At 47.5% G+C, this 57,671-nt stretch carries 39 protein-coding genes and 2 pseudogenes (2 of these 41 cut by a window edge); 32 read left to right on the top strand and 9 right to left on the bottom strand.

Annotated features, from left to right (window positions below):
- Both HMPREF9708_RS07750 and recU read right to left on the bottom strand, forming a co-directional pair.
- Positions 1–1,121, bottom strand: partial view of a transglycosylase domain-containing protein gene (locus tag HMPREF9708_RS07750; protein ID WP_006309749.1) — the 5' end (the start) only. Its footprint begins 1,357 nt before the window's first position; the window shows 1,121 of its 2,478 coding nt (coding positions 1–1,121); its start codon is at positions 1,119–1,121; its stop codon lies off the left edge, out of view.
- 224 nt (positions 1,122–1,345) lie between these two features.
- The gene (gene recU, locus HMPREF9708_RS07745) at positions 1,346–1,942 is read right to left on the bottom strand and encodes a Holliday junction resolvase RecU (RefSeq protein WP_006309748.1); all 597 of its coding nucleotides are present in this window, start codon (positions 1,940–1,942) and stop codon (positions 1,346–1,348) included.
- Positions 1,943–4,050: 2,108 nt separating this feature from the next.
- On the opposite strand from recU, the gene tig reads away from it, so the two are divergent.
- The 8 genes from tig (at position 4,051) to HMPREF9708_RS07700 (ending at position 14,779) form a co-directional block, all read left to right on the top strand.
- Positions 4,051–5,328, top strand: a complete 1,278-nt coding sequence (tig, locus tag HMPREF9708_RS07740) for a trigger factor (protein WP_006309747.1) — start codon at positions 4,051–4,053, stop codon at positions 5,326–5,328.
- 123 nt (positions 5,329–5,451) lie between these two features.
- On the top strand, positions 5,452–6,699 hold the full coding sequence (clpX, locus tag HMPREF9708_RS07735; protein ID WP_006309746.1) for an ATP-dependent Clp protease ATP-binding subunit ClpX: 1,248 nt from the start codon (positions 5,452–5,454) through the stop codon (positions 6,697–6,699).
- A gap of 17 nt (positions 6,700–6,716) precedes the next feature.
- Complete coding sequence (gene yihA, locus HMPREF9708_RS07730; RefSeq protein WP_006309745.1) at positions 6,717–7,304, top strand: ribosome biogenesis GTP-binding protein YihA/YsxC; 588 nt, start codon at positions 6,717–6,719, stop codon at positions 7,302–7,304.
- A gap of 131 nt (positions 7,305–7,435) precedes the next feature.
- A complete protein-coding gene (dnaG, locus tag HMPREF9708_RS07725) occupies positions 7,436–9,262 on the top strand; it encodes a DNA primase (RefSeq protein WP_006309744.1) in 1,827 nt (608 codons plus the stop codon).
- Between the two features lie 12 nt (positions 9,263–9,274).
- The gene (rpoD, locus tag HMPREF9708_RS07720) at positions 9,275–10,414 is read left to right on the top strand and encodes an RNA polymerase sigma factor RpoD (RefSeq protein WP_006309743.1); all 1,140 of its coding nucleotides are present in this window, start codon (positions 9,275–9,277) and stop codon (positions 10,412–10,414) included.
- 1,443 nt (positions 10,415–11,857) lie between these two features.
- A complete protein-coding gene (locus HMPREF9708_RS07710; protein ID WP_006309742.1) occupies positions 11,858–13,072 on the top strand; it encodes a TM2 domain-containing protein in 1,215 nt (404 codons plus the stop codon).
- A gap of 142 nt (positions 13,073–13,214) precedes the next feature.
- Positions 13,215–13,859 carry a DUF937 domain-containing protein gene (locus HMPREF9708_RS07705; protein WP_006309741.1) on the top strand — a complete coding sequence of 215 codons (645 nt, stop codon included), beginning with the start codon at positions 13,215–13,217 and terminating at the stop codon, positions 13,857–13,859.
- Positions 13,860–14,044: 185 nt separating this feature from the next.
- A complete protein-coding gene (locus HMPREF9708_RS07700; RefSeq protein WP_006309740.1) occupies positions 14,045–14,779 on the top strand; it encodes a TraX family protein in 735 nt (244 codons plus the stop codon).
- Between the two features lie 261 nt (positions 14,780–15,040).
- On the opposite strand, the gene HMPREF9708_RS07695 is transcribed toward HMPREF9708_RS07700, so the two are convergent.
- The gene (locus HMPREF9708_RS07695) at positions 15,041–15,823 is read right to left on the bottom strand and encodes a threonine/serine exporter family protein (RefSeq protein WP_006309739.1); all 783 of its coding nucleotides are present in this window, start codon (positions 15,821–15,823) and stop codon (positions 15,041–15,043) included.
- A 375-nt stretch (positions 15,824–16,198) separates the two neighbouring features.
- Between HMPREF9708_RS07695 and HMPREF9708_RS07690 the strand changes: the two genes are divergently transcribed.
- Positions 16,199–16,492, top strand: a complete 294-nt coding sequence (locus HMPREF9708_RS07690; RefSeq protein ID WP_006309738.1) for a GNAT family N-acetyltransferase — start codon at positions 16,199–16,201, stop codon at positions 16,490–16,492.
- 93 nt (positions 16,493–16,585) lie between these two features.
- On the opposite strand, the gene HMPREF9708_RS07685 is transcribed toward HMPREF9708_RS07690, so the two are convergent.
- Entirely contained in the window at positions 16,586–17,548 is a 963-nt protein-coding gene (locus HMPREF9708_RS07685) for an asparaginase (RefSeq protein WP_006309737.1), read from the bottom strand.
- Between the two features lie 1,106 nt (positions 17,549–18,654).
- On the opposite strand from HMPREF9708_RS07685, the gene HMPREF9708_RS07680 reads away from it, so the two are divergent.
- From HMPREF9708_RS07680 to HMPREF9708_RS07645, 8 genes are all read left to right on the top strand, one after another.
- Positions 18,655–19,410 (top strand): SDR family NAD(P)-dependent oxidoreductase, encoded by a 756-nt coding sequence (locus HMPREF9708_RS07680; protein ID WP_006309736.1) that lies wholly within the window; start codon positions 18,655–18,657, stop codon positions 19,408–19,410.
- A 191-nt stretch (positions 19,411–19,601) separates the two neighbouring features.
- Positions 19,602–20,522 (top strand): metal ABC transporter solute-binding protein, Zn/Mn family, encoded by a 921-nt coding sequence (locus tag HMPREF9708_RS07675; RefSeq protein ID WP_006309735.1) that lies wholly within the window; start codon positions 19,602–19,604, stop codon positions 20,520–20,522.
- Between the two features lie 65 nt (positions 20,523–20,587).
- Positions 20,588–21,328 carry a metal ABC transporter ATP-binding protein gene (locus HMPREF9708_RS07670; protein WP_006309734.1) on the top strand — a complete coding sequence of 247 codons (741 nt, stop codon included), beginning with the start codon at positions 20,588–20,590 and terminating at the stop codon, positions 21,326–21,328.
- Positions 21,292–22,206, top strand: a complete 915-nt coding sequence (locus HMPREF9708_RS07665; RefSeq protein ID WP_156798795.1) for a metal ABC transporter permease — start codon at positions 21,292–21,294, stop codon at positions 22,204–22,206. Before HMPREF9708_RS07670 ends, HMPREF9708_RS07665 begins: the two co-directional genes overlap by 37 nt.
- Positions 22,194–23,063, top strand: coding sequence for a metal ABC transporter permease (locus tag HMPREF9708_RS07660; protein WP_006309732.1), 870 nt, complete (start codon positions 22,194–22,196; stop codon positions 23,061–23,063). The genes HMPREF9708_RS07665 and HMPREF9708_RS07660 overlap by 13 nt, the downstream gene beginning before the upstream one ends.
- Before the next feature lie 118 nt (positions 23,064–23,181).
- A complete protein-coding gene (locus HMPREF9708_RS07955; RefSeq protein ID WP_006309731.1) occupies positions 23,182–24,063 on the top strand; it encodes a C39 family peptidase in 882 nt (293 codons plus the stop codon).
- Between the two features lie 883 nt (positions 24,064–24,946).
- The gene (locus HMPREF9708_RS07650) at positions 24,947–26,848 is read left to right on the top strand and encodes a purple acid phosphatase family protein (RefSeq protein ID WP_006309730.1); all 1,902 of its coding nucleotides are present in this window, start codon (positions 24,947–24,949) and stop codon (positions 26,846–26,848) included.
- Between the two features lie 342 nt (positions 26,849–27,190).
- Positions 27,191–28,078: a DUF6544 family protein gene (locus HMPREF9708_RS07645; protein WP_006309729.1), complete on the top strand. Its 888-nt coding sequence runs from the start codon at positions 27,191–27,193 to the stop codon at positions 28,076–28,078.
- 141 nt (positions 28,079–28,219) lie between these two features.
- Here HMPREF9708_RS07645 and HMPREF9708_RS07640 read toward each other — a convergent pair whose 3' ends face one another.
- Positions 28,220–29,650 carry a rhodanese-like domain-containing protein gene (locus tag HMPREF9708_RS07640; protein WP_006309728.1) on the bottom strand — a complete coding sequence of 477 codons (1,431 nt, stop codon included), beginning with the start codon at positions 29,648–29,650 and terminating at the stop codon, positions 28,220–28,222.
- 283 nt (positions 29,651–29,933) lie between these two features.
- Here HMPREF9708_RS07640 and HMPREF9708_RS07635 point away from each other — a divergent pair, with 283 nt between their 5' ends.
- From HMPREF9708_RS07635 to addA, 5 genes are all read left to right on the top strand, one after another.
- Positions 29,934–30,662, top strand: coding sequence for a tRNA (adenine(22)-N(1))-methyltransferase (locus tag HMPREF9708_RS07635; protein ID WP_006309727.1), 729 nt, complete (start codon positions 29,934–29,936; stop codon positions 30,660–30,662).
- Positions 30,655–31,464, top strand: a complete 810-nt coding sequence (locus tag HMPREF9708_RS07630) for a Nif3-like dinuclear metal center hexameric protein (RefSeq protein ID WP_006309726.1) — start codon at positions 30,655–30,657, stop codon at positions 31,462–31,464. The genes HMPREF9708_RS07635 and HMPREF9708_RS07630 overlap by 8 nt, the downstream gene beginning before the upstream one ends.
- A gap of 15 nt (positions 31,465–31,479) precedes the next feature.
- Entirely contained in the window at positions 31,480–32,712 is a 1,233-nt protein-coding gene (gene pepT / locus HMPREF9708_RS07625; protein WP_006309725.1) for a peptidase T, read from the top strand.
- 83 nt (positions 32,713–32,795) lie between these two features.
- A complete protein-coding gene (locus tag HMPREF9708_RS07950) occupies positions 32,796–36,506 on the top strand; it encodes a PD-(D/E)XK nuclease family protein (protein WP_006309724.1) in 3,711 nt (1,236 codons plus the stop codon).
- Positions 36,503–40,396, top strand: a complete 3,894-nt coding sequence (gene addA / locus HMPREF9708_RS07610; protein WP_006309723.1) for a helicase-exonuclease AddAB subunit AddA — start codon at positions 36,503–36,505, stop codon at positions 40,394–40,396. The genes HMPREF9708_RS07950 and addA overlap by 4 nt, the downstream gene beginning before the upstream one ends.
- 179 nt (positions 40,397–40,575) lie before the next feature.
- On the opposite strand, the gene HMPREF9708_RS07605 is transcribed toward addA, so the two are convergent.
- Complete coding sequence (locus tag HMPREF9708_RS07605; RefSeq protein WP_006309722.1) at positions 40,576–41,928, bottom strand: putative glycoside hydrolase; 1,353 nt, start codon at positions 41,926–41,928, stop codon at positions 40,576–40,578.
- Between the two features lie 72 nt (positions 41,929–42,000).
- Positions 42,001–42,630 carry a YkyA family protein gene (locus tag HMPREF9708_RS07600; protein WP_006309721.1) on the bottom strand — a complete coding sequence of 210 codons (630 nt, stop codon included), beginning with the start codon at positions 42,628–42,630 and terminating at the stop codon, positions 42,001–42,003.
- A gap of 71 nt (positions 42,631–42,701) precedes the next feature.
- Here HMPREF9708_RS07600 and lspA point away from each other — a divergent pair, with 71 nt between their 5' ends.
- From lspA to HMPREF9708_RS07565, 7 genes and pseudogenes are all read left to right on the top strand, one after another.
- Complete coding sequence (gene lspA / locus HMPREF9708_RS07595; protein WP_232215556.1) at positions 42,702–43,214, top strand: signal peptidase II; 513 nt, start codon at positions 42,702–42,704, stop codon at positions 43,212–43,214.
- A 1-nt stretch (position 43,215) separates the two neighbouring features.
- The gene (locus HMPREF9708_RS07590; protein ID WP_006309719.1) at positions 43,216–44,157 is read left to right on the top strand and encodes an RluA family pseudouridine synthase; all 942 of its coding nucleotides are present in this window, start codon (positions 43,216–43,218) and stop codon (positions 44,155–44,157) included.
- Positions 44,158–44,252: 95 nt separating this feature from the next.
- Complete coding sequence (locus HMPREF9708_RS07585; RefSeq protein WP_006309718.1) at positions 44,253–44,954, top strand: DUF2786 domain-containing protein; 702 nt, start codon at positions 44,253–44,255, stop codon at positions 44,952–44,954.
- A 125-nt stretch (positions 44,955–45,079) separates the two neighbouring features.
- A complete protein-coding gene (locus HMPREF9708_RS07580) occupies positions 45,080–46,594 on the top strand; it encodes a pyruvate kinase (RefSeq protein ID WP_006309717.1) in 1,515 nt (504 codons plus the stop codon).
- A gap of 330 nt (positions 46,595–46,924) precedes the next feature.
- Positions 46,925–47,317: an Hg(II)-responsive transcriptional regulator gene (gene merR, locus HMPREF9708_RS07575; RefSeq protein ID WP_006309716.1), complete on the top strand. Its 393-nt coding sequence runs from the start codon at positions 46,925–46,927 to the stop codon at positions 47,315–47,317.
- 24 nt (positions 47,318–47,341) lie between these two features.
- Positions 47,342–48,982, top strand: a pseudogene (gene merA, locus HMPREF9708_RS07570) (mercury(II) reductase).
- A gap of 241 nt (positions 48,983–49,223) precedes the next feature.
- Positions 49,224–50,544 (top strand): annotated as a pseudogene (locus tag HMPREF9708_RS07565) (ISL3 family transposase).
- Positions 50,545–51,080: 536 nt separating this feature from the next.
- On the opposite strand, the gene nth reads toward HMPREF9708_RS07565, so the two are convergent.
- A complete protein-coding gene (gene nth / locus HMPREF9708_RS07560; RefSeq protein ID WP_006309711.1) occupies positions 51,081–51,710 on the bottom strand; it encodes an endonuclease III in 630 nt (209 codons plus the stop codon).
- 187 nt (positions 51,711–51,897) lie between these two features.
- Between nth and HMPREF9708_RS07555 the strand changes: the two genes are divergently transcribed.
- Positions 51,898–55,347 (top strand): pyruvate carboxylase, encoded by a 3,450-nt coding sequence (locus tag HMPREF9708_RS07555; RefSeq protein ID WP_006309710.1) that lies wholly within the window; start codon positions 51,898–51,900, stop codon positions 55,345–55,347.
- 56 nt (positions 55,348–55,403) lie between these two features.
- Here the strand turns inward: HMPREF9708_RS07555 and HMPREF9708_RS07550 are convergent, their stop codons facing one another.
- Positions 55,404–55,685 (bottom strand): DUF1294 domain-containing protein, encoded by a 282-nt coding sequence (locus HMPREF9708_RS07550; protein WP_006309709.1) that lies wholly within the window; start codon positions 55,683–55,685, stop codon positions 55,404–55,406.
- A 971-nt stretch (positions 55,686–56,656) separates the two neighbouring features.
- Between HMPREF9708_RS07550 and HMPREF9708_RS07545 the strand changes: the two genes are divergently transcribed.
- A complete protein-coding gene (locus tag HMPREF9708_RS07545; RefSeq protein WP_006309708.1) occupies positions 56,657–57,145 on the top strand; it encodes an ECF transporter S component in 489 nt (162 codons plus the stop codon).
- A 95-nt stretch (positions 57,146–57,240) separates the two neighbouring features.
- Positions 57,241–57,671, top strand: the 5' portion of a protein-coding gene (locus HMPREF9708_RS07540; protein WP_006309707.1) for a hypothetical protein. 331 nt of this gene lie beyond the right edge of the window; only the first 431 of its 762 coding nucleotides appear in the window; it begins with the start codon at positions 57,241–57,243; its stop codon lies beyond the right edge, outside the window.

Below are 57,671 nucleotides of genomic sequence, written 5' to 3'. Positions count from 1 at the left end.
GCCACCTTCTGGTTGCGACCGCCAATGACGGCGTAGAGTTGACCCGTATCCACATCGACGATGGAGACGGCTGTCTGCATGTCATCATTTGGGAAAATATCGGAGAATTGATTATGAACCGTCTTGTAAAGATGGTCTTGCATGTCCAGGTCGAGATTGGTATAGACCTCCAATCCATCTGTATAGATATTGAGGTTCATCTTGTCTTGCACCTCTTGGGCCACCACATCCAGATAAGCGTCGATCATCACATCCTGGTCGGTCAAGGTCTGATCATCCAAAGGTTGAAGTGAGGATTCAAGCGGGGTGTTGATCGCTTCTTGGTAGGCTGACTGGGAGATCACTTGCCGGTCCAGCATGACCTGGAGCACCAAGTCCCGCCGCTTTTTGGCTTGGTCGGGAAAGGCATAGGGATCATACTGGGTGGGTGCTTGTGGAATGCCGGCTAAGAGGGCAGCCTCTGCCAGGGTGATGTCCGCCAGATCCTTACCAAAGAAGACCTTGGCTGCGGTCTTGGCCCCATAGACATTATTGGAATAGAAGAGCTTGTTGAGGTAGTAGGTTAAGATCTGGTCTTTGGATAGCTTCTTCTCCATCTGGATGGCCAACCAGGCTTCCTGAGCCTTCCGCTCCAGGGTCTGGTCTTCGAACTTGGTGGAGAAGACGGACAGCTTGACTAACTGTTGGGTAATGGTGGACCCCCCTTGTTGAATGCTGCCGGCCTTCAGGTTGGCCACCAGGGCCCCCATAATCCGGATAAAGTCGACCCCATGGTGGTGGTAGAAACGGTTGTCTTCAATTGCCAGGACAGCATCCTTGAGGACAGGTGGGATCTCCTCTTCCTTCATCCGGTCACGGTTTTGCCCGCCTAGGGACTTGATGAGCTGGCCATCCCGGTCATAGATCTTAGAGGCGACCTGACCTTGTAGGTCTTCTTGGCTAATCTTAGGCGCGGATAGGGCGTAATAGGTGAAGAGTCCGCCCCCAGTAATCAGGCCGATCACAACCAGGGCGACTATGACCATCAGGGTTTTCTTGACCCAGCTGGACTTCTTGCGCGGTTGACGTTGACGGTGTTTCTTTTGATATTTCTTGCGTTCGACACGGCTTCCTGTTGCCATTGCATTCCCTCGCTTCTTGAATCAGGCGTCTTGTTCAGGACGCACTTGGTGGTGGGCAAGCCAGAAGACGACTCGCCGAATAATTTGTTATTAAAAAATAGGTGGGGTTCTCCTTCCACTTGCCTCAGCTAGTTACCTGACTAGAAATCAAACAGCTTAGCAAAAGAGGCTCCGACTAAAAGGATCCACACCGGTCAAAAGACTTGAACGGTCTGGACCTTTCCTTAGTCCAACTCGGCCAAGAACTGGTCGACCGCCTGCAGGTAATCGATCATGGGAAGGGCCCCAGTTGGGCAGCGGTAGGCCGCTTGGTCAAAGTAAGAGACCGGGATGGACTGCTTGGCATTGGCCTTGAGATAGGCTGCCAAGGCAGGGTAGGAGAGGAGGTAGACCTGGTCCAACTTCTTGAAGGAGACCAACAAGAAGACTAGGCCCCCTTGGTCATGACAGGCTTTCATATGCTGGACCTGGTGGTCCTTCAGGTTGGACAAGGGAAAAGACTGCTTGTTCTGTGTCTCCTTGGCCTCAAAATCGAGATAGTGGCCCTGGTAGACCCCATTATAATCGGTGGTCGAGGCTTGCCGGTAGTAGGCTTCTGTAATGCGGGCCGCTGATCGCTTTGGATAGTCCACCTTGACGACTTGAATGGGGGTCGGTTTCTTATGGATGACGGCCAGTTGGTTGGCCAGGTAATATTGGTTACTCTGGTTAATTCGTTCTTCTAAGGACATGCCCCGGCTGCCATATTGAGTCTGGCTGGTTCTTAAGGCCTTGATGCCGGGCTGGCGGTGGGGGTTTTGCCCCATGGGATAGCGGATCATGTCAAGACCTCCTTTCGCATTGTGATCAGCCAGAATGACTTGGGCGTGATTGTCATCTTCAGTCTTCACTCCATTTAGTTCTACCTATTATTATGCGTGAAAGGCTTGATTAAATCAATCGTGAGTAAAGGGCTGATTAGATATAAGTTACCAAATGAAGTTGAAGATTGTGAGAATATATTGGTAAGAATGCAATTATGTGAGTGAAAAAGAGGAGTGAGGAAAATTAAAGCAAGCTGCAGTGAATGGATCAAATCACTGGGGACCGCCCTTCAAAGCTTTCGCTTTTCCGGGCTAGTCCCACTAGGCAATGCCTTACGGTTTACCGTCTAGGCATTGCAAGCTGCGTGGGCCTTCCTTTTTCCTGTGATTTTCCATTCACTCCGCCTGCTTTTTTATTTCCATCTTCTGAATATAAAAAGGAGAGGGGTAGCATTAACTTATATTCTTGCTTATTAATTAAAGGCTGAGAGTAATAATCGGGTTGTAATCCTGATAGTTTGTGCGTTAAGACTATTATGATATAAATTTATAAAATCAGGCTTTAGTGAATGGATAAGATCACAGGGGACCGCCCTTCAAAGCTTTCGCTTTTCCGGGCTAGTCCCACTAGGCAATGCCTAGACGGTAAACCGCAAGGCATTGCACGCTACGTGGCCCTTCCTTTTTCCTGTGATTTTCCATTCACTCCGCCTGCTTTTTTTATTTCCATCTTCTGAATATAAAAGGGGGAGGGGGGTGGAAGATTAAACCAGCCTGTAGCGAATGGTTAAAATCATAAGGGATACAAAAAAGTTAAAAAGAAAAGATAACGTCAATAAGTCAGGTTCCACTGCTTAATCATAGGGGACCGCCTTCCAAAGCTTTGCTTTTCCAGGCTCGATCCACTAGGCATTGCCTAGACGGTAAACCGTAAGGCATTGCAAGCTGCGTGGATCGTCCTCTTTCCTATGATTAAGCACTGAACCCTGCCTTTTATTGACGGATTCATGTTTTTATTTATTTAAGGCTTTCTAAATTAATCCAGTTAGTAAAATAGGGACTGATATAATAAAGAATTGCTAATTAAATTATAGGATCTTTATTTGATAGTAAAAAACAATTTTGCCAATCAATTTAAACCTAAAAAAATAGTGGGATAGGTAGAGATCAAAGGTCTTTCTTAAAATTAAACTAAGCTATTAAACAAGAAAACTAGTTTTGATCGATTTACATCAAGCTCTGAAGTTTTATAAAATATAAAAGTAAAAGAACACTTGACTAAGTTTGGCATACCAATTGATTCTAAGATTTATTTTTTGAGGTGAGAAAAAAATATCGGAATCTCTTATCTTTTATAGTCTTGTCATAATCTCCAGACTTGAACCAAATGTAAGATTTTTACATAGAGGCTATTGATATTTTACAGTAATAGGATTATGATACTTACACGAATTGAAAACGAAAGTTTTGCGGGTGATGCATTTATGCGTCACCCGATTTTTTAGGGTTGATGAAAGAATAATGCTTCCATCAACCCTATATATAGACATAAAGACTCTGAAGTCAGATTAATTCAGTGTGCTAATCAAATAATAGAAAGAAACTTATTCCTATTGTTTCACTGTATATTGGGTCTATATTATAACAATCTTATGATAGTCTGAAAGAACACTTGCTGAACTTTCCTTAAAATAGATGTTTAATGATTGTGAAATTATCCTTTTATTTAATCACAAATTTTATAAGGAGTTCGGTTTAAGATAGAGGAATGAAAGCCTTAACTTAAATAGATAAAACATGAATCAGTCAATAAAAGGCAGGCTCCAAGACTTAATCTTAGGAAGAAGGACGATCCACGCAGCGTGCAATGCCTTACGGTCTTACCGTCTAGGCATTGCCTAGTGGATCGAGCCTGGAAAAGCAAGGATTTGGAAGGCGGTCCCCTATGATTAAGTAGAGGGGCCAGCCTTATTGACGGTATCTTGCCTTTCTTTATTTTTTTCACCACTTGATCCCATACCATTGAAAGAATTTAGGGCTAAAAATGAAATCTGGTTTACAAATAGTGATACTTTCGCTAAAATGTAAAGGTATGTAATAATTCTAGTCTTGGAGGAAAGATAGTTATGACTAAATTTGAAAAAACTTCAGTAAATGAAGGCACACTTACTTTTGAAATTCCTGTAGAGGAAGTTAATACAGCTTTAGACATCGCCTATAAGAAAGTCCGTAAGAACATCAGTGTTCCTGGCTTCCGTAAGGGGAAAGTTCCGCGTCAAATCTTCAACAATGTCTATGGAGAAGCATCACTTTATGAAGAGGCCTTGAACATAACCTTACCAAGTGCTTACCAAAAGGCAGTTGATGAAGAAGGGCTAGAAGTCGTCGCTCAACCTCAAATTGATATTGAATCCATGGAAAAGGGTCAACCTTGGGTCTTAACCGCTAAAGTGACCTTGAAGCCAGAAGTCAAATTAGGTAACTACAAGGGCTTAACGGTTGAGAAGCAAGACCGGACTGTAACCGATGAAGCGGTTGAAGCTAAGATTGAAGCTAAACGCCAAGAATTAGCTGAACTAGTGGTCAAAGAAGCTGCAGCTGCTAAGGGCGATACAGTCGTGATCGACTTTGAAGGCTTCAAAGATGGCCAAGCCTTTGACGGTGGTAAGGGCGAGAACCATTCATTAGAACTCGGTTCAAATAGCTTCATTCCAGGCTTTGAAGACCAATTAATTGGGGCAGAACCTGGTCAATCTCTCGATGTCAATGTGACCTTCCCAGAGAATTACCAAGCGGAAGAATTGGCTGGTCAAGATGCGACTTTCAAGGTAACCGTTCATGAAGTGAAGGCTAAGGAATTACCTGAATTAGACGATGAGTTCGCCAAGGATGCGGATGACGAAGTCGAGTCTCTTGAAGAATACAAGAATAAAGTCCGCGTTCAATTGGAAGAGACCATGGAAGCAGCCGCTAAAGAAGCGGTTGAAGACCTGGCTCTTCGTCAAGCGGTTGAGAATGCGGAAGTGGTTGAATTACCACAAGCCATGGTGGATGATGAAGTTCAACGTCAAATGGACCACTTCTTAAACAATATGAAGCGTCAAGGAATCAACGAAGACATGTACTACCAATTATCCGGAACTAGCCGGGAGGACCTCCACAAACAATTTGCGGAAGAGAGCGAATTGAGAACTAAGACTAACCTTGTCCTTGAAGCGATTGTCAAAGAAGAAGTCATTGAAGTCAGCGAAGATGAAATCCAAGCAGAAGTAGAAGCCTTAGCTGGTCAATATGGTATGGATGCTAACCAAGTCCGTCAATACGTCACTGAAGACATGTTAGTCTCTGACATCAAGTTGAAGAAGGCCATGAGCTTAATTGTTGACTCAGCAGAAGAAAAATAAGATAATTATTAACAAGTAAATTTAGAAAAGGGATTGCAACGTTTAGACACAGAAGGGGTCACTTGCATCCCTTTTTAGCATGAATGACCTTGAGTCAATTTGTTGGAATCTTAAGGAGGCAGTATGGCAAAGACAAGTAATAAAAATGAATTTTTCTGCTCTTTTTGTGGCAAGTCTCAAGATGAAGTCAATAAGATTATTGCCGGACCGGACGTCTATATCTGTGATGAGTGCGTCGACTTGTGTATGTCGATCATTGATGAAGAGATGCGGTTTGAGGCCCAAGATGCCGCGATCAATATGTTGAAGCCACAAGAAATTATGGACCGGTTGAATGAATACGTCATCGGTCAAGAAGAGGCTAAGAAGGCCCTATCGGTAGCAGTCTATAACCATTATAAGCGGATCAATTACCTACCGGATGAGATGGATGAGGAAGAAGTCGACCTGCAGAAATCCAACATCTGTATTATTGGGCCGACGGGGTCGGGTAAGACCTATTTGGCTCAGAGTTTGGCCAAGATTATCAATGTGCCCTTTGCGATTGCGGATGCGACGACTTTGACCGAGGCCGGCTATGTGGGGGAAGATGTTGAGAATATCCTCTTGAAGCTGGTTCAAGCGGCTGATTATGATATCGAACGGGCTGAGAAGGGGATCATCTATGTTGATGAGATTGACAAGATTGCCCGCAAGGCAGAGAATGTTTCCATTACCCGTGACGTCTCAGGTGAAGGGGTCCAACAGGCCCTCTTGAAGATCTTGGAAGGAACAGAAGCCAATATTCCACCCAAGGGTGGCCGCAAGCACCCCAGCCAAGACTATATTAAGATGGATACCAGTCAGATTCTCTTTATCGTCGGGGGAGCCTTTGCGGGCCTTGAGACCATGATCAAGGAGCGGTTAGGCGCCAAGGTGATTGGATTTGGAAGTAATTCCAAGCAGGCTCCTGACCAGTTGAATATTATGCAAGAAGCGGAACCAGAGGACTTACTCAAATTCGGCTTAATTCCAGAATTTATTGGCCGCCTGCCCATCTTGACGGTCCTCAATTCTTTAACCGAAGAGGACTTGATCAAGATCCTGACCCAGCCTAAGAATGCGCTTGTTAAGCAGTATAAGCGGCTCTTGGCCATGGAAGAGGTGGACTTAGAATTTGACCAAGAGGCCTTGGCTGCGATTGCCCAAAAGGCCATTGCCCGTGAAACGGGGGCCCGGGGTCTACGCTCGATTATCGAACAAGTCATGTTGGATATTATGTTTGAAGTTCCCCAGCGTGAGGATGTTAAGCGGATTGTGATTACCAAGGACTTAGTTGAAGGCCGATCCAAACCAGAATATTATAATGCTAAGAATCGCAAGATTTCTTAAGAAAGAGGGGCGAGCCGATGATCATTAAAGAAGCTGAATTAGTGCGAACAGCGGTTAACGACCGCCAATATCCCCAGGATGACTTGCCAGAGATCGCCCTGGCCGGTCGATCCAATGTCGGCAAGTCCAGCTTTATTAACCGCTTGGTCAACCGGAAGGGCTTAGCTCGGACTTCCAGTCAGCCGGGTAAGACCCGGACCTTAAATTTCTATGAGATTAACCAGGCTTTTCGGATTGTGGATGTGCCGGGTTATGGTTATGCCCGGGTCTCCAAGTCCGACCGGCAGAAGTGGCAGGCCATGAATGAACGCTTCTTAAGTCAGCGGGACCAGTTGGTGCTCTTGATTCTCTTGATGGATATGCGGCATGCACCGACGGAATTGGACCAAGCCATGTACCACTTTGCGGAAGGTCTTGACCTGCCCTTTGCGATCTGCTTGACCAAGTTGGACAAGGTTAAGAAGAGCCAGCGGGCCAAGCAATTGAAACTCTACAAGCAGGTCTTGGACCTACCCACGACTGATGCCCTCTTTCCCTTCTCGGCTGAGACCGGTGAAGGGCAAGCTGACATCTGGGACATGATCCAAAGCCTGGTAGAGGCCTAAGCAAGCTGAACAAGGCCTCGCTTGATAGGGCGGCGAGGCCGGTGTGGGCTTGGTCGGAATTCGAATAGATTCTTAATGGCAGCCCCTAACCAAGCGGGTCAGATGAGATGGTGAGAATAGGAGAGATGGGTATGAAGATTCCCAATGAAGTCATTGATGACTTGCGCCAACAGGTAAGGATTGAAGAGGTCGTTGGCCAATATGTGCAATTGACCAAGCGGGGCCAGAATTATGTGGCTTCTTGTCCTTTTCACGAAGACCGCAATCCTTCCTTCTCAATTCACAGCCAAAAACAGATCTATAAGTGCTTCTCCTGCGGTCGGGGCGGCAATGTCTTCGGCTTTATCCAAGAGATTGACCAGGTGTCCTTTCCAGAAGCCGTGATGAAGGTGGCAGAATTTGCGGATTATGCCTTGCCCAACCTTCCTAGCTCTGGGGCCGACCAGGAATTAGCCCACCAGGACCGTGTCCTCTACCAAATCCACCAAAAGGTGGCGGAATTTTACCATTATTATTTAACGGGGACAACGAATGGTCAGGAAGCCTTGGATTACCTGCTGGACCGGCAGGTTCAAGCCGAGACCACTGATACCTTCGGCTTGGGCTATGCGCCCGACCAGTCAAACTTGGTCTTGGCTTATCTGGAAGGCGAAGACTTCTCCCAGGAAGACTTGATTCGGTCGGGGATCTTTTACCAGAGTGAAGGCTCTTCCCAGCTGGTCGACCGCTTTCGGGGGCGGATTATCTTCCCCCTCAAGTCGCAGTCAGGCAAGGTGATCGCCTTCTCGGGTCGGATCTTCAAGTCCAATGACCAGCGGTCTGGTAAGTATGTCAATTCGCCCGAAACAGCCATCTTTCATAAGGGAGGCTTGCTTTATAATTTAGACCTGGCCCGGTCTGCCATCCGCAAGACCAACCAGGCATTGGTCTGTGAAGGTTATATGGATGTGATCGCTCTTTACCAAGCTGGCTTTGAGAATGTTGTGGCCACTATGGGGACCAGTCTCACCCAAGCCCACTTGGCCTATTTGACCAAGTTGGCAGGGGAGGTTGTCTGGGTCTTTGATGGGGATGAACCAGGGCGTGAAGCTAGTAACCGGGCCTTTGATTTAGCCCGCCAGTTTCCAAGAACCCAGTTTAAGTCGATTGCAGTCCCTCAGCAGAAGGACCCAGATGAATGGTTACGGACCAAGGGGGCAGCGAGTTTTCGCCAGTTACTGGACCAGGCCCAGACACTTTTTAACTTTAAGAAGGACTATCTCAAGTCCCAATACCGGTTGGAAGATCCCAAGCAGAAGTCTGAATATATTGACCAACTCCTGCTTTTACTGAATCAGAAGGGGTCTCCCATTGAAAACCAGCTCTATTTAGCTGAATTAGCCAAGGAATTTGACCTGGAGGAAGCTCTTTTAAAGGAACGGCTGGTCCGCTTGAGTGATCAAGCCCCCAGCCGGATGCCTGCCCGGTCAGACCAACCAGTGGTCGCTCCTTCTCCTGCCCAGGTAACGGGCTTACCGATCCGGTCACACAAGGCCTATCAGAGCGAGAAATTATGGTTGGGGCAGTTGATGTTTCAAGCCGATGCCTGGCAGTATATTCAGTCCTTACAGGAACTACCCGTGCTCTATCATGAGTTTAGCCAGGCAGCTTTTAGCCAGTTAGCTGATTATTATTATCAAGGGCATGCCTTGCCTTTGACAGGAATTGTCGGTAATATAGCCGATACACAAGTCAATCAAGTCTTAACAACTGTCATGTGGGATTATCAACCCATGGCCTATGATGTGCAGATAATGCAAGATTGTCAGCAGATGATCCGCCAGGCCTTTAGTGAACAGGAAATTAAGGAACTCAAGGAACGATTAAAGAAGGAGATGGCCCAGCAGAACCAGGATCAGGTCCAAGACTTGATCCAGCGGATAATGAACTTGGAACGCCAGCTCAAGGTCAAAAAATAGGAGGTCGATCGAATGGCAGAAGAGAAGAAGCAACAAGAAGAAAAAAATGAAATCAAACTGTCCTTGGAAGAGGCGGTGGACCAGTTATTAATCGAGAAGAAGGCGGCTGGCAGTATTCATTATGATGAATTAACCAAACAGATTGCAGCCCCCTATAGTCTGGATGCGGACGGTATCGATCAGTTGATCCAAACCATTGAAGACAAGGGAATTGCGGTTGTCGGCGACGATGGGGGACCGACCAAGCAACAGATGGTCCGGGCGGAAGCAGCACAGGCTGAAGAGACCATGACTGCCTCCCAGCGGGCAGCGGCTTCTAAGATTAAGGTAGCCGATCCAGTCCGCATGTACCTCAAGGAAATCGGTCGGGTCGACCTCCTGACAGCCGATGAAGAGATTGAACTGGCCAAACGCATCCTGGAAGGGGATGAATTGGCTAAGCAAGAGTTGGCTGAAGCCAACTTACGCTTGGTGGTCTCGATTGCCAAACGGTATGTCGGCCGCGGTATGTCCTTCTTAGACCTTATCCAAGAAGGGAACATGGGCTTGATGAAGGCCGTTGAGAAGTTTGACCACACCAAGGGCTTCAAGTTCTCGACCTATGCCACTTGGTGGATTCGCCAAGCCATCACCCGGGCGATTGCTGACCAAGCTCGTACCATCCGGATTCCGGTCCACATGGTTGAGACCATTAACAAGTTAGTCCGTGTTCAACGTCAACTCCTGCAAGACCTAGGGCGCGAACCCACTCCTGAAGAGATTGGTGCGGAAATGGACCTGCCAACCGAGAAGGTCCGCGACATTTTGAAGATTGCCCAAGAGCCGGTCTCTCTTGAGACACCGATTGGTGAAGAGGATGATTCCCACCTGGGTGACTTTATTGAGGATGATGGGGCTTTGAGTCCCGAAGACTTTACCGCTTCAGCCCTCTTGCGCGAGCAGTTAGAAGATGTTTTAGACACCTTAACGGACCGGGAAGAGAATGTTCTGCGCTTGCGCTTTGGCCTAGATGATGGCAATATTCGGACCCTGGAACAAGTCGGCAAGGTCTTCGGTGTGACTCGTGAGCGGATCCGGCAGATTGAAGCCAAGGCCCTCCGCAAGCTCCGCCATCCTAGCCGGTCTAAGCAGTTGAAGGATTTCTTGGACTAGGCTATCCTGCTCGAATTAAATGATTAAAAACTAATATAAAAGATAAGATAACCGTCAATAAGACAGGTTTTAATGCTTATCATAGGGGACCGCCCTTCAAAGCTCTCGGTCTTCTGGCTGGTTTACTAGAATTAAGAGAAGATAAAGAATAAAAGTATTAAATAGAAAGATACCGTCAATAAGACAGGTTTCAATGCTTATCATAGGGGACCACCCTTCAAAGCTTGCGCTTTTACGGGCTCGATCCACTAGGCAATGCCTAAACGGTAAACCGTAAGGCATTGCAAGCTGCGTGGATCGTCCTCCTTCCTATGATTAAGCATGGAACCTGTCTTTTATTGACGGAGGTTTTGCCTTGATTTATTTAGGATTTTTAAATATAATTCAGTAAGCAAAATAAGAACTGATTTGATAGGATATTGCCAATAAAGTAGTAAGATCTTTATTAACAATTTCCCTAGCAAACCTGTCCTTTGATTTAAAAAAGAAGGAGTAAAATCAACTTTAAAAGAAGCCAAGCAAATATTAAAGAAAACTTCGTTTATAGAGGTTAATAGGATAGCTGAATTGTCAAACACGGGAAGGATAGCCTACCTATTTATTCATAATAAACGCAGAAGATTTATTGAATACTAGAATCACTAGTGTATTTTTTTTATTGTCAGTCATAGTTGATAATCGTGAATACATCTTAAGACTAACTACGATTGATAAGCAGGGTCCTATTGCTTCTTTTTAGGGAAAAATCCGTTATTGATGTACCCCTTTATTTTTAATTTCATTCTTGATGTGAACATCTATTAGTCACCATTAAAAATTACACTTTACCCATTATCTTTGAATGGAAGGATTATATTAGTAACCTAAAATGGTTAAATTTGACCAAATAAAGATCTAGCAATTATATTGGCAGTCTTTATTTTTATTATTTCGGCAACTGGATGAATTTACAAGTCATGAATATAAAAAAGATAATCAGTCAATAAAAGGCAGGTCTTACTGCTTAATCATAGAAAGAAGGACGATCCACGTAGCGTGAAATGCCTTACGGTTTACCGTTTAGGCATTGCCTAGTGGATCGAGCCCGGAAAAGCGAAAGCTTTGAAGGGCGGTCCCCTATGATTAAGCAGTGGACCTGCCTTATTGACGGTAATCATGCCTTTTAATTATTTATTTTTTGTCTCCCTTAATCCTAGTAGGCTAACTTGAAAAATCAAAGCCTTGAAGACCGGTCCCCTATGATTAAGTAGATGGACCTGCCTTATTGACGATTCTCTCTCTTTTTATTTTTTCATGCTTATTAACCTTAGATAAATATTTTATCCTTTTATCGATCACTGACATTTGACAGAATTATTAAGCGAGATGGGTTCTGGTCATAGATTTAACAAGCCTTTATTGGTATAATAGCTTAGACTAACGATTGATAAAGGAGCAATGATCATGCGTAAGCTACTGAACTTCTTCTACATTCCAGCCGAGGAATTCTGGGAACAGGATAAGAGCCCATTCTTTGCTGGAATCTTGTGCCTGCTGACGGGCGTACTGGGCTACCACCGTTTGTACATGCGACACGACCGCAAATTCTTCCTGATCCTACTGGTAACGGGAGGCTTTGTCTATTTAGCCTTTAACAAGGATTGGTATTATCTCTTCTTCTGGTTCTTATTCTTTGTTCTACAATCCTTAATTTATTTTGTCATGTCTATGACCAATGCCAAAGACCGGGCAGGGGAAGCCTTAGCCAGTGAAGAAACTGGTTGGCAATCTGCAGCTATCGAAGAGGATGAAGAGGACTGGGACTATGGCTTTGAGGACTACATTGATGTGGTGGAAAGTCCTTATTACCCTGACCAAGGCGACCAAGACGCAGACTATGACCGCCCTCATAATCCTTCCCAGGCTTCTGATCGGACTTATGTAAGGAATGATAGGAGAACGCAAGAGCCATTGACTTCACAAGGGACTGATAGGGACCAAAGGGAGGCTATGAGTCGACCAGAGTCCGACCAGCCAGCTGACCGACAAAGTCTTTACCAAGCAACAACCCCGATCGATGAAGCGGGGGTTCTATCAGGTGAGACCGAACCCGCATTTGATCCCGTAGTAGCGAGTCAACCAGCAGGACCAGCCCATGAGGCCGGTCCAAGCCAGCATGAGTCGAGTCAACCAACAGGTCCAGTCCATGAGGCCGATGCAAGCCAGCATGAGTCGAGTCAAGCGACTGGTGAATACCGGGACCCCTTATTGCGCCACAGGGTCGATAAAGAATTGAAATTATACCCAACCCATGAGGCAGCTCTCAAGGCTATTGATGAACCAGTGACTCCGCTTTGGAATAAAGAGACGACCCGGATCGAGATCCTAACCCATTTCAAGGAAATGATCAACATCATCGGCCGTCAGTTAGCCAAACAACCTGATTTACAGCAGGATTCCGCTTATGCCTACTTAATGGATTTCTACCTGGACAATAAGGTGACAGGCCCTATGAAGCTGATTCTCCAGACCTTGGCGGGAATGAGCGAGAATATGTTGTTAAAACAATACATGAACCTCAAGGAATTATCCGGTCTCCAAGATGAAGCCATCATCCAGTCCTTGTTACCAAGTGACCTGTCTGAGGAAGTGTTGACCTATTACCGGACTCACGAGTAATTATCGGGTCTATCAAGACAAAAGAAAGGGGCCCAAGCCAAGTGCAAGCTGGTTGAACCTGGGCCCTAAGGCAAGATAATTGACCTCTATAAAGATCTTAATTAAACTATACTTATCATATTAAACAAAAGGAGATGACATCATGGGATTATTTGACCAATTCAACCCACTTGATTTATTACTGAATGATAACCAAGAAGCGACCGGTAACTTAGCAGACAAGGCCGGCCTTGATCGCGCTGACTTTGGCAAGATTGCTACTATGGGCTTGCCTTTGATCCTTTCACAGATTAACCGCAACAACCAATCGCAAGAAGGCCTAGAATCCTTCAACAATGCCTTGAAGCAACACGAGGATGTAAACAACTACCAGTCCTTTGATGAATTGACCCGACAAGTCGATACTGAAGACGGCGACAAGATCTTAGGCCATGTCTTCCAGGACAAGGATACCCTGATTGAACGAATAGCCAATACCTTGGGCTTAACGCCAGCAGCAGTTAAGCGGGCCTTAGTGGTGATTGCCCCCTTGATCTTAAAGTATCTTGCTGAACGCAAATCTAATCAAAACCTAGACCGCGAGGGCGTCCAAAGAGAAACCCAGTCTACAATTGATCGGATGAATGATTCTCTGCGTCAACATGGTCAAGAATCTCTAGGTCATGGTGGTCCGTTGGATTCCCTCTTGGAGGGCTTGAATCAAGGGTCTAACCCTCAAAATCAAGCTAATCATAAGAACTCCCAAGGCGGCCTATTGGGAAATATCTTAAAGAATATTTTCAAATAATCCTAGCGGATCAGGCCAGCCCCCGAATCCATTTGGAGGAATCTAGGAGGGCTGACGATCTGATCAAGGGCAGGATTTTACCGGCTATTCGGTAAGCTTGCCCAATTTGACCTAAATGTCTGATGACATTTAGGCTTTTTTAAACCCGATAGTCCCATTTGTTTGTCAGACCAAGGAGTAAATGGATGAATCAACCCTTAAGTCCAACCCTCACCCCTTTTAGAAGTTTTTGGACGGCTGCCAATTTGAAGCGGATTGCTTTGACAACCATGATTATTGACCATGTGGCAGCCTCGCTCCTCTTGACCATGATCTACAACCAGGATCCGCGGCTGCCACCTGGTATTGATTGGATTATGGTCTACACCATCATGCGGTCGATTGGTCGGCTAGCCTTTCCCATTTACTTGTTCTTATTAGTGGAAGGCTATCATCATACCCACAATCTCAAGCGGTATCTGATGCGGTTGGGGGCCCTGGCTCTCGTTTCGGAAATTCCTTTTGACCTGGCCTTCAACCACACTTGGTGGGACCTCAGCCACCAGAATATCTTCTTTGAACTCTTCTTGGCCTTAGTCCTCTTTATCCTCTTGGACCGGTGGCAAGACTATTTTATCCTGCAAGTCTCGGCCATTGCCTTACTAGCTATCCTGGCTGAATGGGCCTACTTGGATTATGGTTGGTATGGGATCCTGGCAGCGGGGATTATCTATCTCTGCCATCCTAACCGGCTCTATTCGGCCTTGGGGGTCGTGGTTGGCTTCTTATTTGAACTTTCCATGCCGACCGTCTTCCTGGCTGCTCCCATGGTCTATTGGTACAATGGCCAGCGGGGTCGACTCAATCAAGCCTTTCATTATTGGATCTATCCCATCCACTTGGCCTTGTTGGCGATCGCTTACTACTTACTCTATCCTTAGCCTAGGCGAGGCCGAGCTGGTCCGATGGGGTCTTGTTAAAGCTGGGATCCAGCCTGAAGAACTGACAGCAACAAGTCCCTTTCATTTGACCCAAAATTAACCTCATAAAAACAGAAAAAAAACACCCAATGTCTTACCTAGAGGGCCTAGCTCTGTAACCAAGAATTGGGTGTTTTTACTTTGATGACTGGATGGGTTGTTTTTACTTAAAGTCTTCGGCAAGACGATTGAAAGGTCCTGGTTTTTTAATGTCAGGAGGGGTTAGGCGAAGAGGTTAAAGCCCGTCCGGGTAATCAGAATGCCGATGCTGATTCCGATCGCAATGGCTAAGACCACCATTAAGGCATCCAAGGCCTTGGTAATGCCGGCCAGGTTGTCACCGCGCAAGAAGTCCCGCATGGCATTGGTGATAGAAGTCCCGGGATAGAAGGGGATCAGGATGGCAGCCAAGACTAAGTTATGGTGGAAGTAATAGGGGAAGAGACCATCCAGGGTCAAAACCAGGCTGGTGGCCAGGGTCATGACTAAGAGGGGATAGGAGAAGGGGGTGAAGTAGACCCGCTGCTTGACCTGGTCCAGGTAGGCAATGGCCAAGCCGATCACCAACAAGAGGCCCAGGTCCATGAAGTTGGCCCCAAATAGGAGGGCCACCGCCACCGTCAGGAGGATATTGGTGAAGGAGACAGTCCCTTGGTAGCGGTCCTTGGGGATGGCCTTCAGTTGGTCATAGGCCTGATCAAGGGTCAATTGGCCAGCTAGATAGAGGCGGGAGACTTCATTAACCGAGGCAATGGCTTGGATATTGGAAGCCCGGTGGGTGATGCGAACCATATTGGAGAAGTGCCAGTCGGTCTGGCTGGTATCCGTCAAGGAGAGGAAGAGGCCTGTCGTATTGGAATAGGAGGCCGGGCTATCTAGGCCACTAGAGGCGAGCAGGCGGTAGGTGGTGTCTTCCACCCGGTATTCTTCCGCATTGGATTCTAAGAGAATCTTGCCAGCCAGGGAGGCTAGCTTCATGAGTTTCTTATAGTCGGCCTTCTGCATGGTTTCCCTCCTTTATCCTTTTGCTGGTAGGTTGTGACTTATTCTTTTAGTATAAAGACCGACCAAGCAAAATACAAGTTCGACCCTGATCATGAAGGTAAAAGACTCGGCCAGACCTAATGCTTTATATTAAAGACCGCTCTTCAAAGCTTAGCTTGGAGGGCGGTTCAATGTGATTAGGTCCGTACGGCGGTCGACTATGAGACTATCCTCTCTCTAGGCTAGTCTTCAGTCTTGGGGAAATCGTTTTTTTTACCTGAATGACATTTAGATTAAAAAAACATTAAAACCATAGGCCAATGGCTCGCTTTTTATGTAGGGAAGGGCTATAATATAAAAAATGAAACCGCTTTATACACCGCAAAGGAGCAAGCTATGAAAATTATCGACGATACGCGCCGTTTGGCCCTGGTGAACGACCAGGGGGAGACCCTGGCCCAAATGGTCTATGAAGTCTCCAAGGAAGACCAGGTCTGGGTGACCCATACCTTTACCAATCCTGACTACCGTGGCCACGGCTATGCCCAGGACCTGTTTGATGCCATGGTGGCTAAGGCCCGAGAGGAAGGCCGCAAGATTGTATCAACCTGTGAATATGTCAGCCACAAACTGCAAGAGGACCGTGATCGTTACCAAGATATTTATGCAGAACAAGCGCCATCCGACTAACCACTAGGTCTCTTTAACTTGGTTGGATGCCGATCCAATACCCTTGGACCCGCTGTGCGGGTTTTTTTGATTGGGTAATTTTTCTAAGATTCCTTATAAGCGGAAGGCTTGGTCAATCGCAACTGGTTCAGTCGTATTTAAGACCACCATGAGCTTGATGCGGGCCTTGACCCCGGAGAGACCTTGGGCAAAGATAACCCCCATCTGACGGAGTTGCTTGCCCCCACCGGTATAGTCATAAATGTCTTCAATGACGCCGTTAAAGGCCCTGGAAACCATGACCACAGGCAGCCCTTGGACGATTAATTGGTCTAAAGCAGGTAGGGTGGCAGGGGGTAAGTTGCCTGCCCCAAGTCCTTCAATCACCAGTCCTTGGTAGCCATTCTGGCCGACGGCTTCAATTAGGTCGCCTTCCATGCCGGCATAAGTCTTCAAGAGGGCCACCCGCTGGGTCATCTCGGTAACAGGGTAATAGTCCCGGCGCATTAATTGGTGGAAGTAGATAACTTGGCTCTTAGCCACTAGACCAACTGGTCCAAAGGTCGGTGTCTGGAAGGTGGCAACATTGGTCGTATGGGTTTTGGTGACATAAGTCGCGGTATGGATCTCTTCATTCATGACGACTAGGACCCCCCGTTGGGCTGAAGCCTCAGCTCTTGCGACCAGGATGGCAGAACGCAGGTTAGCTAGTCCATCCGAGCCGATTTCATTGGAGGACCGCATGGCACCCGTGAGGACCACGGGTTGATCAATCTTCAAGGTCAAGTCTAGGAAGTAGGCCGTCTCCTCCAGGGTATCGGTCCCATGGGTAATCACAATCCCATCGAAGCCGGCCGCATGGTCTTGAATATACTGGCTGAGCTTCAACATTTCCTGGCTGGTCATATGGGGGGAGGGCAGGTTGAAGAGGTCCACCACTTCCAAATCCGCTAGGGTATTGAAGAAGCTGCTTTGGGTTAAGAGGGGGTTGTGTTGGCTGGGAGAGACCTTGCCGGTCTCTTGGTCTTCGGACATGGCAATCGTTCCACCTGTATTAATTAAGAGTACTTTCTTCATGGTAATCCTCCTTATATTGGCTTGTCTTCCCTAGTATAACGCTTACATTCAGAGGTAACAAGCGGTAAATAAGGCCATTCTTATTTTGACCGAATGGGTTGAACCTATTAAATTTGAATGAAATCCAGTTCGTAATTTATCGATGAAAGATTTATGTTCTTTAGAATGATTCTATTAGGATAAATAAAAATGGAGACAGAATTAAGCCTTAATCAAAGGGGACCGTCCTCCAAAGCATCGCTTTTCCAGACTCGGACCACTAGGCAATGCCTAGACGGTAAACCGTAAGGCATTGCACGCTACGTGGTTCCGTCCAGCTTCCTTTGATTAAGGCTTAGTTCTGTCTGCTTTATTTTTATTTTAAGGTCATCAAAAGGTCAAATGATCAAGGTAAATAAATGATCTGGCTAGCTAATTCAAACTGATCTTGTTCAATCATCAACAAAAATAAGGAACATTTTTATTCTTTTGCTTGCTGTCTCCATGCTAGTAAAGAGTTTAAGGTAAAATAAAATCTTTGAAGAATATCAAAATGGATAAATAAAACTAGCAGGCAGGTTCCTCTACTTAATCATAGGGGACCGTCCTTCAAATCTTTCGCATTTCCGGGCCCGATCCACTAGGCAATGCCTAGACGGTAAACCGTAAGGCATTGCAAGCTGCGTGGATCGTCCTCATTCTTATAATTAAGCAGTGAAACCTGCCTTTTATTGACTGATTATCTGTCTTCTTATTTAAGACTTGTAAATTCTTCCAGTTACCAAAAAAGAAAAGATGAATAAACCACTGCCAATATAATTGTTAGATCCTTATTCGATCATTTTTAACCATTTTAGGTTCCTAACTTCATCCTTACCTGCAAAGATAATGGGTAAAGTTCAATTTTAATGGTGGCTAAACAAAAAGAGACTTATCTTTATTCGTTCATATTAAGAATTAAGTTTAAAAAAGCACCGCTTTTCCAATAATTCTAGGGTTGTCTTTGCCCCTTTCAAGAATCGTATGACAGAACCATCCAATAAACCCATTATTTCTCATCAAGGTCATAGAATGATATAATGGAATTCAAATAAAAGATCGATAATTCATCACAAAGGAGTTAACTTATGAAAACCAACTATGTTCTAATCACGGGTGCTAGTGCCGGAATCGGTCTTGCCCTGGCTCACCAATTCGCCAAACAGAAGTATTCGCTAATCCTGGTTGCCCGTCGCCAAGACCGGCTTCAAGCCCTCAAAGAAGAGTTAGAAGCCCATTACCAGATCGATGTGGTCATCCAAGTCTTTGATCTGGGCCAGACCGACCAACTTGATGCCTTCTATGATCGTTTAAGGGACTATTCCATCCAATACTGGATTAATAATGCTGGCTTCTCGGTCTCAAAGGATCTTTTAGACCTTTCCTCGCAAGAATTACAAGCCATGATCGCAGTCAATGATACCGCTCTAGCTTTACTGTCCAACCGGTATGCCAGTGACTACAAGGATGTGGCAGGGGCCCAATTGGTCAACGTCTCTTCGGTAGTAGGCTATGCCTTAAGCGAGGGGTCGCCTTTCTATTCGGCTACTAAATTCTTTGTATCGGCCTTTACAGAAGGCTTGGACCACTACCTACAAAGCAAGGGCCATGCCCTAAGAGCCAAGGTCATTGCACCAGCGGCGACTGCGACTGAATTTACCCAAGTGGCGCGTGGCTTAAAGGAAAGTGTCAATCATGATGAAATCTATGACCGCTACCACACAGCTGAGGAGATGGCAGGCTTTATCATCGAATTGATCCATTCGGACAAGACAGTGGGGCGGGTCAATATGCAGACCTTCGAATTCCAGCTCCTCAACCCCCAATTACCAGACCTCTATTAAGAAAGACGGCCTTTCGGTTTAAAATGAGGATTAGCTGCCATCCGACTCCCAGTAGGAACTGGGAGTTTTTTTGTGGGACATTTATTAGCTTAACCTAAATTTTTTTGAATAAATACTTTACAAAGAAAAATAAGGGTGTATAATACACTTAGAAATTAAATTTTAGGACAACCTAAAAAGGAGGAAACAAGATGAAAAACATCCTAAAAAAATTCGTTGTATTTGTTGTCGCATTAGGGCTCTTTGGTGGAAGCAATTGGGTTCATGCCGCTGAAGCCAAGCCGAAAGTTACCGTCACGACTACCTTCTTACAAGACATGGTTAAAGTATTAGCCGGTGATTTGGTAGAGGTCGATCTCATTATCCCAGCGGGCGAAGATCCTCACCGTTATACGACTAAACCCAAGGACCTAGAAAAATTAACCCAAGCCGACTTGGTACTCTACCACGGCCTTCACTTTGAAGGGAGGATGATTGACCTTTTAGAACCAATTGGACATGCGGTTAGTCAATCCTTTACTGACCAAGAAATTGGACAGATGGATGAAGACGGAGCATCCGTAGTGGATCCCCATTTCTGGTTCGACATTCCTCTCTATAAAAAAGCCTGCGAGGAAGCGAGTCAAGCCTTAAAAGAAGTCTTACCGGATTCCGCAGATACCATTGATGCCAACCTACAAGCCTACCTCAAGGAATTGGACCAATTAGACCACGAAGTCAAAGAAAAAATCCAAGCGATTCCGGAAGAGGGCCGGTATTTAATTACCCCACATGATGCCTTTAATTATTTCTCTAGACGGTATGATATTCCTGTGAAGGCGCCTCAGGGTGTCTCTACCGATTCTGAAGTGTCAAATAAAGACATTCAAGACACCGTTCAATTTATTGTAGATCATAAGATCAAGGCGATCTTTGCGGAATCAACGACGGACCCTGAACGGATGGCTAAATTACAAGAAGCATGTAAGACTCAAGGCTTCGATGTTCAAGTGGTGTCTGGTGAAGACCAAGAACTCTTCTCAGACTCTCTAGCCAGCCCAGGCAAGAAGGGCGACACCTTCTTAGACATGTTCCGCCACAATGCCGACCTGATCTATGACAATCTTAAATAAGTATCGTAAGACTCGACGATTTGTCGAGTCTTAACGATTTTCGAACAATGAAGGAAGTGACCGATATGAACAAGTCAATTAAGACAGCTCTCGAAATCAGTGATTTAAGTGTCCGTTACCATGAGGATTGGGTATTGAAGGACCTTTATTTAACCCTTCCCCAAGGCAGCCGGGTGGCAATTGTTGGACCGAATGGTGCAGGAAAGTCGACATTATTCAAGGCCAGTCTAGGTTTAATTCCGCGTCAATCAGGCCAAATTCGTTTCTTGAACCAACCGCTCGAACATGTCCAGCGGCAAATTGCCTATCTTCCCCAACAGGCCATGATCGATTGGGACTTCCCCATCACAGTCAAAGAAGTGGTCATGATGGGACGGTATCCTTATTTAGGCTGGATTAAACGCCCTAATTCCCAGGACGAAGCCATCTGCCAACAAGCCCTTGAAACGATTGGACTCAGTGACTATCAAGACCGACAAATTAGTCAGTTGTCGGGGGGCCAGCGGCAGCGGGTCTTTATTGCCAGAGCCATTGCCCAGGAGAGTCAACTCTATCTGATGGACGAACCCTTAGCGGGAGTCGATAAGAAGACTGAAGGGTTGATCATCGACTTTCTCTCTGATTTACAAGCTAAGGGGATTACCAGTGTGGTCATTCATCATGACCTGAATACCTTGAAAGCCTACTTTGATTATTTGGTGCTGATTAATCAAAGGGTTATCGCTGCTGGACCGATTGACCAGGTATTAACCTTAGACAATTTGACCAAATGTCAGTTAGTGCCAGACGGGGGGTGGCAAGAGTGATGTCTTTGAACTTCTATTCCTTCTTAATTGTAGCTTCTGCTACCTTTCTTTTAGCCAGTGCTGGAGGGGTGGTCGGAACTTTCAATGTTTTGAAGGGTCAGGCTTTGATTGGGGATGCGGTAGGTCACGCAACCTTTCCTGGTGTCATTCTTTTTTTCATGATTTTTAAGACCCGCGACCCATTGATCCTCAGTCTTGGAGCCTTTGTTGCCGGCTATTTGGCAGATCGGTGGATTGATTACTTCAACCGTCAAACCAAGCTGGCCCTGGACCCGCTCTTAGCGGTTGCTTTATCGACTTTTTTTGGTTTGGGACTGGTTTTAAAGAGCTATATTGCCGGTAATCTAAAGTATCAAGAGGTCTCACAAGCTGGTCTTTCAACCTATATCTTTGGTCAGGCGGCTTATTTGATGGAAAAAGATGTGAAGTTGCTTTTATTCGTGGCCATCTTCAGTTTGATCGTGGTGTGTCTGACTTTTCGATTGGTCAAGGCTCATTTATTTGATCCAACCTTCAGTCGTTTAATTGGCTTTCCCAACCGGCTGGTTTCCTTGATCATTCGGTTTTTATCCCTCTTATTAATTGCGGTCGGTTTAAAGCTAGTTGGAGCCATCTTGATGGCAGCCTTCTTAGTGGTGCCGCCTATTGCGGCCTTACAGTGGTGTCGTAAGTTACACCACACTTTGGCCTTAAGTGGCGCGATCGGTGGGGTGTCCGCTGTTATCGGAACTTACCTATCGGGCTTAGCCAATGGTCTGGCAACTGGACCTTGTATCATCATAATCATGTGTCTATTTGCCTTGGCTTCTTTGATCCTGGCTCCTATTGTCAAAGGAGCCAACCGGCAGTCTAAGGAGGTGGTCGAATGGGAAGCATGATGGTTGAGTCTTTGATTATCCTGATTCTAACAGGTCTGGCTTGTTCTGGGATTGGCTGTTTTCTGATCTTAAGAGGGGATGCCATGTTGGCAGACGCACTGTCCCATTCCATTCTCTTAGGGGTGGTCCTGGCTTATTTATGGGTCGGTCAACTAGACGGTTTTTGGTTGAAGACGGGTGCTAGTATCATGGGGCTGATCGTGGTCTTGGTGGTTGAACAGTTAGGCCAGCGTCACGCTCTGCACCACCAACAGGCGATTGGCTTGGTTTATCCTTTATTCTTCGCTTTGGCAATTGTCTTGATTTCCATCTATGGTCGTGATATCCACTTAGATATGGATGCGGTCCTTCTGGGCCAGGTGGTCTTGTCTCCTTTAAATCGGATCACGGTTTTCGGCCATTCATTACCACGGGCCTATTTGGATATGGGCGGTTGTTTCCTTGTTAATAGTGTATTCATGATGGTCTTTTTTAAAGAATTAAAAGTATCCAGTTTTGATTCTACCTGGTCTCAATTGGCAGGCTTTCTATCGCCTTTTCTGTTCTATGGGTTAATGACCCTGACGGCTGTCACGACGGTAGCATCCTTTGATGTCGTAGGGGCGATCTTGGTGATCTCCTTCCTCATCGCTCCAGGGGCAAGTGCTTATTTGGTCGTCAAAAAACTCAAGCAAATGCTTTTACTGGCGAGTGGGATTGCGATCTTTAATTCCTGTCTCGGTTATTTCTTAGGTGTCTATTGGAATGTTTCCTTAGCTGGTATGACGGCCTTCATCGGTGGCGTCACCTTTTGTCTCATTTATCTAGTGAAGCAATGGCAGGCAAGACAGCTAGTCAAGAAAAGGAATAATGAATGATAACTTTATGACTTCAAACTTAAGTCCTATCTAAAATTTCACTGGCTTGTGCTATACTTGGGTTGACAGGGGCAGGAAGGATTGGTCCTTCAAAAAGCCCACCAGAAAGGAAATTTCCATGCGCCGACCTAAGAAAATCCCCACCACTTCAAAGCCAAAATCCTATTCCTTGCTTGGGCCCAAGCGGATCTTGTTAGCATTCTTACTGATTCCCATTCTGTGTTATTGGTTCTTCCGATATGATGGTATTGTCAATGGCTTCTTAGCTGCTACCGTTCCGCATTTTCAAGCGATTGAGGCCTTACCCGATCAGTATGATCCCTTAGAGGGGCCGTCCTACTTAGCTCGGGCTTGGTTCTACCGAGATTTGGCCGCTTATACGGATGATGAACGCCAACAAGCTAAGAGGGAACCAGGGGTCGTCGATTATTTTGTCCGCCGCCACCAGCAAATGGGAGAAGACTTAAACCCAGATCAGTTGGAAATCCTCCCGCATCGTCAATCCGATACCAGTATTCCCCATCTGGTTCAATGGGATGAAGCTTGGGGTTTTCACCCTTATGCAGGAGGGCAGATGGGACAGACGGGCTGTGGGCCAACCGCTCTGGCCATGGTCTATCATGGCTTAACAGGTCGTTTAGACTTTCCGCCCAACCGTCTGGCAGATTATGCCACTCAACAAGGCTACGCGGTTAATGGCGCAGGCACCGCTTGGGCCCTCTTTGACCAAGGGGCTGTCAACCTGGGCTTGTCCTCGCGCGGGATTGGCCTGGACCAGGACGCTTGGGTGGATGCTTTAGGAGCGGGTCAGGTAATAGTCTTAGCTGTTGGGCCGGGGGATTTTACCAGTCAAGGACATTTCATTGTCGTTTATGCCCAGCAGGATGGGGCCTTTAAGATTCTCGATCCTTTTAACGTGAAATTGTCTAAGCGGAAGTGGACGTTTGAGGAGTTGGCGCATCAGGTCGAAGCGGTGTGGGCGATTGGAGTAATGGAATAAAAAAGGCAAGTGGAAAGATAAAGGCTGACCTGATTGGAAAAAGAAAAGGCAAGTGGAAAGATATAGGCTTGCATGAAACATAATAAAAAAAGGATGATAAAGAACACCCATGTTCCCATTCTTTCACTGTTAGGAGACCGTCCTCCAAACCATGCGGTTTTTCGGACTCAATCCACTAGGCGATGCCTAAGCGGTAAACCGCTAAAGCCTCGCACGCTACGTGGATTGTCTTAGTTCCTACCAGTTGAAAGTCTGGGACAGGGTGTTTTTTATTGAGTTTCGAAACTCTTTATTTCTCCAATTGAAAGTAAAAAGGAGAAGGGAGAGCGACAATATTGAGGTCGTTACTTAATTTATATAGGTGGCGATGAACACGATCGGTTATCAGCACTAAAAAATATAAAGGAATAGTCAAAATACCCTACTTTCTGTATTAATGAATGAGAGATAAAAGTATAATAATTAACACCCATGTTCCCATTCTTTCACTGGTTGGAGACCGTCCTCTAAACCTGACGGTTTTCCGGACTCAATCCACTAGGCGATGCCTAAGCGGTAAACCGCTAAAGCCTCGCACGCTACGTGGATTGTCTTAGGTCCTACCAGTTGAAAGCCTGGGACAGGGTGTTTTTTATCTTGGAACCCCCTTCATTTCATTCAATCAAACTAAAAAAGACAAGGGGGTGGGAATAAGATAGAGGCTTTGTCAGGATTGATCCAGCCAGACCAAGAACACGACGACTGATAAGCTCTCATAAAAATATTAACCTGACAAGATCGTAATTCTTTACAATCCTTTACTCTAAATTTACACAATCTTTACAAGCAGATGGTAGGCTGAGGGAGGTACTGGTTGCCAATGAAAATGAAAAGGAGAATGAGGATGGTATCATTAAAGAAGATGCTCTTAACCACAGTCGCTGTTACGACCCTATTGCCAACTGCTGTTCTACCAATCTATGCCCAATCGGTCATTGAGGAGACATACTCCCAGAATGAAGAGAAGGCGCAAGATCCTAACTTAACGGAAGATGCCCTTTCGGAAAATGACGGACTTGAATTTGATGACGAAGGCAAGCTAGTTTCGATCACAATTGGAGGCGAGAAGGCGGAAATCCTGACTGAGAATCCTGGAACTGGAGAAGCGCCTGTCAATAATACGCCTAACCGGATCTCAACCAACTTGAGTGAAGATCCTTCGACTTCAATGCTCTTCCAATGGCATACTACTGACCCCGATGATGCTGCCCGGCTCTATGTCTGGAAAGAGGGAGAGAGCTTAGAGGACGCGGTTGAATTCACCCCTGAATTAGTGGAAATTAAGGATGCCATCTACTCACAAGAAACGGAAGATGGCCACCATATCTTCGCCATCATGTGGGATGAGGAAGAAGATGAACCATATACCGATGATGATGATCCTGGGTATCCGATCAATAATCCGGATAAAGTCTTGGGTTATTATACGGACGAAGCCTTCACAGCTGACAATCTCTTGTGGTTAGATAAGGGCTTTGACGAATATTCTTTAATCTTACCTTATCCAGAATTTACTGAGACAGCATACAAGGCTGAAGCGACCGACCTTGAACCAGCAACCACTTATCACTATGTGGTCGGCAATAAGGAAGGCGAATTGTCAGCAGAAGGTCAGTTCACCACTGCGGCTGCCGACAAGGAAGACTTTACCTTCATCCACTATGCTGATACTCAAAATGCCTTCTCTTCTGAGAATCAACGTTCAGAAGCAGATTATTCTCGCAGTGTGGTCGAATCCATGTTAGCCAATGAGGACGCCAAAGACGCGCTCTTTGCGGTTCATTCAGGCGATGTGGTCAATGATGACTGGAACGATACTGAGTGGAACTTAACCCTGGATGCTCTTGCGCCCTTAGTCGAAGCGATGCCTCATTTATTTGTTACCGGTAACCATGACAACGACAACTTCCTCGACCACTTGAACACGCCACAAGCCTTGGAAGAGATGACCTCTGGTGCCGCTTATGCGACTCGGTACAATGGTGTGCAATTCATTACCTTGAACACTGAACAAGCGAATGAATCCGACGAAGACGTGGCGCCTATGATTGCGGACAACCAAATGGCTTGGTTCAAAGACCAATTAGAAGAAGCCCAACAAGCCAAAGAAGCAGGAGAGATCGACTGGATCATTGTCAACTACCACCGGCCCCTTTATTCTTCTTCTTACCACCCACTGGAAGATGAGAATGTTCAATTAAGCCGTGATGAATTAATGAAGACCCTTGATGAATACGATGTCGATGTGGTCTTAAATGGTCATGACCATAACTTAAGCGTCACTCAATCCTTGGTCTATGACTCGGATACCTTTGCCAAGGCAAAAGTGGCAGAAGAAGGAACCACCGATGGGGATACCACAGAATTCAAGGATCGTGCGGGAACCGTCTTCTTCGTGCCTTCAACAGCTGGAACTAAGACCTATGATGCCATCTATAAGAACCAAACATTTGAATGGTTAATGGAAGAAGAGGATATTGATGAGACCTTTGAAGACCTCTTCGACTATGAAGTAACTGAAGACGATATTCAATCCTTCCGCCAGCTTCTTCTCTTAGAAGACCAACCTTTCCGGTCACCTTTCTATACCTCTGGTCACTCCAATGCGCGTGAAGCGAATATCCAGAACTATTTTGTCGTGGATGTAACCGAAGAGTCCCTGACTTTCAAACTGTTCGAAGTTGTCGGTGAAGACTTGGACAACCGTGAGACGCAACTCCTTCACACCTACATTATCAACAAATAGTTCGATAACTTTTGCCATCCTTTTTAGGGTGGCTTTTTTATTATAGGGATCTCTTTTACTGTTAAATCATGTATAATTGACTTATCCGGTCCAGGTGTTTGGACCGACCGGTTGGAAGATCAAGGGTGCCGCTTGAAGGGCCACGGGCAGGTAACCTTTGGGTCCATACCTAATTCTTTGGCAAAGGGAAGGGACTAAGCAGGTTAGGACGCGCCTCTGTTCGATCGGCGATCGGATAGAGCAGCGGGCATCCGATAGAAACGGGCTTAAATCTGTCTTCAACCTAGACCCTTTGGCCGAGCAGTGGTGACTGGCTGGTCTTATTTGAAGGAGACAATAGAAATGAGGCAAAAAATGGGAATTTTCATTGGGCTTTTGCTGGTTGTTTTGGGGGCTGTCATTTTATACTTGGCGATTCCTTACTCTCCCACACGCAAAGCCTTTCAAAAAGATTTAGCAGCTGTACAAGACGCACAAGGTATCCAAGCTCAAGCCAGCCTGGATGACCACCGGAGGGAACACTTCACCAAAGAAGACTTTGCGGACCTTCCCTTAGCCATTCAAAAATACCTTGAAGGCTGTGGCTATCTCGGCAAACCGAAGTATGGCCAGGTGAAAATGGCCTTCAAGGATGTTGCTTTTGCCCAAGGTCGGGAGGGCAAGCCTCTCAAGATCAATTACACCCAATATAACTTCGGTCAAGAACCCGTCCGTGTGGCTCTGATTCAATCCTCGCTATTTGGCATTCCCTTTGAAGGCTATGATGGCTATCGAGCCGGCAGGGGGCAAATGAAGGGAGTGGTGGCCAAGGCCTTCACAATCTTTAACCAGACGGGACCAGAGATGGACCAGGCCTGCCTGGCTACTTATCTAGCAGAAGCCCTCTTTATCCCATCCAGTCTTCTCAATGGTCTGATTGAATGGCGCGAGATTTCGGACTATGAAGTGGAAGCAAGGATTCACTACCAAGGCCAGACCGCTAGCGGGATTTATACCTTTAACCAGGCTTACGAGATGGTTGCCTTTACCACCCAGTCTAGGAGCCTGGCTGAAAGTGATGGCCACTATACCCCCATGCCTTGGACTGCACGTTGTGGCAACTACCAAGTCAATGCCCAAGGGATTAAGCACCCCACCACGCTCCAAGCCATTTGGAACTATCCGGACGGCGACCTTGTCTACTTTGATGGGCAAGACGCCAAGTTCTCCTATGACCAGATCGACGACTAACGGAATTGAAGAAAGCCAACCCGGGTGGGGTTGGCTTTTCTTTATTTTGATTTTTTGCAGGTTTAACCACTGTATTACCGGTTTGATATGTCCTTGCACCATGCCGGCAAGTCCCAGAAGACTTTAGGGATCGACATACGATTAGTTGGCTTGGTCGTCTTCGGGTTCAGGATGGTAGAAGAAGTCTGGAATTTCAGGGGCATCTTGGGGGACGCCTTTCTCTTTGCGGTCTAACTCTTCGTAGAGGCTCCATTCATACCAGCTACCATCATAGAGGTATACATTAGGCCAACCCATGGCAAGGGCATAGAATTGGGTCTCAGAAGCCCGCCAGCCTGTTGCACAGTGCATAGAGACCTTCTTGTCAGGGGTGATGCCCCATTTCGCCCAACGTTCTTCAACCAGGGAGTAATTGAAAAGGGTCTCATCCACATTGCGGAAATCTTCGAAGGTGAAAGGACTAGATCCTGCATAGGCAAAGCAAGCATTGGGAATGTCACCTGCTTCACCCATAATTCCCGCTTCCTCGCCAATGTATTCTTGCCAGCTTCTCACTGAAGCAATCACCGCATCAGGATCATCGACTAGGGCTTTCTCTTCTTCCAGGTCGATAATATAGTTGGGATTTGCTGGTACTTCAAAGTCTAACTTCTTTATCGCTTGGGCTTCAACTATTCCTTCTTCTAAGGGGAGATCATCTGCTAGATACCGCTTGGTTCCACCATTTAAGACGCGGACATCTTCCACTCCCGCATACTTCATAATCATGGCTAACCGAGTGCTGGCATAAGGAAAGGGACCATAGATGACCACCAGAGTGTCCTTCTTAATTCCAAGGTCTTTCAACATTTGCGCAATCGCTTCATCAGAAGGACGACGGAAGTAAGACGCCTTCTCTTCCAAGGTCTTATCTTCGAATTCTTCAGGATCTTGTGGCCCAGGGACTTCGATGGTAGTGTTATCGACATGGAGTGCCCCTGGAATATGCCCCTTCTCATATTCTGCTTCCAAGTCACCAAAGCTAATCTCGATAATCTTGAAGTCCTTACCATCAGCTGTCTCAGGTTCATTCCCTTGAGAGAGGTTATAAACCCACTCTGGATAGACTAGCATCTGGTATTGGTCCATCTTGCTTAATGCCTCATCCGCTTCAGCAATCCATTGGTTGATACCCCCTTGAAGGGTCGATACCTTGAAGCCTAATGCTTCGAACTTGGCAGCCACTGCTTCATCTACTTCATCGGTATCATACAAGACCAAGTCCATACCTGGTTCAATCTCTTTCCGCTTCAATTCTGTTAAGATCCGGCCATCCGATTCAAGCATTTCTAACCAATCCGCTGGGAAATCATAAGCTCCTTCAATATGGCCCCCTTCAGTAGAATTCACGGCCCAACCGATATACTCTGACTCCTGTCTAAGGTCCAGAATGGCTACATTCTCTTGACCCCGCAGGTCCTTCAATTGAGCCACGGTCACCTCGTGATCTGTCGCTTGAACGGTCCCAGGCAGGAATGCTACCAACAATAGGGCTAGAACAGCCATCCAAGCCACACGACTACATCTCTTCATTCATCCACTTCCTTTCATACTGATAGGGCAAGCGTATCATGGTTACACTTAAGCAGTCCAATGAGGATATCTGATAGAAGGAGGGGAAATATAAATGGAAATGTCTGAGGGTATGATTCAGTTTCAATCAAACCTTTAAATTGTAAACCTATATGCCCCTTATCCCTTTATGGATGCCACCATTTAAGGTATACTATAAGGCAATGATCCGCGGCTTTCCTTTGGAATCACTAGGGGGAGTTGGCTGGATCCATCCTATCAAGCTCTAGAAAGAAGGTGACTTATGAAGGCTGAGCGATTATCCAAGCGCTTAGACCAAGTCGCTCAAATGATCACCCAAACTTCCCTGGCTCCCATCCGCCTGGCTGATATCGGCAGTGACCATGCTTACTTGCCTGCTTACTTGGCGCTCCAGGACCAGATCGAATGGGCGATTGCGGGTGAAGTGGCCCAGGGTCCCTTCCAGTCGGCCCAGGCTACGATTGATTCCTACCAACTTCAAGACAAGATCCAAGCTCGGCTAGGGGACGGCTTTGAAGTGGTTCAAGTTGAAGACCAGATCAACCTAGCCACCATCTGTGGCATGGGCGGTAGCCTGATTATCAATATCTTAGAGGGAGGGCATGCCAGAAAAGTCTTACCCGACCACCTGGTCCTCCAAGCCAATAACCAAGTCCCCCAACTGCGCCGCTACCTGCAAGGCATGAATTACCAGTTGATCGATGAAGCCCTAGTGGAGGAGAAGGGGCAAATCTACCAGATCCTCCAAGCAATGCGCCAAGACCAAGTGACCTTGCTGGATGACCGCCAGCTGCTCTTTGGCCCATATCAATTGATGAAGCAGGGCCCAATCTTTAAGCGCTACTGGTTCAATGAACAAGACCACCGACAGAAAGTTCTCGACCAGATGCAAGGCCTAAATAAAGAAACGCTCTCAAATAAAGACCAAGCAAAACAAAAGCAACTTCGCCAAGAAATTGAATGGATAGAGGAGGTTCTCCAAAATGACTGAAAGACCCTTTAAAGATTTAATCATGCAACTGGACGCCTGGTACCCCCAAGAATACGCAGAAGAATGGGACAAGGTTGGTCTTCACTTTGGTGATCCGCAAGGGCAGGTTGACCGGATCATGGTGGCCCTTGACTTAAGACCCCAAGTCCTGCAAGAAGCGATTGACCGCCAGTGTGATACTCTGATTGTCCACCATCCGCCGATCTTTCACGGCATTGACCGCTTTGACTTGAGCGACCCTCAGATCAAGCTCTATCACGATGTGATTCAAGCGGGGCTGAAGGTTTACGCCATCCATACTAATTATGACCGGGCCCGTGACGGCATGAATGATGTCTTAGCCCAGGTCTTACAATTGGAAGAAGTCACGGACTTGACAGGTTCGGCCGACGACGTGCCTTCTCTCGGTCGGGTGGGGCGGTTGCCGCAAGCGCTTAACCGCCAGGACTTTTTAGACCATCTGATGACGACCCTTCAGGTCGACCAAGTCAAGCTGATCGAGCAGACACCCAAGGAGTTTTATCAACGAGTGGCCGTGATTGGCGGTTCAGGATCGGACTTTCTAGCGGACGTGGCCCAGGCAGAGGTCGATGCCTTCATCACAGGAGACATCACCTACCACCAGGGTCATGCCTTCTATGACCAGGACTGGATGACGGTCGATGCAGGCCATCATATTGAGCATCATTTTGTGGACTTTTTAGTTGAAAAATTACAACAATGTTCTATCATAAAGGGGTGGAACATTGAGGTGGTTGCCAGTCAAGTGACCAGCGACCCCTTTGAATATATTCATAAATAAGGAAAGAGGCGCATTATGGAATTTTTTGATGTGGTACAACAACGTTTTATCAAGTATGCCAAGATTAATACCCGGTCGGACGAGAAGAGTCATTCGATTCCTTCGACTAAGATCCAGTTTGATCTCTTGAACCTCTTGGTGGATGAGCTGAAGGCGATTGGTATGGAGGATGTGGTCTTGTCTAAGGAGAATGCCTTCGTGACTGCCACCCTACCTGCTAACTGTCCGGAAGGGGAAGACCTGCCAACCATTGGCTTTATTGCCCATGTCGACACCGCCGACTTCAATTCGATCAACATCCAACCCCAAGTGCATGCCAACTACGATGGCGGCGACCTGCGCTTGAGTGAGAGTGTCACCATGGCCACCCAAGACTTCCCCAACCTCTTGAAATACAAGGGACAGACCCTGATTACAACGGATGGGACGACCTTGTTAGGGGCAGACGATAAGTCGGGGATTGCTGAGATTGTGACCGCTATGGAATACTTGATCCAACATCCTGAGATCAAGCATGGTAAGGTCCGGGTGGCCTTTGGTCCGGATGAAGAGATTGGCCGTGGGGCCGACCATTTTGATGCCAAGGGCTTTGCGGCCGACTTTGCCTATACCATGGATGGTGGTCCTGTCGGTGAATTGGAATATGAATCCTTTAATGCTAGCCAGGCCATTCTAACCATCAAGGGCAAGAACATCCACCCAGGAACGGCCAAGGGCAAGATGGTTAATGCCATTATGATTGCCAACCAATTTATCCAAGCCTTACCGGCCAAGGAAGCGCCGGAATATACCGAAGGGCGTGAAGGGTTTTACCATGTCCTCTATACGTCTGGTACGGTCGATGAAGCCATTGTGCAACTGATTATTCGCGACTTTGACCGTGATGGCTTCCAAGACCGCAACCAGAAGGTTAAGGACTTAGTGGCTGAGATTAACCAGGAATACGCTTATGACCCGATTTCCTTGTCACTCAAGGACCAATATTATAATATGGCCGAGGTGATCTCCCAAGACATGCGTCCGATCGACTTGGCTAAGAAGGCCTTTGAAGCGGTGGGTATCCAAGCGGACATCCAGCCAATCCGTGGGGGAACAGATGGGTCCAAGATCTCCTTCATGGGGATCCCCACACCCAATATCTTTGCCGGTGGTGAGAACATGCACGGCCGCTTCGAATTCGTAGCGGTTGAATCCATGGTCAAGGCTATTGAAGTGATCATCAAGATTGTGGCTTTGAACGGCCAATAATGTGTTGGTTTTGACTGACTTCCTTCGTCTAGCGCCCACTAGATGAAGGAATTTTTTGTACTTTCTCAAGAAGGAGTAATGCCATGCCGATCCAATTGATTACAGGCGACTTAGCGGTTGACAAGAAGCCGGTGATTGTCGCTCAACTCTTAGACCTCCTTAGACAAGATCCCAGCCGCCAAGTCTATTACATCGTCCCCGACCATATCAAATTCGAGATGGAATCCTACATCCTAGATACCATGCGGCAAGCAAAGCAGGGAGGAGGGGCCAGCCAGGAGACCAATCCGTCGGTGGCCCTCTTCAACCTGCAGGTGGCTTCCTTCAGCCGGTTGAATTGGTTCTTATCCGATGGTCCGGCTGTTAAGCAAGACTTGAGTGATCTGGGCTTGGCCATGATTGTCCGTCAAATCTTGAGGACCCACCAAGACCAGCTCTATGTCTACAAGAAGCAGGTTCGCTACCAAGCCTTTGCCGAAGACCTGGTCGCTCTCTTCAAGGAACTGATTCAAGGCAATATTGAACCGGAAGACCTGGTTGAAGAGGACTTACCCCGATTGGAGGAGGCGGTCTTACAAGATCCTAAGCGCTTGGACCAGCGCCGGATCAAGGAAGTCCAAGTCCTCTATCAAGCCTTTCTGGAGGCCCTAGAAGGGCAGTCGGTGGCCAACTTTAGCCGGCATGACCAATTAATTGACCAGGTTCGTCATAGCCATTTGGCCAAGCATTACTTTGTTATCGACCACCATTATTATCTCACCAGTCAAGAATGGGACTTGGTGATCAACCTGGCCAAGGCCAGTGAAGGAGTTTGGTTGACTTTACCGGTCTCGGCGGCGGACTTGAAGGCTCAGCGTAAGTTGCCCTTGAATGAATTGGCCTATGAGACCGCTCAAAGGGCCCAACAAATCGCCGCCCAGGCCCAGGTTCCCATGCTAGAACCTTGGGAGATCTCCCAGCCAGCCATCCACCAACATCCGGACCTGGCTCGCTTGGCCCAGGCCTTCCAGGTCAGTCAGAATACCTATCAGCTGCCAGCTGCCGGGCATGAATTGGCACTAGATCCTGACCGCTGTGTCTTCCTGGAGTTCGATTCGGTTCAGAATGAGTTGACCCAGGTGGCCAACCGAATCCACCAGCTGGTCACGGAGGAAGGGTACCGTTACCGCGATATCCGGGTCATGACCCGGCATATGGACCGGTACCAAGCTATTATTGACCCGATCTTCAAGGCCAATGCCATTCCTTACTTCTTCGACCACGCCCGGTCCATGTCGGACCACCCCTTATTCAGCTTGATCCAGGCCTTGCGGCAATTGGCTGCCTACCACTGGCCCATGGAGTCCATCCTGCAAGTCGTCAAATCTCCCTTAATGGCGGGGCTCTTTCACCAGCAGGTTCCAGTCTTGGACCCCAGTGATTTGGACCATGCCTTATTCTTATTTGAGAATGTGGTGATCGCCAACCGCTACCAGGGCCACCGCTTCTATGACTTAGACCTGGCCTGGTATTTTATGAGTCAAGACCTAGCCTATGTTGACCATCTCGGTCAGAGTCAGGACATGACGAACCAAGCGGTCGTGGTTGCTATCCGCCAGGCCTTGGTTGAGGCTTTAGCCCCCTTTATCCAGAAACACCAGACCAAGAACTTGGGCCAAGTCTGGGCCAAGGCCTTCTACCAATTATTAGACCAGGTGGGGGTCCTGGACCAGATGAAGGCTTGGCGCGATACAGCGATTGCGGCCGGCCAGATTAGTGAGTCCCGCCAACATGAACAAGTCTGGCAGGTCTTGATGGACTGCCTGGATGAATTTCAACTGGTCTATGGCCAAACCGCCATCCGCCTGGACGACTTCCTCGAGGTCCTCTTAGCGGGGCTGGAATCGGGTACCTACCATATTATTCCCCCAACCTTAGACCAGGTGACCTTTACCAACTTGGTCTCGCCCCAAGTCTCTCCGGCCAAAGTGACCTTTGTGGTCGGACTTGACCAACAGGCCCTGCCGCAAAAACCAGCAGACCTGCCCATCCTAACGGCTGCCAACCGGCAAGATTTGATGGCCCGGCTAAAGGCAGAAGGGGATGCATCAGCGGAAAGCAGACCGAAGGACGTGAAAGGGACTGGTCAAGTAACCGAGACAGACCAAGACGTTGGTTCCCTGGACCAGGAGGCAGGTCCGGTCGCGAATTTGGCTGAATCGTCGAGCGCGACTGGCAGCCGCCACAAATTCCTGCTGGACCAAGCCAGTGTCAGTCGGGGAGCGGACCAGGTCTATGCCTACCAGCTGGTCTTGTCGGCCAGAGACTATCTCTACTTGTCCTATGCCCAAGTCTACGACCAGGTCAAGTTGTCTCCCTCGCCTTATCTACAACAGCTGGTCCGGTTGGTGGACTATGACTTCATCAGCCAGCCCCAGTGGTTGGGCAAGTATGCCCTGATGGTCAGTCCCACCCTCCAGACCCTCCATACTGCTTATGTTCAACAAGAACCGGTCTCCCAATCCTTAATTGAACGTCTGGCCATCTACCAGGCCTATCCGGTCTTGGACTTGGTGGAGGAGAGCTTTAACTTTATCCGGCTGCCGGATAAATTAGACCCGGACTTGAGCCTGGCTCTCTACGGGCGAGACCTCAACCTGTCAGTCTCTCGGGTTGAACAATACTACCAGGACCCCTTCTCCCACTTCCTCCTCTACGGCTTGCGCTTGCAGGAAAGGGAAGAGGGCCAGATTGATCCAGCCACTGCGGGGGATTACTACCACCAGGTCTTAGACCAGGTCTTCACCCTGCAAAAAGAACGGGGCTTAGACCTGGCCCGGCTGGATGTGGCGACCTGGCAGGACTTAGTCAACCAGGTCTTGACCCAAGTCGGTCAGCTGGACCAGTTCCAGGTCTTTAACCAATCGCCACGCTTTCAAGCCATTCGCCGCCAGATGCAGGGCCGGATGCATGCCTTTGGCCACTTCCTCTTGCGCCAAGCTCAACAGAACCCCTTCCAAGTCCTGCATACTGAGGTCACCTTTGGAGGAGCTCGGGGTCAGGGTCTTCAAGGCTTTACTTATCCCTTGGCTTCAAAGGGACATTTAACCATTCGGGGTAAGATTGACCGGATCGATGGCTTGGTTCACCAGGACCAGGCTTATCTGCAGGTGATTGACTACAAGTCGGGTCAGAAGAATTTCAATTTGGTCGATGCTTATTATGGCCTGGACCTTCAGGTCTTAACCTACCTCGCCGTCGCCCACCAACATTATCCGGACCACCGCTTGGTAGGGGGCTTCTACCAACCAATTCTCCACAAGTATGAAACGGGTAAAGACCTGGATTGGACAGGCTCTGCCTCCCTGCAAGAGGATGCCTATTTAAGGCGCAACCGGCTCAAGGGCTTTGTCAACCAGCCAGCTGAGGTCTTAAGTGATTTAGAAGTCCGGCAAGATGCCAAGGGCCAGAGTCTGATCTATCCAGTGACCTATACCAAGTCTGGTTACCATAAGGGCTATACTCTCTACTTTGATGACCAGGACCTGGCGACCTTATTGGCTTATACCCATCACAAGTTTGTCGAGGCGGCCAACCGGATTCAAGCAGGGGATATTGAATTAGCCCCTTACCACAAGGACCGGTACACGACCTCGATCAACCGCAAGTTCCGGGTCATTACCGGCTTTGACGCGACCCAGGCGGATAATTACCAGCGCTACCGCCATAAGACCCTCGACAAGGATCAAGTGCTGACGACCATGGCGGAAGACCTTAAGGACCGCCGCCAAGCAGGAAAGGAGGCTAATCAATGAAGGCTAAACATGTGATTCCGACCCAACCCCCAGGCAGTCGCTTTAATGAGGACCAGTGGCAGGCCATCCACCAGCGGGGGACCAACCTCTTGATCTCCGCTTCGGCAGGGTCTGGTAAGACCACAGTCTTGATCGAACGGATCATGCAGGGGATCCTCAACCAGGTCTTCAGCCTAGACCAGGTCTTGGTGGTAACCTTTACCGAATCGGCTGCCCGTGAGATGAAAGATCGGATGGAGATCCGGCTCAAGGAGGCCATCTCCAAGTCGCAACAAGGGCAAGCCGACCTCCTACAAGAGCTCAACAAGCTAGAGGCCAGTCATATTCGGACCCTGCACTCCTTCTGCTTGCAGGTGATCCAACAATTTGCCTACCTGATTGGTTTGAATCCGGACTTGACCCTGATCACAGATGACACCCAGCAGGAAATGATCCAGGCAAAGGTCTGGGAAGACCTGGTGGCCCAGATCCTGGCGGGAGAAACTGTCATGGATCCGGCAGACTTTGACCAAGTCAGTCTGGTCTTGAATACCGGCCGCGATGACCAGAAATTGTTGACCATTGTCCTAGATATCTACCAATATGCCATGGCTAATCCAGAGCCAAGGGTCTGGCTCGACCAGATGACCCAGCAGTCAGGGGACCTGTCGGCATTCTGGCAGAGCGACTTGTACCAGGGGACCCTCTTACCCTACTGCCAGACCCAATTAGCGGCCAGCCACCATCTGGTGGGGACCGGCCAGGCCTTACTCCAGTCAGCCAGCCAAGCAGCCATTGACAAGTATGGGGCCATTCTGGCAGAGGACCAAGCCCTGATTGAGACCCTGTTAGACCTCTTGGCAGACCAAAAGATGCTAGACTTTATCAATGGTCTCCAGACCTTGGCCATTAAGCGCTGGTCAAGTCCGGGCAAGGCCCTGGAAGAAGACAAAGACTTGATCAACCAGGTCAAGGTCAACCGGGACCAGGCCAAGGACATGGTCAAGGCCTTGCAGAAGGTATTTCCCTATTCTTATGAGGTGAGTGACCAGATCGAAAGCCAGCTAGTGCCCTTGATCCGTCAGGTCCAGACCCTGGTTGAACTCTACCACCAGGCCCTAACCGCCTATAAAGCGGACCAGGCCGTGATTGACTATAATGACTTGGAGCACTTGACCCTGGATATTCTGGCCCCCTACGACCCGAAATCTGGCCACCGCCATCCCAGTCCAGCGGCTGTCTACTACCAAGACCTCTTCCAGGAAGTCTTGGTGGATGAATACCAAGATATTAATGAGATTCAAGCGGCCATCTTGTCCTGGCTGTCCCATGAACACCGGCAGGACCTGGCCGGCAACCTCTTTATGGTGGGGGATGTTAAGCAATCCATCTATGGCTTTCGGATGGCAGAACCCTCCCTCTTCCTCCAGCGCTACCGTGACTACCAGGAGGGCCAGGGCGGGGACCTGATCGTCTTGGACAGGAATTATCGGTCCCGGTTTGAGATCTTAAATTATACCAACTACCTCTTTGAACGGTTAATGGATCCTGAATTTGGGGAGATGGCCTACGGGGCCCAGGAGAGCTTGGTTCTGGGTAATACTAGTTTCCCGCCAGCTGATCATTTCCAGGTGGACCACTTACTCTATGCCTCGCAAGAAGACGATCAAGAGGCGACCAACCAGAACGAGGAGGAGGATCTTGAAGGCGACGATGACTGGGCCACCATCGACAAGGCGATCCAGGCAGAAGCCTACCTGGTTGCCCAGGACATTCAAGCCAAGATCAAGTCCGGCTTCAAGGTCTTTGACCCAGAGGCCAGCGACTATCCTGATCAGATGCGGCCCTTGACTTTCAAGGACATCGTGATTCTCAGCCCAACCAAGGCCAGCTTCTTGCCCCTCCAAGAAGCCTTGGCGGCTTACAAGATTCCCATGCTGTCCCAGGCCGTTGAGACCTACTTCCAACGTCAGGAGATCCAATTGATGGTGGCCCTGCTGCGGATCATTGACAACCCGGTTCAAGACATTCCCCTGGTGGCCATTTTACGGTCCCATTTTGTTGGCTTAAGTGATGATGACTTAGCCAAGATTCGGATCTTCCAACCAGCGGGATCCTTCTACCAGGCTGTCCTTCAGGTCATACAAGGAGAGGACTTCCCTGATCAGGCCCTGCGGTCTCGGCTCAAGACCTTCCATGACCAAGTGCTTTCTTGGCGGGCTTATGCCCAATTCCACTCAATTGACCAATTGGTCTGGTTGATCTACCAGGAGACCGCCTTTCTGGATTATGTCATGGGCTTGGATAATGGGCCCCAGCGTCAGGCCAACCTCCATGCCTTCTACCAGAAGGCCCAAACGGTGGCTGAGACCTTGGGTCGGGGTCTGGCGGTCTTTATCCAGTATATCGACAAGCTCCAGGCCAAGGATAAGGACCTGGCCGAGCCGATTCTCCTCCAGGAAGACCAGAACATGGTCCGGGTCATGACCATCCATGCCTCCAAGGGGAATGAGTTCCCTGTTGTTTACTTGATGAATGCCAGTCGCAAGTTCAACCTGCAAGACCAGCGCAAGCCCCTGGTCGCGACCAAGCAATTCGGGGTCGGCATCGATTATTATGACCCCGTTCACATGGTTAAGTTCCAATCCATCAGCAAGAAGGCCCGCCAACTACTCTTAACCGAGTCCAGCAAGGCCGAATCCATGCGGTTACTCTATGTGGCCTTGACCCGGAGTAAGCAAAAACTCATCCTGGTTGGAACCATTAAGGACCAGTCCCGCTTGGAAGAAGTCCTGAATCGGACCCTTGATCTGACAGACCCTTCCGACCTCTTAATCAACCGGCAATTGCGGAGTAGGTCTGACAACTTCATGACCTGGGTTCTCCAAGCCTTGGCTCTTCAGGCTAGACCCCAACTAGGAGGCGCGCGCCTGGGTAAGATGGACTTTAACTTGACCGTCAAGACCTTGGAAGACATCCAAAGTCTCCTGCCGGTGGCTGCAGACTTGACCGGATCTTTGGATCCTAAGACCTGGCTTAAAAAGCTCCAGGACCAGGTGACCCGAGTGGACAGGATAACAGATCCACAAGCCCGCCGGCTCCAGGTCCTGGACCAAGCCTTTTATCCCCATCACCGGGCCAGTCAAACCGCTTCTTACCAATCGGTTTCTGAACTCAAGCGGCTCTACGAGGAACCGCCCATGCCGACCCTGGCTCACTACCAGGACCGCCGGCCGGGCGCTGCCTTGCAGGAACAAGCTGCCCAGGTCGAGATCGGGCCAGTCAACCGGTACACGGGTGACACCTTTAATCCGCCGCGTTTTCTCCAAGACCAGGCGGCTTCGGCCTCCCACAAGGGAACCCTCAACCACTATCTCCTACAAGAACTCCAGCTAGCAGCCTTTGAGGGGCAAGAGGATGTGGCGACTGTCCTAGACCAAGAGCTGGACCGCTTGATCCAGATAGGTAAGCTTGAACCGGGTGACCGGCCCTTGATCATGGTCGAGGCTATCTGTCATTTCATCCAGTCGGACTTGGGCCAAGCCATGATTGCCAACCGCAGCCGGTTGAAGCGGGAGCAGGCTTTCTCCTACCTGATTGATGTGGACGCCCTCTATCAGGACTTGGCGGGCGAGGGGACAGGCTTTGACCAGGATGCGATCTTAATCCATGGGGTGATCGATGCTTATTTCCAATTACCTGATGGCCGCTTTGTCCTGCTGGACTATAAGACCGACCGGTATCGACCCTATGCCAATCGGACCAAGGCCGACCAATTGGCCCAAGTGAAGGACCGCTACCGCTACCAGCTCTCTCTCTACCGCGATGCCTTGGCTGCTCACCTAGGCCAAACCTGTCAAGCATGCTACTTAGTGGCCCTGGACTTCGACACCATCCTGGAGATGGATTAAACTCTTATGTCCTACAAACCAAACAAAAGACAAGCCAGGCAAGAATGCCTGGCTTTTTGGGATGGTGCAGGCCCTCGGTGTGACCTGAGATTACTTTTAAATGGATGCGAGAAAAAAGAGTGGAAGGCTGGCTTCCACTCTAAGAGCTGGGTGTATTGTGTTGAATGGTCAACTTGGACCTAGTAGTAATAATCTTGGCCAGACAACTCGGGGGCATAGTCGACCCCTTCGCTATAGTAAGAGCCAGAAGCATTCCAGAGCAGGTATTCGTGGATGCCATATTCACTGAGGGCCACGATCTGTTGTTGGATCTGCAGGGGACCATATTCTTGGAAGGTCCCAGGGGCCAGTCCATAGTCGGTAAAGCTCTGTAACCAGGGTCTGGAAGTCACTTGGTTGGTCGTATTGGCCAGGATGGCCTTCTCCGAATACATGTATTGGTCAACCACGTTGTAGGGCTCAAGGTCGGGATAGGCAATGCCAAAGAAGCCAGGTCCCCAGTGGGAAGGGTAGACCATTGAGGAGATCACGTCGACCCGCTCGGCCATTTGGGCAAAGTTCTGGCCGATCCCACGCACATCGGGGGCATCGCCCGCAATGGCCGTATAGCCAAAGACGTCGGCCGAAGTCTCAGCCCCATAGGGAGCTAATTTCTCACGGGCATATTCTAGGAAACCATTGATGGCATAGACCCGCTCTTGACCGAACTTGTTGACATCATCAGTGACATAGTCACCAAAGTCGCCGATGTCATATTCTAGCTTATCAGAGAAGGTCTCGAAGCCTTCAGGGAAACGGACATAGTCAAATTGGATTTCCTTAAAGCCTAACTTAGCCGCTTCAATCGCCACTTCCACATCATAGTCCCAGACTTCCTTCATGAAGGGGTTGATGAATTGCGACCCATTCCCGTCCGACCAAATTGCACCCGTTTCCCGGTCCTTAAAGGAATATTCGGGATGTTCACTGGACAGGAGGTTATCCTTGAAGGTAACGATCCGGGCAATGGGGTAGATCTCATGCTTTTCTAAGTCTTTGAGAATCTTCTTGAAGTCAACTGTGCCGCTGCTATTCTTTTGGACGAGTGGGTTCTTGGTATCCACTTGGGCCAACACATTGCCATAGTCGTCCTTAAAGTCGATGACCATGGCGTTAAGATAGGTGTTGTCTAAGAGGTCGAGGAGAAATTGGTATTGGTCGGGGTCGTTGAAGACGGAGGCAGGGACATAGACTCCCTTGACTCCATCCTTGGGATAGTTGATCTGGATACCCGAATCATAGAAGAGGGCCGAAGGTAGGTGCTCGGGCGCCTTGAGGATGGGTTGGTTATGAGGGGCTAAGCCTTCATATTGGTTGTAGGTTCCCTGGTTGATGCTATTATGAAAGGCTACGACCTCTTCCTTGGAGTAGTTGATCGAGACTTCGGGTAGGACATAGTCTTTAGGGGCTTCTTCCTTGGGCTTAAAGCTTTGACAAGCTGTGGCCAAAAAGACCAGCCCGATGATCAAAAGGCTTAGACGATATTTCTTCATGGAATCACCACTTTCGCTCAAATAATGGACGTCCAATAGACGCCAAGGATTAAGGGTTGTTGAAAGGCTCACTTATTGGTGTAAATTGACCAGGTAAACCTTGAGGTTCACCAGGAGATGGTTCAAGGATTCAAAATGAACTAAGACCTTGTCCAAATTCATGTTATTCTCCGTGTAGAGGAGGTTAACATTGTCGAAGACCTTGAAGAAGGATTCGTGGTTGGTCGCCGGATTAGCAATTGACTTGTAGGTAATGGCTTCAGTCTTCAAGTTGGCTTGGTAGCGGGCGACATATTGGTCCAGGTCCCCGGTTAAGTTCGTGACATAGTCCATGACCATCTTCATTTGGTCTTGGGGTAGGTCTTTATGCTGGGGAATATCCCCTAATTCATCGGCCAGGTCGATAAGTTGCTTGCGGTGGTCATCAATCTCATCTAAGAGGGCTTGACGCTTTTGGACATTGGCTTCAATCGGACTGTCTGCTTGGTTGAAGGCTGACAAGTCTTCGCTGGCCTTAATGGTGGCCTCAAAGTTGGCTTGGATATCGGCTTCTTGGTTTTGTATTTCGCTGATCTTACCAATGATCGCTGTCACATGGTCTTGGATGAGGCCAACGGTGCGCTCAGCCCGCTGCAAGGAATTGCCACAAGCACTGAGTAAGACCACACTGACTATGAGGACGAGGATTTGTTTCGCTTTCATAGGATCTCCTTCTAAAATTAACACTTATCTAAATTGATCTTATCCATACAAGTAGTATATAATAAGAAGTATTGTTAACACAACGATTATACCAAACAATTGTTAATTTAGACAAGGAGAAGACCATGCTGATTGCTTATTTAACAGCCTTACTGATCATTCTGGCCGATCAAGCCCTTAAATACTGGGTCCAGACCTCCTTCCAGCTCCACCAGGCCAAGCCTGGTATTGAGGGAATCTTCCAATGGTTCTACCTCCATAATGATGGCGCAGGCTGGGGCCTTCTGGGCGGGAAGAGGACTTTATTAATTCTGGTCTCCCTCTTCATGGTGGCTTATTTTATCTATTTAATCCGTCGTAACCGTTACCTGCCGGGCCAGATCACCTGGATCTATGGCCTCTTGCTGGGTGGGGCGATTGGCAACCTGATTGACCGCGTCCGTTTGGGCTATGTGGTGGATATGATCCAGGTCACCTTTATCGACTTTCCGGTCTTTAACCTAGCCGACGCCAGTCTGTCGATCGGTTTGGTCTTGTTATTAATCAGTCTCTGGCTTAGTCCCTACAAGGAGGAACTCTTATAAAATGACCGATACCCGCATTCAACTGCAAGGACCTGAAGACCAAGGCCGCTTAGACAAGGTCCTCGCCGACCACCTGCAAGATCTGAGTCGGTCGAAGATCCAGCGTTTTATCAAAGATGGCCAGGTCTTAGTCGATGGCCAAAAGCAAAAAGCCAACTACCTCCTCCAGGGAGATGAAGTCCTCCAGGTCGCTTTAAGGTCCGATCCGGACTCAGAAAGTGATCTTGACCTGCAAGGAGAGGCCATGCCTTTGGAGATTGTCTATGAAGACGATGACCTCTTAGTGGTCAATAAGCCAGCTGGTCTGGTGGTCCATCCAGCCAAGGGCCATGCGACTGGGACCCTTGTCAATGGTCTCATCTATTATCTCAAGGGCCAGCTCTCCTCTGGTAGCCAAGCCTATCGGCCAGGGATTGTCCACCGAATTGACAAGGATACCTCTGGTCTCTTAGTAGTAGCCAAGAATGACGCCGCCCACCAGGCCCTCAGCCAGCAGTTACAGACCCGGCAATTGAAGCGGACCTACCTGGCCTTGGTCAACGGGTCAGTCCAAGTGGATTCCGGCCAGATTGACATGGCCTTAAAGCGGGACCCCAAGAACCGCTTGCGCTGGCAGGTGGATGAGACCGGTAAGGAGGCCATTACCGACTTTAAGGTTCTCCAGCGGTGGCCAGTAGCCAGCCTGGTTGAGGCCCAATTACAGACGGGAAGGACCCACCAGATCCGAGTCCACCTGGAAGCGATTGGTCATCCCCTGATTGGGGACCCTGTCTACCGTCGTCACCTGCAGAATATTCCTGGTCCTTTTACCCATCTCACCAGCGGTCAGCTCCTCCATGCCCATCAATTAAGCCTGGTTCATCCACGAACCGGTGAGGTCCTAACCTTTACCTGCGAGATGCCGGCCGCCATGCAGGAGGTTATTGACCAGCTGAATGGCTAGGCTGAGTGGGATACTAGACCCAGCTAGTAAAGTTTAATAATAAGCATTTTTCAATCCGATCGACCCCACAAGCAATTACGAAGGGAGGGATAAGCATGACCCAAGCCAACCAAGAAATCCTCAACAAAATCAAACGGCTGCTCTCTTTAGCCGAAGATGGGGGCCGGGATGAAGAGAGCCAGACGGCCTTGTTGATGGCCCAAAAGCTGATGCTCAAGCATAAGATCTCCCAACAAGAATTGGCCAAGGGTCCCAAGCAAGAAATTGTCCTCAAGTCCCTATCCGTCTATAAGCGGCTCTATTGGTGGGAGAAGGTCCTAGCCACCATTATTGCCGATAACTTCCGCTGCCTCTTCTACATCCAAAGCAACCGCTTGCCATACCAGGCCACCATCCAGCGCAAGATCGTCCTGATGGGTTATCCCGAAGATGTAGAACTCGCCTATGAGATGTTCTACCTGGCTGCCCAGTCCATGAAATATTATGCCAAGCGCCATCTGGACCAGACTCCTTACAAACAGACAGCTCAGAAGCGCAAGTCCTACTATCTCGGCTTCCTGGATGGGCTCAAGGACAAGTTCGACTCCCAGCGCCAGGCTATGAGCCAAGAGAGTGCCCAGTATGCCTTGATGATTCAGACCCCTCAAGCCGTTCAAGACCGGTTTAACCGTGAGATTACTGGGTCCTTAGCCTTTGACCAACCGGTGATGAACCAGCCCGACTTGGCTTACCAGGACGGCTACCAGAAGGGGAAGGACCTGGACCTGGCCACCAAACGCATCGACCAGCCCCATTAAACAAACAAGTTGCCCTTTTGAAGGTTATCAATAACCTTTGAAAGGGCCTTTATGCTATAATCGGGCTAGATTCATTCCATTACAATGGGACTCAAATAGATTTCACTCGAAAGGATGCGTATCAGATGCCAGAAGAAAAACGTCGTCAAGAAGCCCTACGTCTCTTAGCTGAAGTTAGTGATCTCTACCAACAAGTAAAGGCCAAGGGGGACTTATATCAGGAAGTTCACTCAGCAGAAGTTGACCGGCCAGCCTTCAGACAAAGCGCGGAGAACTTTGCTTATTATTTGGCTTTAAGAAATTATGATATTCGTAAGCTCCAAGCAGAATTGGTTCCCTTGGGGATCTCCTCTCTGGGACGGTTGGAGAATAAGACCCTGGCGACCCTGCAGTCCGTCATCCACTCCCTGGCTTCGATTGCCGAGGTGGAGACCGACATCCCCCGACCTGCTGTTGGCGCCTTCAGCCGAGGGGACCAACAACTGGCCCGCAATGTCTTCTCCATCCTAGGGGAGAAGAGTCCTGGCCGTAACACTTTGATCATGGTCACCATGCCGAGTGAAGCGGCCCATGACCGGGACTTGATCCGGTCTTTAATTGGGGCTGGCATGAATGTCGCGCGGATCAACTGCGCCCACGATACGGCCGAAGACTGGTTAAAGATGATTCAAAATATCCGGGCTTTGGCGGAAGAAGCGGAGAAGGATATTCGGATTTTGATGGATATTGCCGGGCCGAAGATTCGAACGGAGTGGGTCTTTACCCAGTATAAGAATCCCAAGTTAGAAAAGGGCGATGAGATCCTCTTAACCAGTAACTTTGAAGACTTACCGCTGAACTATTCTGGCAAGGTGGTTGCCGGTTCTGCCATTGATTCCATCTACCGGGCCCTGCAGATTGGTGACCCAGTCCTCATTGATGATGGGTCGATTGAGACCCGGGTTCTTAAGACCGGGCTCGACCATGCCGTCTTAACGGTTACCAAGGTCAAGGGCGACCGCGTCCGGCTCAAAGCAGAAAAAGGCTTGAACTTCCCAACCACGGACTTCGAGATGCCGATCGTCAATGACAAGGACCGGTCGGACATCGCCTTTGCCTGCCAACATGCCGATATTGTTGGCTGTTCCTTTGTCCGAACTGCTGAAGACATCCAGGTCATCCAGTCGGTTCTGAAGGATATCTTAGGCCCAGAATCAGGGGAGATGCCGATTCTAGCTAAAATTGAGACCGTCAAGGCGGTCAACAACCTGGCTTCAATTATCTACCAAGCGGCCAGTCACAATCCTTTTGCCTTGATGATTGCCCGGGGGGACCTGGCGGTCGAAACGGGCTATATCCGGCTAGCGGAAGTTCAACAGGAGATCCTCTGGCTGGCAGAAGCGGCCGATGTGCCGGTAGTCTGGGGCACGGAAGTCCTGGCCAACTTAATTAAGACCGGTATTCCTTCACGGGCTGAGGTAACGGATGCAGCGGAAGGGGCGAGGTCGGATTGTGTCATGATCAATAAGGGGCAGAAGATGGTGGAGGCGGTTGAGATGTTGGATGAGATCTTTAAGCGGATGCGGCGGCATCAATACAAGAAGACGCCGCAATTGCGGGCCTTGAATATTGCCGACTTGTTGAATGATTCGAGTGATTAGGTAAGGCTTGTGAATTGATTTGGGTGTGAAAAGACTTTCAAAGAATTAAAAGAGATTGGCTTGGATAGGAAAAAGCTTGAATGATTAGGCGAAAGCCGAAAAGATTGTGAATGTTGGGTCTTCGGAATATATGGTGGAATTACTTTTTATTAATAGTTTAAAAACAACTGGTGTTTAAATCGGATTTTCTAGTGGGATGTTAGGACAATCAATAGTATTATAAAAGTATCAATCACATACGAGTAATACGTTGGAAAAAAATAAAATAGTCCAATCTACTTGACCGTGTACTATGGTACACGGTTTATAATATTCATGGGGTGAAATAAGATGATTTATCGCATTAGTGAGTTTGCAGAAAAATGTGGCGTTAATAAAGAAACGATTAGATATTACGAGCGAAAAAATTTACTACAAGAACCTCACCGAACGGAAGCTGGTTATCGGATATATTCATATGATGACGTTAAGCGTGTTGGGTTTATTAAACGAATACAGGAACTTGGATTTTCTTTAAACGAGATTTATAAAGTACTTGGTGTTGTAGATAAAGATGAAGTTCGTTGTCAAGATATGTTCGAATTTGTTTCTAAAAAACAAAAGGAAGTTCACAAACAAATAGAGGATTTAAAACGAATTGAAACTATGTTAGACGACTTAAAACAACGATGTCCAGATGAAAAGCAATTACATTCGTGTCCAATAATAGAAACATTAACATGAGAGATTAACGAAAGGGGCTTTATTATGAATAAATTTAAAGTAAACATTCAAGGAATGACCTGTGCGGGTTGTGAAAAACACGTTGAATCAGCACTTGAAAAGATAGGTGCTAAAAATATTGAGTCTAGTTTTCGTCGTGGTGAAGCAGTATTTGAACTATCCAATGATATTGAGGTTGAAAGTGCAATAAAGGCGATTGATGAAGCAAATTACAAAGCCAGAGAAATTGAAGAAGTATCATCACTAGAAAACGTGGCGTTAAGTAATGAAGACAATTATGACCTTCTTATTATTGGTTCTGGTGCTGCTGCCTTTTCATCGGCAATTAAAGCTATAGAATATGGTGCAAAAGTTGGAATGATTGAGCGTGGAACGGTTGGGGGAACCTGTGTGAATATTGGCTGTGTTCCGTCAAAAACTCTTCTTAGGGCAGGGGAAATCAATCATTTATCAAAAGACAACCCGTTTATAGGTTTACAAACATCCGCTGGAGAAGTGGATTTAGCTAGTTTAATCACGCAAAAGGATAAATTGGTGAGCGAACTTCGAAATCAAAAATATGTGGATTTAATTGATGAATATAATTTTGATTTAATTAAAGGTGAAGCAAAATTCGTTGATGCTAGTACGGTTGAGGTCAATGGGGCAAAGTTATCTGCAAAACGCTTTTTAATTGCAACAGGTGCATCTCCTTTGTTGCCCCAAATTTCAGGACTTGAAGAAATGGACTATTTAACTAGTACAACACTTCTTGAGTTAAAGAAAATACCAAAACGATTAACTGTAATTGGTTCAGGATACATTGGAATGGAGCTTGGACAACTATTTCATCATTTAGGTTCAGAAATAACACTTATGCAAAGAAGTGAGCGACTTTTAAAGGAGTATGATCCTGAGATTTCAGAGTCAGTTGAAAAAGCGTTAATTGAACAGGGTATAAACCTTGTCAAAGGGGCAACTTTTGAGCGTGTTGTACAAAGTGGAGAGATAAAAAAGGTTTACGTAACAGTAAATGGCAGTAAAGAAGTTATTGAATCAGATCAGTTACTTGTTGCCACTGGAAGAAAACCAAATACGGATTCTTTAAATTTAAGTGCGGCAGGTGTTGAAACCGGATAAAATAAAGAAATCCTGATCAATGATTTTGGTCAAACAAGTAATGAAAAGATTTATGCAGCAGGAGATGTGACGTTAGGACCGCAATTTGTATATGTAGCAGCCTATGAAGGTGGAATTATTACTGATAATGCGATCGGTGGGTTAAACAAAAAAATAGATTTATCGGTAGTCCCTGCTGTTACGTTTACGAATCCAACGGTTGCAACGGTTGGTTTAACAGAAGAACAAGCAAAAGAGAAAGCGAATGATGTGAAGACATCTGTATTACCTTTAGATGCTGTTCCTAGAGCAATTGTAAACCATGAAACAACCGGTGTATTTAAACTAGTAGCAGATGCAGAAACACTAAAAGTATTAGGGGTTCATATTGTATCTGAGAATGCAGGAGACGTCATCTATGCAGCATCATTAGCTGTTAAATTTGGCTTAACGATAGAAGATTTAACAGAAACCCTAGCACCATATTTAACAATGGCTGAAGGGCTAAAATTAGCTGCACTTACGTTCGATAAAGATGTTTCGAAATTATCTTGTTGTGCAGGCTAAGGGAACTTTTTTTACAATTCCCTATTCAAGTGAACCAGCTAATACTGTACTAAAGTGTGCAGTAGTTTAGCAAAGTCTACAAAAGGATTTCATACACTATTTTGCGGTCACCCATTATATAAATGCTTTAAGGGATTTTCTAAGTGCATTTGTGGTCACAAAAATAATTTAACACTGATGATTTCGACATCAAATCTATATTTGATACCTTAACACCGCAGAGTAATAAAGGACGAACAATATGTCAAACTTATTATCCCTACCAGACATTAAAACAATAGAATCACCACAAGAAAATGAAACCGATATGATGTTTAAAGTTGAAGTAGTCGGACCACCTGAACGTTGTCCTGAATGTAGTTTTGACAAGTTGTACAAACACAGTTCAAGAAATAAACTAATTATGGATTTGCCCATTCATTTAAAGCGAGTGGGCTTACAATTGAACCGTAGGCGATACAAATGTCGTGAATGCGAATCTACCTTCTGGGAACGCCTAGTATCTGTAGATGAAAAGCGTAGTATGACCAAAAGGCTTTTAAAGTCTATTCAAGAGCAATCCATGTCTAAGACCTTTGTAGAAGTCGCAGAAAACGTTGGCGTTGACGAGAAAACTATTAGGAACGTTTTTAAGGACTATGTGGCACTCAAAGAACGTGAATACCAGTTTGAAACTCCTAAGTGGATTGGGATAGACGAGATACATATTATCCGAAGACCTCGGCTTGTATTGACTAATATTGAACGCAGGACAATTTATGACATCAAGCCTAACCGTAACAAGGAAACAGTTATCCAACGTCTTTCAGAAATCAGTGACAGGACTTATATTGAGTACGTCACAATGGATATGTGGAAGTCCTACAAAGACGCAGTGAACACTATTCTTCCACACGCTAAAGTGGTCGTAGATAAGTTTCATGTAATTAGAATGGCTAATCAAGCCTTAGATAACGTCAGAAAGTCTTTGAAAGCTCATATGAGCCAAAAAGAAAGACTTACCCTTATGGGTGAAAGGTTTATCCTTCTAAAGCGTAAACACGATCTAAATGAACGTGAATCATTCCTCTTAGAGACTTGGTTAGGTAATCTTCCTGCCTTAAAAGAAGCCTATGAACTCCAAGAAGAGTTTTACTGGATAGGGATACTCCTGATTCAGATGAAGGTCGTCTTCGTTATAGTCAATGGAGACACCGTTGGATGTCCAGTAACTCTAAAGATGCATATAAAGACCTCGTGAGAGCCGTAGACAACTGGCATGTCGAAATATTCAACTACTTTGATAAAGGGCTCACTAACGCTTATACGGAGTCAATTAACAGCATTATTAGGCAGGTAGAGCGAATGGCTAGAGGTTACTCGTTTGATGCCTTACGAGCTAAAATCCTTTTCAATGAGAAGTTCCATAAAAAGCGTAAGCCACGATTTATTCAAGTGCTTTCAATAAAGCTATGTTACACGATAATTTCAATTGGTGTGAAGTGAATGATCATGACATTACAGACAACTTTGGTGTCGATTTTTCCACACTTATTAAGAATTTGGAGAAGGGTGATTTATAAGCCCTTTTCCACCATAAAACCGAATACCCCGAATGTTTTACCCACTGGGAACGTCCTGCAAAACTTTGCTTTTCCGGACTAGGACCACTAGGCTAGGCCTAAGCGGTAAAGCGCAAGGCCTTGCAAGCTGCATGGTCTTTGTTCATTCCTGTGAATAAATATCAATCTTTTCGGCTTTCATATCTAATCGCTAAACTTAATAAAAAAAGTCGGGTGGCAGAATATTTAAAGCTGGGCCTTATAAAAGCGGGGGGAGTCAAAAAGAGATTCTAATCTAACTTTATGAGGATTAGTCGCTAGTCCTAAAGACGACCTAAAGCGCCGTTCTTCTTCTTGGGATTAAATGACGGACTTTTCGCTTTTTAACAATTGCTCAATAAAATAAGGTGAAAAAATTCTTAACCGGGCTTCTAAAAGCATGCGGAAATAAGTATTCATCGTTAAAACCCCATATTTTCACTGGATAGGCCCTTTGAGCGGGCCTTTTTTTGCTGGTGGAAACTATGGGCATTTTGTAAGAATTTTTTGGTGGAAATTTATTCTTGGTCCTGGCACTGGTATAGCTGAGGATAGTGATGGCACTGGGGGTTACGGGGGTGGCAGACGCGTCGGCCAAAATAAATCAGGGATTGGTGGGCTTGGGTCCATAGTTCAGGCGGTAAGACTTCCATCACCCGGTCTTCCACCTGGCGCACACTGGCTCCGGGATCAACAATCTGGTGGTGGAGAGCAATCCGGTGAATATGGGTATCGACCGCAAAGGCGGGTACACCAAAACCGACACTTAGGACGACATTCGTTGTCTTACGGCCTACTCCTGCCAGTGACATCAAATCCTTGCGGTTATCAGGAACTTGACCCTTGAAGTCCTTGACCAGTTGTTGGGCACATTGGAGGAGGTACTTGGCTTTGTTGCGATAGAGGCCAATGGTCTTGAGATAGGGTTCAATTTCTTGGGGTGAGGCTTGGCTGAGGGTCTGAGGGTCCGGGAAGCGGTCAAAGAGGGCGGGGGTGACTTGGTTGACAGCCACATCGGTGGTCTGGGCACTTAAGATGACGGCCAGGAGGAGCTGGTAGTGGTTGGTAAAGTCTAACTCCGGTTTGGCATCGGGGTAGATGGAGATGATGGCTTCGAGGACTTGGCGGGCACATTCCTTGGTTAACATGGGAACTCCTTTCAAGAGGTTGTAGTGAATAATAAGTGTCCTCAGTGTAAGGGATTTCCTGGGCAAAGGCAAGCAGACCCTAGTACCACGCTCTATACAGTAGGATCCAACTAGGCTATAATGGGGCGGTAGTCGCCTCCTTTTTTGTTAAAAGGCGAGGCTTGATTTGAAGAAAGGAGCAGATCGAATGCAAAGGATTCACAAGGTATTAATTGCCAACCGGGGTGAAATTGCCATTCGCATTATTCGTGCTTGTAAAGAATTAGACATCCAGACAGTCGCAATCTATTCCAAGGAAGATATTGGCACCCTTCACCGGCTCAAAGCGAACGAGTCCTACCTGATTGGTGAGGACCTGGATCCGACTCAAGCCTACCTAGATATCGAAGGCATTCTCAGCCTAGCCAAGGCCAAGGGGGTCGACGCCATCCACCCGGGTTATGGCTTCTTGAGTGAGAACCAGACCTTTGCCCAGCGGTGTCAAGAAGAAGGGATCCTCTTTATTGGGCCGGAAGTCCGCCACTTGCGGATGTTTGGTGATAAGACCTCTGCCCGCCAGACCGCTCAAGCGGCAGGCATTCCGGTCATCCCAGGTTCACAGGGCTTGGTCGAATCCGTGGACCAGGTCCAAGCCTTTGCCCAAGAACATGGCTTTCCGATTATGCTCAAGGCCGTTTCAGGCGGTGGGGGAAAGGGCATGCGGGTGGTTCAGACTTTGGATGAGATCCAAGATGCCTATGACCGGGTCAAGTCGGAGGCCCTCAAGTCCTTCGGCAATTCTGACCTCTATGTCGAAAAGTACATTGCCAATCCCAAGCATATTGAAGTACAGATCTTGGCCGACCAACATGGCAACTGCGTCCACCTCTTTGAACGGGATTGTTCGATCCAACGCCGCCATCAAAAGGTCGTGGAGGTTGCGCCTTCCTTCAGCTTGGATGACTCAATCCGCCAAGCCTTAACGCAAGCTTCCCTGCAATTAATGAACCATATTGGCTATGTCAATGCGGGCACGGTTGAATTCTTGGTGACCGACCAGGCTTATTATTTTATTGAAGTGAATCCCCGGGTCCAAGTCGAACATACCATCAGCGAATTGGTGACCGGGATCGATATTGTGAAGTCCCAGATCTTGATTGCGGATGGGGCCGACTTACATGGTCCGATCCTTCAGATTCCTCCCCAAGACCAGATTCAAGCCAAGGGTTACGCGATCCAATGCCGGATTACAACCGAAGACCCTTTGAATCACTTTGCCCCTGATTCCGGCAAGATTACCGCCTATCAATCACCAGGTGGCTTTGGAGTCCGTTTGGATGCTGGAGACGCCTTTGCGGGAGCCATCATTTCACCTTATTATGATTCCTTGTTGGTCAAGATTTCCACTTATTCCAATACCCTGCAGGAGACCATTGATAAGATGCGGCGCGCCCTCAAAGAAATTAGGGTCCGTGGTTTAAAGACCAATATCCGCTTTCTGCAGAATATTATGGCCGACAAGGACTTCATCCAGGGCCACTATACAACCCGGTTCATTGATGATAAGCCTGACCTCTTCCAGATTACTCCACCGCGGGACCGGGGCGCCAAGCTCTTGAATTATATCGGCAATGTGACGGTCAATGGCTTTCCAGGCATTGGGCCCGGTGCCAAGCCGGACTTTGCCAAGCCCGTCCACTTGACACTTGATCACCAGGTCAAGAGTCCCATGACCCTAAAACATATCTTAGACCAGGCTGGACCGGACAAGGTGGCCCAAATGGTGCTCCAGAAGGAGGAGGTCCTCTTGACGGATACCAGCTTGCGGGATGCCCACCAATCTCTCTTATCGACCCGGATGCGGACTAAGGACCTGCTGGGGGCAGCGGCCTATATGAACCAAACCTTATCCGATTATTTCTCCTTTGAAATGTGGGGTGGGGCGACCTTTGATGTGGCTTATAACTTCTTAAGAGAGGACCCCTGGGATCGGTTGCGGCAATTACGCCAGACCATGCCCGATGTGATGTTGCAGATGCTGTTGCGGGCGTCGAATGCGGTCGGCTATACCAATTATCCTGATAATGTGGTCGACCGGTTTATCAAGCTGGCAGCTTACGAGGGCATTGATGTCTTCCGGATCTTTGATTCCTTGAACTGGTTGGAATCGCTCAAGGTCTCCATTGAGGCTGCCTTAGAGACGGGTAAATTCGTTGAAGGGACGATCTGTTATACCGGTGACCTGCTCGACCCCAACCGGTCCAAGGTCTATGATCTGGACTATTACGTCAACCTAGCCCAAGCTATTGAAGGTCTGGGGGTTCATTCTCTCGCCATTAAGGATATGGCTGGGATCTTGAAGCCCGAAGCCGGTTATCAGTTGATTAGGGCCTTGAAGGAAACGGTCAAAATTCCTATCCACCTCCACAGCCACGATACCTCTGGCAATGGCCTAGCCCTCTATTCACGGGCCATCGATGCGGGAGTGGATATCCTGGATGTGGCCAATCCGGCTTTGTCAGGCTTAACCAGTCAGCCCAATGCGGCTTCTTTAGCTGCTATCCGCCAGGGTCGGGACCAGCAAGCTTCCAGCCTTCGATCAGGCGATGAGGATCTGACCCGGTATTGGCAGGTCACCCGGTCTTATTACCAGGCCTTTGAAAGCCAGCTGAAAGCCCCTTGGCCCGGTGTCTATGACTATGAGATGCCAGGCGGCCAATATACCAACTTCCAATTCCAGGCTCAAGCTCTCGGCTTGGGCGACCGGTTTGACCAAGTCTTAGATGCCTACCAAGCCGCCAATCGGCTCTTGGGCGACATCACCAAGGTTACCCCATCTTCTAAAGTTGTTGGCGACTTGGCCCTCTTCATGGTCCAGAATGACCTGAATGAATACAACCTGCTTACAAAGGGGAAGGATTTGAATTTCCCAGCTTCGGTGGTGGCCTTCATGCAAGGGGATATTGGCCAACCACCAGCGGGCATGAACAAGGATCTGCAAGCGATTGTCCTCAAAGGGCAAACGGCTTATACGGACCGACCCGGCCAACGGTTAGCTGCTTATGATTTCAAAGGGCAGGAAGCCATGCTTGCGAGCCTGACCGACCAGCCAATTGATGAATCCTTAGCCATCGCCTATGCCCTTTATCCCAAGGTGGTCAGTCAATACCTGGACTTCCAAGCTGAAAATGGTCAAGTCTGGAAGCTGGATACGCCGACCTTCTTCTATGGGCTTAAACTGAATGAACGCTTAGTCTATGAATTGGACGAGGGCAAGACCTTGGTCATTGAATTAATGGCCATTGGCCCAACTAAAGCCAATGGCTACAAGACCGTTCACTTTGAGTTGAATGGCCTCAGTTATCCTTGCGAGATCCGGGACCAGTCCTTTACGGGGACGGTTAAGACCAGTATCAAGGCCGACCGGACCAACCCCCATCATATTCCAGCCCCCATGCCCGGAACGATTAGTCATGTCTTGGTCAAGGAAGGAGACCCGGTCAAGGCCAACCAGGTCTTGATGATTACCGAAGCCATGAAGATGGAGAACTCAATTAAGGCCCCGGCAGCCGGCGAGATTCAAAAAATCCATGGCCAAGTCGGGAACCAAGTAGCAGCCGGCGACCTCTTGATGGAAATAGGGGATCCCGTCGAATAAGAATCATCCACCGCACCAGCTCAAGTGTGAGCCAGGCGGTGGATTTTGTCGTACTTTTATTGAAAATAAGTGAAATACCAGCCTATCAGAAAGACTAGGACCAGGGAAGAGAAGAGGGCGGTCATCAGGAAGTAAGGCTTTAAAGTCTTGTGGTGGAAGAAGGGAATGGCTAGGAGGGCGCCCCAACCGCCAAGGCAGAAGGTTGCCAAGAGCAGGGTGCGTTCACGGATCCGCCAGCCCTGGCGAACCGCCTGCCACTTGTCATAGCCAAAGAGTAGGAAGACGAATGAATTCCAGAGGATGAGTAATAGAATGATGATTAAGCCAATTTGTGACATCGAATCCTCCTTAACAAAGTTGCTGCCTCATATTGTATCATAAGCAAATAAAATAGAGGAAAGCGATTAATAAAAGCCTTGATAAATGTTAGATAGATAACCCTTTAATTTATCTGATAAAAGCGTTATCAACCATAAACCAGCATTTACGAATGAATAAAATCACTGGGGACCGCCCTCCAAAGCACGCTTTTCCGGGCTAGTCCCACTAGGCATTGCCTAGACGGTAAACCGTAAGGCAATGCACGCTACGTGGGCCTTCCGCTTGCCTGTGATTTTTCATTCGCAACTGCTTGCTTTTTGTTGATAGTCTTTATAAGATTATTTATTTTATACTCTCATCTTGAAAAATAAAGTTCGATGATCATTATTTATTTGATAAGCAGAGTAGATGCTCTATTAAAGTAAAAAAGTAAATTGAATGACTTATAACTTAGGACCTTACCATTTATGATGATCTCCTGATAGGTGTAACTTTTGTTCGCTACTTTCATGGATTGCTTAGAAGGTATAGCGTCTTAATTAAGGGTAAAAGACCATTTCAGTTACTTTAATAGGATCGATGCTTCGAATTGACCGAGCCAGAGTCTTTGTCAATTGTTCTAGTTGGCAAGAGATATTCTTAATAAAAGTCCTGGTAAATGGCTCTTTACTTAATCTAACAAAGAACTTATCCATCTAAGAAGCAGCAGTTGCGAATGAATAAAATCAGTGAGGACCGCCCTCCAAAGCAAGTTTTTCCGGGCTAGTCCCACTCGACCTTGACTAGACGGTAAACCGTAAGGCAATGCACGCTAGGTGGGGCTTCCTTATTCCTTTGATTGATCATTCATTGGTGATTGCTTATTTATCGTTAGTCTTTAGAAGATTATTCATTAATTATAATACGATGAATTATTATAAAAGCCCTTTCATTCGCTCTAATATTGTAGTATAGTAGGTCCAGTAAAATAATTATAGGAGTGTTGCAAATGGACAAAAATTCGAAGAACTATCGTTTAGTGTTGGCTGCGATCTTTGCTGCCTTGACGGCTCTGGTCACCATGGTTATTAAGATCCCAATCCCGAATGGGGCGGGCTACTTGAATCTGGGTGACGGGGTGCTGATGGTATCGGGGCTTCTCTTTGGACCCTGGGTTGGAGCTTGTGTGGGTGGAATTGGTTCGGCGATTGCGGACCTCTTATCTGGCTATGCTGCTTATGCTCCCTTTACCCTGGTCGTGAAGGGGCTAGAAGGTTTCCTTGCGGCTTATCTCTTACGTAAGTTCTCGAATCGTTGGCCAGGTCTTATTATTGCGGGATTAGCTATGGCTCTTGGCTACTTCCTAACGGACTGGGTGCTCTACCAATACCCTGCAGCCATTGCTTCCTTGCCAATGAATATCGGCCAAGGTCTCTTCGGAGCGCTTGTTGCTGGTATACTCTATCCCATCTTACATAAGGTTATCCGCCAAGATTAATTGGTCGACCGGGTAGCCGAGCAAGGCAAATCATTTTTGCTGAGTAAGAAATTGGGGTATAATGAAAGCAATATCAATGTAAAGGAGCAATGAATATGGACAACGTAACATGGATTTTAATTGGAATTGTCGTCTTAGCGCTCATCGTCATTTACTTCATTAAGAAACAAAAACCAACCGATAATGTCACACGGCAAGTCACCGATGAAGGGATGCAAGACCAACTCGGTACCCGCCATGTCAATGCGTCAACAGCTTCTTCAACCAATCGTTTCAACCATGAAGAAGATGAAGAATCGCGCATCATGCAAGAAGGGCAGACCGCACAAAAGCGCCAACGCGATGAACGTCATCAAGCGAATGAATCTGTTCGCACTGAACCAGTGACTGAAGAACCCGTTCACCATGAAGACGCGGTTACACCAAGTCCTTCTGTGCCATCCAGAGATCCACATGCAGTCGAAGCAGATGCTGATCATCGTACAGGTGATGCAAATGTTGATCACAGTACCGTTGATGAAAATGC

Origin of the sequence: Facklamia languida CCUG 37842 (assembly GCF_000245795.1) — a bacterium.
Classification (GTDB): Bacteria; Bacillota; Bacilli; order Lactobacillales; family Aerococcaceae; genus Facklamia; species Facklamia languida.
The sequence above is the reverse complement of the archived record's forward strand: the minus strand, read 5'-3'. Positions and strand labels throughout refer to the sequence as shown.

What these genes read in the sequence shown, in the direction of transcription:
- HMPREF9708_RS07630 (WP_006309726.1), top strand. Translation starts at nt 30,655, where the DNA reads ATGACTGAAAGACCCTTTAAAGATTTAATCATGCAACTGGACGCCTGG.
- HMPREF9708_RS07635 (WP_006309727.1), top strand. Translation starts at nt 29,934, where the DNA reads ATGAAGGCTGAGCGATTATCCAAGCGCTTAGACCAAGTCGCTCAAATG.
- HMPREF9708_RS07600 (WP_006309721.1), bottom strand. Translation starts at nt 42,630, where the DNA reads ATGAAAGCGAAACAAATCCTCGTCCTCATAGTCAGTGTGGTCTTACTC.
- pepT (WP_006309725.1), top strand. Translation starts at nt 31,480, where the DNA reads ATGGAATTTTTTGATGTGGTACAACAACGTTTTATCAAGTATGCCAAG.
- HMPREF9708_RS07950 (WP_006309724.1), top strand. Translation starts at nt 32,796, where the DNA reads ATGCCGATCCAATTGATTACAGGCGACTTAGCGGTTGACAAGAAGCCG.
- addA (WP_006309723.1), top strand. Translation starts at nt 36,503, where the DNA reads ATGAAGGCTAAACATGTGATTCCGACCCAACCCCCAGGCAGTCGCTTT.
- HMPREF9708_RS07585 (WP_006309718.1), top strand. Translation starts at nt 44,253, where the DNA reads ATGACCCAAGCCAACCAAGAAATCCTCAACAAAATCAAACGGCTGCTC.
- HMPREF9708_RS07580 (WP_006309717.1), top strand. Translation starts at nt 45,080, where the DNA reads ATGCCAGAAGAAAAACGTCGTCAAGAAGCCCTACGTCTCTTAGCTGAA.
- merR (WP_006309716.1), top strand. Translation starts at nt 46,925, where the DNA reads ATGATTTATCGCATTAGTGAGTTTGCAGAAAAATGTGGCGTTAATAAA.
- nth (WP_006309711.1), bottom strand. Translation starts at nt 51,710, where the DNA reads ATGTTAACCAAGGAATGTGCCCGCCAAGTCCTCGAAGCCATCATCTCC.
- HMPREF9708_RS07710 (WP_006309742.1), top strand. Translation starts at nt 11,858, where the DNA reads ATGCGTAAGCTACTGAACTTCTTCTACATTCCAGCCGAGGAATTCTGG.
- clpX (WP_006309746.1), top strand. Translation starts at nt 5,452, where the DNA reads ATGGCAAAGACAAGTAATAAAAATGAATTTTTCTGCTCTTTTTGTGGC.
- HMPREF9708_RS07550 (WP_006309709.1), bottom strand. Translation starts at nt 55,685, where the DNA reads ATGTCACAAATTGGCTTAATCATCATTCTATTACTCATCCTCTGGAAT.
- HMPREF9708_RS07675 (WP_006309735.1), top strand. Translation starts at nt 19,602, where the DNA reads ATGAAAAACATCCTAAAAAAATTCGTTGTATTTGTTGTCGCATTAGGG.
- HMPREF9708_RS07680 (WP_006309736.1), top strand. Translation starts at nt 18,655, where the DNA reads ATGAAAACCAACTATGTTCTAATCACGGGTGCTAGTGCCGGAATCGGT.
- HMPREF9708_RS07700 (WP_006309740.1), top strand. Translation starts at nt 14,045, where the DNA reads ATGAATCAACCCTTAAGTCCAACCCTCACCCCTTTTAGAAGTTTTTGG.
- HMPREF9708_RS07590 (WP_006309719.1), top strand. Translation starts at nt 43,216, where the DNA reads ATGACCGATACCCGCATTCAACTGCAAGGACCTGAAGACCAAGGCCGC.
- HMPREF9708_RS07645 (WP_006309729.1), top strand. Translation starts at nt 27,191, where the DNA reads ATGAGGCAAAAAATGGGAATTTTCATTGGGCTTTTGCTGGTTGTTTTG.
- HMPREF9708_RS07660 (WP_006309732.1), top strand. Translation starts at nt 22,194, where the DNA reads ATGGGAAGCATGATGGTTGAGTCTTTGATTATCCTGATTCTAACAGGT.
- HMPREF9708_RS07665 (WP_156798795.1), top strand. Translation starts at nt 21,292, where the DNA reads ATGTCAGTTAGTGCCAGACGGGGGGTGGCAAGAGTGATGTCTTTGAAC.
- HMPREF9708_RS07650 (WP_006309730.1), top strand. Translation starts at nt 24,947, where the DNA reads ATGGTATCATTAAAGAAGATGCTCTTAACCACAGTCGCTGTTACGACC.
- HMPREF9708_RS07670 (WP_006309734.1), top strand. Translation starts at nt 20,588, where the DNA reads ATGAACAAGTCAATTAAGACAGCTCTCGAAATCAGTGATTTAAGTGTC.
- rpoD (WP_006309743.1), top strand. Translation starts at nt 9,275, where the DNA reads ATGGCAGAAGAGAAGAAGCAACAAGAAGAAAAAAATGAAATCAAACTG.
- HMPREF9708_RS07555 (WP_006309710.1), top strand. Translation starts at nt 51,898, where the DNA reads ATGCAAAGGATTCACAAGGTATTAATTGCCAACCGGGGTGAAATTGCC.
- HMPREF9708_RS07705 (WP_006309741.1), top strand. Translation starts at nt 13,215, where the DNA reads ATGGGATTATTTGACCAATTCAACCCACTTGATTTATTACTGAATGAT.
- recU (WP_006309748.1), bottom strand. Translation starts at nt 1,942, where the DNA reads ATGATCCGCTATCCCATGGGGCAAAACCCCCACCGCCAGCCCGGCATC.
- yihA (WP_006309745.1), top strand. Translation starts at nt 6,717, where the DNA reads ATGATCATTAAAGAAGCTGAATTAGTGCGAACAGCGGTTAACGACCGC.
- HMPREF9708_RS07685 (WP_006309737.1), bottom strand. Translation starts at nt 17,548, where the DNA reads ATGAAGAAAGTACTCTTAATTAATACAGGTGGAACGATTGCCATGTCC.
- HMPREF9708_RS07545 (WP_006309708.1), top strand. Translation starts at nt 56,657, where the DNA reads ATGGACAAAAATTCGAAGAACTATCGTTTAGTGTTGGCTGCGATCTTT.
- HMPREF9708_RS07640 (WP_006309728.1), bottom strand. Translation starts at nt 29,650, where the DNA reads ATGAAGAGATGTAGTCGTGTGGCTTGGATGGCTGTTCTAGCCCTATTG.
- dnaG (WP_006309744.1), top strand. Translation starts at nt 7,436, where the DNA reads ATGAAGATTCCCAATGAAGTCATTGATGACTTGCGCCAACAGGTAAGG.
- HMPREF9708_RS07690 (WP_006309738.1), top strand. Translation starts at nt 16,199, where the DNA reads ATGAAAATTATCGACGATACGCGCCGTTTGGCCCTGGTGAACGACCAG.
- HMPREF9708_RS07955 (WP_006309731.1), top strand. Translation starts at nt 23,182, where the DNA reads ATGCGCCGACCTAAGAAAATCCCCACCACTTCAAAGCCAAAATCCTAT.
- tig (WP_006309747.1), top strand. Translation starts at nt 4,051, where the DNA reads ATGACTAAATTTGAAAAAACTTCAGTAAATGAAGGCACACTTACTTTT.
- HMPREF9708_RS07695 (WP_006309739.1), bottom strand. Translation starts at nt 15,823, where the DNA reads ATGCAGAAGGCCGACTATAAGAAACTCATGAAGCTAGCCTCCCTGGCT.
- HMPREF9708_RS07605 (WP_006309722.1), bottom strand. Translation starts at nt 41,928, where the DNA reads ATGAAGAAATATCGTCTAAGCCTTTTGATCATCGGGCTGGTCTTTTTG.